This window comes from Bacteroides oleiciplenus YIT 12058 (genome assembly GCF_000315485.1).
Classification (GTDB): Bacteria; Bacteroidota; Bacteroidia; order Bacteroidales; family Bacteroidaceae; genus Bacteroides; species Bacteroides oleiciplenus.
Genome location: NZ_JH992942.1, coordinates 683,069 through 740,739, shown reverse-complemented (window position 1 = coordinate 740,739; position 57,671 = coordinate 683,069). Strand labels below are relative to the sequence as shown.

Here is a 57,671-nt window from a genome sequence, read left to right as displayed (position 1 = left end):
GTTCTCCCAGCAATTCTTTGGATTTCAAAAGTACCAAATCTACAGAAGGCAATTCAAAACGAATACCATTAACCTCTAAATACAGACTATTTTCTTCGGGCACACAGTCGAAGCACCAGCCATAATTTTCTTTCTCAGGATTTAAGCCACACACCTCCTTCATCCATTGTCCCCCCCAAGGAGCCGGATCAAAGAAAGGAACTACACGGAAAGGAGTCTTAACCGTTTCTTCTATTCCTTTAAAAAATGTCTCTTTATCAATCAACTTCGGTTTATCAGCAATATGAGTATCCAACCAAAAATCCACTTGATGAAACAAACCTTCTTTATACTTATCAAGAATCCTCCAATCATTGAAGTATCCTCTTTTATATTGCAATGATACAGCATCCGCACGATTGTCCACACCTAAAGCTTTAACTTTGTGCGCACGAAAGCGTTGTTGTATTTCCCAACGAGCCATATCCACATAAACCAATGTGGCATCAGCAGAAGCTAACATAGCAGCACCTGCTCCCGCAACAATCACTTTTCCTGCTGCGGTTGCCATTTGCTTACGGGCTGTCTCCAACTTCTCTACATCGAAATAGTCACTCAAAGTTAAGTTCGTAACATAACCAAAAAGAATGTCATCCGTCATAAAGCGTTCCGTCATCACCTTAATCTCTTCTTCCGGCTTCATTAAGTCACGCGTATTAATTAATAAGGTGGGAGACAATAACTCTAATTCATTCATCACCTCTTCTTCATTCACTCCTGTATAGAAATCAACAACTAAAACCATCTTGGTCTCAAAACACTCCGCTAACAAGACATGAATATCATCCCATCCCTGAAAAATTGTTCCCGAAATTTTGGTAGAAGGAAATCTGTCGTAATTAACTTTTCTCATAATTATAGATATTTATTTTTCATTTTAATATGTATGAACATATAATAGTTTGTGCAAATATACAGGTTTCTATTTAAAATAAAAGGATATTTGGATTTTTTTCTAAAAAAAAGAATTATCTTTGCGTTATCAAAGAACGAAAGAACAACGAATGAGCATGAAATTAGATCCTAATTCAGAGAAACCACTTCATATTCAAGCAGAAGAAGTACTAAGAAAACTTATTGAATCAGAAGAATACAAGAATGGGAAGTTACTTCCAAACGAAGTCCTATTGTCTGAACAATTAAACATATCAAGAAACACTCTTCGTCAAGCTATCAATAAACTTGTTTTCGAAGGACTACTTGTTAGAAAAAAAGGCCATGGTACAAGAGCCGTAAAGAAAGGTATTGTAGGAGGTGTCAAAAACTGGCTCAGCTTCTCACAAGAAATGAAAATGCTGGGAATTGAGATCAAAAACTTCGAATTGCATGTTAGTTTCAAAAAACCTTCCGAAGAAATATGCACCTTCTTCAAAATAGACCCTGAAAAGGGAACTAAATGTATGGTACTGGAAAGAGTGCGGGGTAATAAAGAATACCCATTTGTTTCCTTTATCTCTTATTTCAATCCCAATATTCCATTGACAGGTGACGAAGATTTTGCCCAACCTCTTTATGGAATACTCGAAAACAAATATAATATCATAGTAAAAACCAGCAAAGAGGAAGTTACCGCACGTCTGGCGGGAGAATTTATCGCAGAAAAATTGGATATTAAATCCAGCGATCCTATATTAATAAGGAAAAGATTTGTTTATGATGTCAATGGAACACCTATAGAGTACAACATAGGATACTATCGGGCAGATAGTTTCACCTACACTATAGAAGCTGAGAGATAGAGATCCGAATAATCATAACTTACTCAACCAAGCAAAGGAGTCATACATGAAAAGCAGAGTCTTTTCCACATTTGGACTCCACACCAACATCCCCTCCTATCTGTTCAGCAATAGACTTACAGATAGGTAGTCCTAGTTCTGTGCCTTATATAAAGGCATTCAACTTCTTGAAGCGTTCGAATATTTTCGGTAAGTTCATTTTCTCAATCCTCAACCTTGTATCTTCTACATAAATATCCAGCATGCCATCCTTATAGTCATGCCCCATCTTGACATATCTATGTTAAGTGAATATAAGAGATTCTTCTATATATATGGAAGCTTCCATATCATTTTTCCGATATTTGAATCTACTTATAAATGTGGTTAGCAAAACCAAATCTTGCTATCTTAAATAAAACTAACATCCAACTCCCTAAAAACTAATCCCCGCACCGCAAGGAACTAATATTTTTCATACTAAAAACTATTCATACATCAACTGTTGTAAGATAATTCTATAATTATTGTAAGTGAATAGTATAACTATTGTAAGAAACTACTATATTTGTGGTATGAATATTTTTTAGTATGAAAAATATTAGTTCGTAGCACATCCGACATTAGTTTCTTGCGGTTCCGGTGCCAGTTTGTTTCTACGGAAGTATAAACCTCTTAAAACAATGTATATATGAGTACTTATTATGACCTCTACGAAACACCGGACCCCAGTGGAGAAGGTAAGAAGAAACCACTGCACGCACGCGTACACTCCAAAGGCACCATTACGGCAAAAGAGTTCCAGGAACGGGTGATGAAAGAACAGCACATGCCGCACGCCATGATAGTGGGCATTATGCAAGCCATCAGCAATGCACTGGGCGACTGGCTTGCCGATGGATACAGTGTGGAATTTGACGAGTTAGGATACTTCAGCACTACGCTGAAATGCATGCGACCCGCCATGAACAAGAAAGATATCCGTGCCGAGTCCGTAAGGTTCGAAACGGTGAAGTTCCGTCCAAGCAAAGACTTCAAAAAGTACGTAAGGTATCAAATGGATTTGGAAAGGCTGGACAAGAAGATGGCAACAAAAAAACCGGCAGTAACCCCTGAAAAAAGAAAAGAAATGATGCTGAAATTCTTGGAAGTAAATATCTGCATTACGCGTGCCGAGTACTCCCGCCTGACGAATGTGACCGACCGCCGGGCTACTTGTGATTTGCAGGAATATCTGGCAGAAGGCATTATCCGCAAACGAGGCGGAGGACGTTCAGTGGTTTATATAAGGAATCAGCGATAACCGGCCTCTTTTCGTAAAGTATCTGCCCTGTATCGGGCAGGTGCTACGCCTGTATTCCTTTTGAAAAATTTTCCAAATGTAGATTGGTCCGGAAAATTTAATTCAATCGCTATTTGGTTGATATTCATATCCGGTCGTCGCAACAGGAGTTTGGCTTCTGTTACAACGGCATTGCTTATCCATTTCAGTGCTGACTGACCGTCGCACTCCCGTATTATCTTTGATAAATAATCAGGAGTGACACACAACTCTTGCGCATAAAATCCTACATCACGGCGCTTCCGGCAATTCTCCAGTAGTAACTCGTGAAAACGCTGACGGATTATTTCATTGCGCGAAAACGAAACTTCTCTTTCCCCATACGTTTTCCAACGACTATTGGTAATATCAAGCAACAAATTTATCACTTTATTTTTAATAATCGTGGATCGGTAAAGATGGGTGGTATCGGCTATATACTGTTTGATGCGCTCAATCCGATTCACAGCAATTCCGCATTCATCATCGGTTAGCATCTGTTCGGGGTACAAGCGTTTCAGATTGCCCGCTTTCGGAAAACGTATGCCGGAAGTAAGAGACATGATTTCCTGTTTCAATTCCGGCGAGAAGAGAATTAAATATGCACTGAAATCAGAAGTATGCACTACATTACCAATTATATTGTCGGCCAATAACTGCATCACTGTATGCGGTTTAAGGGTATAAGGCAGATAATCCACTTCAATGCTCATTTCGCCGGATAAGACTACTACCAATGAAGAGGCTTCAAGTCTCATTGGATATCTCCCCACTTTATCCTCCTTTGTTACCGAATCATCCAAATCGACAACTACCAGTTGCTCCTGAAAGGACACCTGAGGCATCATCCTTTCAAAATAATCCTGAAAACTTAAATTAAATACTGTATCTTTCACCATAATTCCGATAAATGACTAATAACAGAATACAAATATAATTATTATTTCTATCTACAACACACACAATCCGGATTATGACTAAACATAGCAGTAAAATGACCTTGTTTGTTTAGCTATTCTATCCGACCTTTGCACTGTCAATAGAAACTTAATAATTAAGCAATATGGAATATTTAAACTTATCAAAAGAAAAAACAAGCAACTTCATGCTTTCACGCATAGGATTAGGAAGCATGAGAATGGGAGATGTCAACGAAGGCATCAGCACCATCCACAGAGCACTGGACGGAGGAGTAAACTTTCTGAATACCGCAGATTTCTACGGTAATGGCCAAAGTGAAATGCTGATAAAGGAAGCACTGAAAACCCGCAGGCGGGAGGATGTATTCATATCTGTGAAATTCGGAGCCATGCAGGGGGTAGATGGAAGAATGTATGGAATGGATGCCCGTCCGGAGGCCGTGGAAAATTATCTGCGTTATACACTGAGCCGCTTAGGCACTGACTATGTAGACTTATATCAACCGGCCCGAATCAACCCGCACATACCTGTAGAAGACACAATCGGTGCCATATCCGACTTAGTAAAAAGAGGATATGTGAAGAATATAGGGATTTCAGAAGTAAACGGCGATATACTCCGCAGGGCGAATGCAGTACATCCTATAAGTCTGGTTGAAGTAAGATACTCACTGGCAGACCGCCATATAGAAGATGAGCTTTTACCGACAGCAAGAGAATTAGGCGTTGGGGTTGTTGCTTTTGGCGTACTTCTTTCGGGGCTGATTGGCGGAAGCTCACAAGAAGAAAAACTGAAATCCATTGGCCAAAGGATTTCTCCGGAAGCACTGGACGCAATGAAAACGAATCTTGCCCGTGCCGATGCACTGAAAGAGATAGCTGACGAAAAGCAAGCTACCCTGGCACAACTTGCCATTGCCTGGGTACTGGCACAAGGTGAAGACATCATCGCACTGGTAGGCTCAAGAACCGCTTCCCAAATAAAAGATACAATTCAAGCACTGAAAGTGAAACTGACAAAGGAAGACTTAAACAGAATAGACCGGATTATGCCAAAAGAACAGGCAACCAGCTCATACATGCTGGATGTAGATATTGATGCAAAGGGATTATTCCATCCCAAGCATTAATATCCTTTTCAACGGGAAAACTCAGAAAGCAGTGCCTCATAAACCGCCGGATGGAGGAAGTAACGAATATCTTTTCCTTCTTCCATCGCCCGACGGATAAAAGTAGAGCTGATTTCGAAGGTAGGTGAAGAGGCTACTTTTACATTTTCCGAAAGGGAATCCGAAGATACCGGATAACCGGGACGTGGATAAACAAGAACAGGATTTTCGGCAAGAATACGTTCCGACTGATACCAACGAGGGAAAAGTTTCCAATTATCCGAGCCGATAATCAAATGAAACTCCCGGTCGGGATAAATCTCTTTCAGTTTCTCCAGCGTATGGATGGTATAGGATGGGCGGGGTAAATGAAATTCAATATCAGAAGCCTTAAAACGGGGATAACCGGCTATGGCAAGTTGAACCAACTTCAAGCGAAGTTCGTCGTCCATCAGTTCATCTTCTGTTTTCAGCGGATTGTGAGGGGTTACGAGAAACCACACTTCATCCAGCCCTTCATACTCACACAGGTAGTTGGCAAGAGCAAGATGTCCGATGTGTACCGGATTGAAAGAACCGCTGAAGATACCTGTCTTCATGATTTTTCTTTTAAGCGTTTCCAGCAATTATAGGTATTCAGAATAGCTGATAATAGCACCAAAATCATGGCTATCACTGACACCCATTGCTTATAGTAAAGACTTACACCGCCGAGTGCAAGAGTCGTAGGAATAAGGATACCGTTAAGAATCAGTAATATTTTATTTTGTCTCGGAGAAACAGGTTTCGGTCTATACATATGATTGGTTTATTCGGATAAAAACTCTGTAATTACACGCAAAGCTTCCGCCTTAGCCTTTTCCAAATCATCATTCACAATAACCTTATCGAACTTAGGAGCAAACGTCAGTTCATATTCCGCTTTAGAAACACGGCTTTCTATCACCTCGGGCGCATCCGTTCCACGTCCAACCAGACGCTTACGCAATTCCTCTACCGAAGGGGGCTGAATGAAGACTGACAAAGCACGATCGCCGTAATACTTCTTTATATTGCAACCACCCACAACGTCCACATCGAAAACTACGTTTTGTCCGGCAGCCAACTGAGTTTCTACCTGCGATTTCAACGTTCCGTAGTAACGGTCTTTATATACTTCCTCATATTCCAGAAACTCATCATTGGCTATTCGAGTACGAAATTCATCGGGAGAGAGAAAGAAATACTCCACTCCGTGTTGTTCTGTTCCGCGCGGCGGACGACTGGTGGCAGAACAAGAGAATGCAAGATTGAGATTCTGCGTCAACAGATAGTTAATAATAGTTGATTTGCCTGAGCCTGAGGGAGCTGAAAATATAATGAGTTTGCCCATACTTAGAATTATTATTAAAAGTTTAAGATGACTTTGTGCACGCTTTACATCACGTTCAACACCTGTTCTTTGATTTGTTCCAGTTCATCCTTCATCTGCACCACAATCTTCTGCATTTCAGCATGATTGGATTTACTGCCAAGTGTATTGATTTCGCGTCCCATTTCCTGAGCGATGAAGCCTAACTTCTTGCCTTGCCCGTTTCCATCTTCCAGCGTATTGATAAAGTATTTCAGGTGATTGCTGAGACGTTGTTTCTCCTCATTGATGTCCAGTTTTTCAATGTGGTAGATGAGTTCTTGCTCCAGACGATTCTTGTCATAGTCCACACTGATAGTCTTCTCCAAAGCATCCGTAATGCGCTCTTTGATTTTCTCTATGCGCTCCTTTTCATAAGGTTCTACGGTAGTCAGCAGATTGGAAATATTGGCAATCTTCTCACGGAACTTTTTTTCCAGCGCTGCGCCTTCCTGCTTGCGGAAGTCTACCAAACTCTGAATGGCTTGAAGTACGGTTGCATGAACAGCTTTCCATTCTTCTTCGGTCAGTTCCTGAATATCGTTCTTGGTCATCACATCCGGCATGCGAAGCAAAGTAGAGAACCAATCCTCGGGTACGGGGATACCGGTAGCTTCGGAGATTGCCCGGATACGTTCGTAATAAGCCACAACTACATCCTGATTGATAGGAGTCACCAGTTCGCAGGCATCCTTTTTTTCAATCCACAGACTGAAATCCACTTTACCACGTTCCAGTGCTTTAGCAATCTCGTTGCGGATTTCTATTTCTTTTTCCCGGTAGAGAGGGGCGATGCGGGTTGACAGATCCATCGCTTTACTATTAAGCGATTTGATTTCTACATTGATTTTTTTATCGGGCAGTTCAGCAGTTGCTTTACCGTATCCGGTCATGGATTGTATCATAAGATTCTTTTAGTTTTCCGCAAAATTACATGAATAATTTCATTAGTGAAAATTATTCATGAAATAAGTGATATTGTTTACCGTTTACTCTTTACTCCAAATACGTGTGTTCAGGTTTAGTTCCTCCACAATAGCCAACAAAGACTGGAGCACTGCAAAATCCGATTTAAGAAGACTCATATCATTCAAAGAACTCCACACATCGGCTTCAAAACGGTTCTTAGAATCCGGTATAGCAACCAGAATCGTTGAATTACGGAAACTGATGGTAATCCCTTTCTCGAAATTATTGTCCAGCTTCAACATCCTTTCCATCATAGACGGAGTAATCAGGTAACGTGCCTCAATTTGGTCAGTGGAAAAGACATCAAAAACCTTTTCAAACTCAGGACTCTCCATCTTCACCCTCGATGCTCCCATTTTAAGTTTAAACAGACTGTTCCGCAAAATGGTAGTCTCTCCCTGAAAATCTTTGTGAAAATCAGCTATAAAAAGAAATCCCTTGAAAATATCTACCCAATAATGCTGCACTCCATTTTTAGTGGAACGTGTCCTGCGTTCTTCCGCATGTACTTCCGAACAAACGAAACTGGTTTTACCCAAACAACCCTCTATCAGGTCTTCTGCATGATAACGGTCGGGGGAGATGAACAGCCCGCAATTTTCAAAAACACTCTCATCGATTCCTGAATCCGGAGAAAATGTAGCATCAGGACAAAAGGCATGAATGACTTCGTTTACCACTTCTCCCTTATAAAAAGAAGAAACTATTTTCGACTTATTATTTACACAAGTGATAAAAATAATCACAGATATGACGGCAATAGCTATCGGAGCAAGGATTCCTTCCAATTTTAATATTATCAAGATAATAACTCCTACTATCAGAAAAAGGGCAGCATAGCGCGCCCCTTCGGAACAACCTTTTTTTAAGAGTTCCTTACGTTTACCCTCCAGAACCTGTAATGTGGGAGTCAGTTTCTGCGCCAGAGAGTCAAAGTCAACATAACCCATTGCCCGGCTATTTTTTTATGAATTAAATAAATTCTTTACATTCGGAGTTGTGCGTTCCACTTCCGGAATCGTCAGTACTTCTTTTCTTGTAAAACCAAACATACCCGCCAGCAGATTTGTGGGGAACGACTGAACTGCATTATTATATTCCGTTACAGAAGCATTATAGGTGCGACGCGCAGCAGCCAGTTGTTCTTCCGTTTCATTCAGCGAACGTTGTAACTGAAGGAAGTTTTCTGATGCTTTCAATTCGGGATAATTCTCCGCCACGGCGAAAAATTGTGTGCGGATTTTAGAAAACATTTTGTCAAAGTCTGCCTTCTCACTGTCATTAAGAGCTGTGTAAGTTTTATTTCGCATTTCCGTTATTGCCGAGAAAGTGTCAGCTTCATGCTTGGCATATTGCTGTACTGTTGCCACCAGATTAGGGATCAGGTCAAAGCGCTGTTTCAACATCACATCAATAGTGGCAAAAGCATTTTCTATCTGATTTCTCTTCCTCACCAACGAGTTGTACATAGAAATCACTACCAAAACCAAAACTACAATAATAATAGTTATAATCATAATTACAGATACAACAGCCTCCTTGTGCCGGTTATTTTTTGTTAACGAATTCTGTATTTATTCCTAAAATCGGAAGCAAAGATAGAAATAATCTAAAAACACTCCCAATAATGCTGTAAGAAAGATGCTGAACCCTTTTTAGATTCGCTTGTGTATCTGAAAATAAACCTGTAAATTTGCCACATTTAAAACAAGAATAAAGAAGCGATTAATAATAAGAAAGCTATGTCGTGCATTTTACATATCGAAACGTCCACCTCTGCATGCTCCGTTGCCGTGAGTGAAGATGGACAAAATGTCTTTACGAAAGAAGACCTCAACGGCCCTTCACATGCAGTTTTACTGGGAGTATTTGTAGACGAAGCTCTGTCGTTTGCCGACAGTCACGCGATGCCGATTAACGCTGTAGCGGTGAGCTGTGGCCCGGGTTCTTATACCGGTCTGCGCATAGGTGTCTCGATGGCAAAAGGCATTTGCTACGGGCGCAATATTTCGTTGATAGGGCTGCCGACATTGAAGGTGCAGTGCGTACCGGTACTACTCTATCACGATGAGCTGCCCGAAGATGCATTACTGTGCCCCATGATTGACGCACGGCGCATGGAAGTATATGCCGCCATCTACGACCGCGCCCTGAAACCAGTGCGCGATATAGCCGCCGACATTATAGACGAAAACTCTTATACGGAATTTCTAGACCAGCATCCCGTTTATTTCTTCGGAGATGGAGCAGAAAAATGCAAGGGTAAAATTACACATCCCAATGCCCATTTCATAGACGACATCCATCCGCTGGCAAAGATGATGTTCCCCCTTGCCGAAAAGGCAATGGCTGAAAAAGACTTCAAGGACGTAGCCTACTTCGAGCCGTTCTACCTGAAAGAGTTCGTAGCATCCCAACCCAAGAAGCTTCTCTAATATTTCTCAATTTTTAATTCTCAATTTTCAATTTAATAAGTATGCAATATAACACTCAACAAAAGCGGATGCCTTTGCCGGAATACGGACGCAGCATCCAAAATATGGTTAACCATGCGTTGACTATTGAAGACCGTGCGGAACGCCAACGTTGCGCTAACACCATTATCAACATTATGGGCAACATGTTCCCCCACCTTCGTGATGTACCCGATTTCAAACATAAGTTATGGGATCATCTAGCTATCATGTCCGACTTCAAGCTGGATATTGATTATCCGTACGAGATTATCCGCAAAGATAATCTGAACACCAAACCGGAACCCATTCCTTATCCCAGTACAAAAATCCGTTACCGCCACTATGGCCGTACGTTGGAAGTGTTGATAAAGAAGGCGATTGAATTCCCCGAAGGTGACGAAAAACAGAACCTGATAGCACTGATCTGCAACCACATGAAAAAGGATTATATGACTTGGAACAAAGATACGATAGACGACCGTAAAATAGCAGAAGACCTGGCTGAATACTCCAACGGCAAACTGCAAATGACGGACGACATCATTAAACTGATGGCCGAACGTATCAATCAGAATTATCGCCCGAAGGTGAATAATCTGAATAACCGGAGAGATAACCGAAGCAATAAAAGGAAATACTAACTAAATTAAAAATTGAGAATTGAGAAATAAGCCAGTCAGAGGCCTTCATTCCCGTTCTCCATCTTTTAATTTTTAATTTATAATTTATAATATGGCATCATTCGTAATTGAAGGAGGACACAGATTATCCGGTGAGATTCACCCACAAGGCGCAAAAAACGAGGTATTACAGATTATCTGCGCCACACTGTTGACTGCCGAAGAGGTGACGGTACATAACATTCCGGACATTCTAGACGTCAACAACCTCATTCAACTGATGCGCGACATGGGTGTCACGGTATCCAAGAAAGATATCGATACGTATAGTTTCAAGGCGGAGAAGCTGGATTTGAGTTATCTGGAAAGTGATGAATTCCTGAAGAAATGCTCCAGTCTGCGCGGCTCAGTGATGCTTATCGGTCCGATGGTGGCACGCTTTCACAAGGCAATGATTTCTAAACCGGGTGGAGACAAGATAGGACGCCGACGTCTGGATACTCACTTTATTGGCATACAGAATCTGGGTGCTAACTTCTCTTACAATGCGGAGCGCGAGGCTTATGAAATTTCAGCCTGTGAATTGAAGGGGACCTATATGTTACTGGACGAGGCTTCAGTTACCGGAACTGCTAACATCGTCATGGCAGCGGTACTGGCTAAAGGAACTACTACGATTTACAATGCTGCTTGCGAACCGTATCTGCAACAACTCTGCAAGATGTTGAACCGCATGGGTGCCCGCATACAAGGCATCGCGTCCAACCTGTTGACAATTGAAGGTGTGGACGAACTGCACGGCACCGAGCATACCATACTTCCCGACATGATTGAAGTGGGTAGTTTCATCGGTATGGCAGCTATGACAAAAAGTGAGCTCACCATTAAGAACGTTTCTTATGAGAATCTGGGCATCATTCCCGAGAGTTTCCGCCGCCTCGGCATAAAGCTCGAACAACGGGAAGATGACATCTATGTGCCCGCACAGGAAACGTATCAGATAGAGTCTTTTATCGATGGTTCCATTATGACCATTGCTGATGCTCCCTGGCCCGGACTGACGCCGGACTTGCTGAGTGTGTTACTTGTAGTTGCCACTCAGGCTAAAGGCAGTGTACTGATTCATCAGAAAATGTTCGAAAGCCGCTTGTTCTTCGTGGACAAGCTGATAGATATGGGAGCACAGATTATCCTTTGCGACCCTCACCGGGCAGTTGTCATTGGTCATAACCATGCCATGCGATTGCGAGGTGGAAATATGACTTCACCTGACATCCGTGCCGGTATTGCGTTATTGATTGCTGCAATGAGCGCGGAGGGAAGTAGCCGAATTCATAATATAGAACAGATAGACCGGGGGTATCAGGATATTGAAAGAAGACTGAATGCTATCGGGGCGAGAATAACAAGAATATAATATGATACGCAAAGAAGACGTATATAAAATAGGAGTGTTCAACAAACCGCATGGAATTCATGGCGAGTTGTCTTTTACATTCACCGACGATATCTTCGACCGGGTGGAAGCGGAATACCTCATCTGCCAGTTGGATGGTATTTTTGTACCTTTCTTTTTAGAAGAGTATCGTTTCCGTTCCGACTTCACCGCGCTGGTGAAACTGGAAGGAATAGATACGGCGGAACGTGCTCGGATGTTTACCAATGTGGAAGTTTACTTCCCTGCCCAACATGCCGAGGATGCTGCACCGGGAGAACTGACATGGGATTTCTTCGTCGGTTGTCGTGTGGAAGAAGTGAAGCACGGAGACTTGGGAGAAGTGACGGAAGTGGACACTACAACCATCAATACTTTGTTTGTAGTAGATTATCAGGGAGAAGAACTACTAATCCCTGCACAGGAAGAATTCATCAGAAACATTGACCAGAAACACAAAGTAATTACGATGGAATTACCGGAAGGGTTGCTGGCACTGGATGAAACAGAAGAGGTATGAGAAGAGTGATAAGTGATAGAGTGATAAATGCGTATGATGAAAAAGAAACGGCATAAAGCTTTTTGGAACAACATTAAGTTCAAATATAAACTGACCATTATCAACGAGAATACACTCGAAGAAGTGGTAGGTATCCGTGTGTCCAAGCTGAATGGTATTTCGGTATTGCTTTCCGTACTGACGGTACTGTTTCTGATTGCCGCAGCTATCATTACTTTTACTCCTTTGCGCAACTACCTGCCGGGATACATGAACAGTGACGTCCGTGCCCAGGTAGTGGAAAATGCCTTGCGCGCAGACTCACTCCAACAGTTGGTGGAACGCCAAAATCTGTATATCATGAATATACAGGATATTTTCCGTGGAACAGTACGCGTAGATACAGTTCACTCGATGGACTCTCTAACCACCGTACGAGAAGACTCATTGATGGAACGTACACAACGGGAAGCGGAATTTCGCAAACAGTATGAAGAAACAGAAAAATATAATCTGACAAGCATCACCGCCCGCCCCGATATAGAGGGATTGATATTTTATCGCCCTACACGGGGTATGATTACGGATAAATTTGATGCTGACAGGAAACATTACGGCACGGATATCGCCGCCAATCCCGGAGAAAGTGTACTTGCTACGCTAGACGGTACAGTCATACTGAGCACATACACTGCCGAAACGGGGTATGTGATAGAGGTACAGCATAACCAGGACTTCATATCCGTGTACAAACATTGCGGCTCCCTACTGAAACGGGAAGGTGATGCCGTGCAAGCCGGAGAAGCCATTGCACTGGTAGGAAACAGTGGCCAATTGACTACCGGTCCTCATCTGCACTTTGAGTTGTGGCATAAAGGACGGGCAGTAAATCCGGAACAATATATCGTATTTTAGTGATAAGTGAAGAGTGATTAGTGATTAACAAAGTAGTCAAACCGTAAATATATAAATGAAGAAACAAATTGCTATACTCGGTTCCACAGGTTCCATCGGTACACAAGCATTACAGGTTATTGAGGAGCAATCCGACCAGTACGAAGCTTATGTGCTGACTGCCAACAACCGGGTAGAAGAACTCATTGTTCAGGCGCGGAAGTTCAAGCCTGAAGCAGTAGTCATAGCCAACGAAACGAAATATGCCCAACTGAAAGAAGCGCTCGCCGACCTGCCTATCAAAGTATATGCGGGAACGGAAGCCATCTGCCAAATTGTGGAGGACTCTGAGATTGACATCGTTCTGACCGCCATAGTGGGTTATGCCGGATTGAAACCGACGATGAACGCCATACGTGCCCGGAAACCTATCGCCCTTGCCAATAAGGAAACGCTTGTGGTGGCCGGCGAACTGATCAACGATCTGGCACGCCTCTCCGGCACACCTATATTGCCGGTAGATTCTGAACATTCGGCTGTTTTTCAGTGTTTGGCAGGAGAACTCGGAAACCCGCTAGAAAAGGTTATTCTTACGGCTTCCGGCGGCCCGTTCCGCAACTGTACAATGGAACAACTGGCTACGGTAACCAAAGTGCAAGCATTGAAACATCCCAACTGGGATATGGGAGCGAAGATTACGATTGACTCCGCTTCAATGATGAACAAAGGATTCGAAGTGATAGAAGCAAAATGGCTGTTCGGCGTGCGCCCCGACCAAATTGAAGTAGTGGTACATCCGCAGTCTATCATCCATTCTATGGTACAGTTTGAGGATGGTGCGGTAAAGGCGCAATTGGGTATGCCGGATATGCGCTTGCCTATCCAGTATGCATTTTCTTATCCGCAACGCCTGAAAGCTTCGTTCCCTAGATTGGATTTTAAGATGTGCACAAATCTGACTTTTGAGCAACCGGATACAACCCGTTTCCGCAACCTGGCATTGGCTTACGAAGCTTTGCATAAGGGAGGAAATATGCCTTGCATTGTTAATGCGGCGAATGAAGTGGTGGTAGCCGCTTTCCTACGGGATGAGATTTCGTTCCTCGGGATGAGTGATGTGATAGAAAAAACAATGTCGATTGTAGCATTTGTAGAAAAGCCGGAATACGAAGATTATGTGGCTACAGATGCGATGGCGCGCCGGATTGCACAGGAACTTATAAAGTGATTAGCGGTCTAAGTGATTAGTAATAAGCCGCATTTAATATAGTAAATTGTAAATAGTAAAAATAGAAAGTTTATTAGATGGAAACATTTTTGATTCGTGCCCTACAACTCATTATGAGCCTTTCGTTGCTCGTTATTGTTCATGAGGGAGGGCACTTCCTCTTCGCCCGCCTCTTCAAGACGCGGGTAGAAAAGTTTTGCTTGTTCTTCGACCCGTGGTTCACTCTATTCAAGTTCAAGCCCAAAAACAGTGATACAGAATATGGCATCGGTTGGTTACCGTTAGGTGGCTATGTGAAAATATCAGGTATGATAGACGAGTCTATGGACACCGAGCAGATGCAACAGCCTATGCAACCGTGGGAATTCCGTGCCAAACCGGCGTGGCAACGATTGCTCATTATGGTGGGCGGCGTAGTGTTCAACTTCCTGCTGGCGTTGTTCATTTACTCCATGATACTCTTTACATGGGGCGATGAATACGTTCCGGTGCAGAAAGCTCCGTTGGGTATGGAGTTCAATGAAACCGCAAAAGCCATCGGTTTCCGTGACGGTGACATACTGATATCTGCCGATGGTGTACCTTTCGAACGTTACGATGGCGACCTGTTGACAAGTGTTGTTGATGCCCGTGAAGTAACCGTACTGCGTGGTGGAGAGAAAGCCTCGGTTTACATTCAGGAAGATATGATGGAGCGCTTACTGGCTGACAGTGTACGTTTCGCCTCATTCCGCTATCCGTATGTGATTGACAGTATACTTCCCAATCGCCCTGCCGCCCTTGCCGGACTGCAACCGGGTGACAGCATCACACAATTGGATGGAGAGAATATCGCTTATTTCGACTTCAAAAGAGAGATAGCACGCCGTCAGAAAGACGGTTTGGCTCCTCATGATATCACATTGACGTATATACGTGCAGGAGTGACGGATACCCTAACTTTTGCTACAGATTCTTTGTATGAAATAGGTGTAGTGGCGCGCATGACGACCAATCAATTACTTCCCGTAGTAAAAAAGGAATACAGCTTCTTCGCCTCTTTTCCTGCCGGTGCGGCACTGGGTGTGAAAACGCTGAAAGGTTATGTAGGACAGATGAAATACCTCTTCTCCAAAGAGGGAGCCAAGCAACTGGGTGGTTTCGGAACTATCGGCAGCATCTTCCCTGCTACATGGGATTGGCACCAGTTCTGGTATATGACGGCATTCCTTTCCATTATCCTTGCCTTCATGAATATTCTGCCTATTCCGGCACTGGATGGCGGGCATGTACTGTTCCTGATTTATGAAATTGTAGCCCGCCGCAAACCAAGTGACAAATTTATGGAGCGTGCGCAAATGGTAGGTATGTTCCTGTTGTTCGGGTTGTTGCTTTGGGCAAACTTCAACGATATCTTGCGATTCCTGTTCTGACGCATTGTTCTACCTAATAAAAACACAGATGGTCTGTTCGGATGAAACGGACCATCTACTTAAAGCAAATAGACCATCTATTCCAGTCGGATAGATGGTCTATTTTAGTAAGGTAAATACCAGTCCTATTTATTTACACTAAATGTCCGATCCATTCTTCGCGGTCACCCGGCAGAAGGTCAATAACCGGAACTTCTACCATAGTGTAGCAACCCGGTTGCTGACGCATAGAAGCACGAGCTACGCAAACCAGCACCTGAGCTGTAAGTGCAGGGTTATTGATGCGCATATTGAATTCGAATAATTGATTCTGAGTTTTACCAGAAACACCTTTGCGAGTGAGGTTTACACCATGTCCCATGTCAAGCAAAGCATCTACGCTGGGTACTTGTTTCACATGTGTTTCATCATTCACGAAGTAGGCATCGGCCTTGATGGCAGCAGCCACTTTATCAAACTCATAACCGTCCTCCAGTTCAATGTAAACCATACGGCGATGGATACCTGTTCCTGTAGGAATTGTCATAGAAAGGGCAGCTTTCACACCGTCAACAGCTTTTACAGCAACAGTATGTCCCATGCTCATTCCCGGGCCAAAATTGGTGTATGTAATTCCCTTCGGAGCAATGGCTTCCAATAGAGTACGTACGATAGAATCGCTTCCCGGATCCCAACCGGCGGAAATGATAGAAACTGCGTTATGTTCCTTGGCAAAAGCATTCAGCGTACGGCGCAAATCTACGATACCGGTATGGATATCAAAGCTATCAACCGTATTAATGCCCAGGGCAAGAATTTCTTTAGCAAAAGATTCTACGCTACGGGTCGGCGTACAAAGAATAGCTACATCAACGCTTTCTAATTCCTTGATATTCTTCACTACAGGGTATTCACTTAGTTCTGTGGGACGGTTTTCTGCTCCTGCACGGCGTACAACACCTGCAATTTCAAAGTCGGGAGCTGCTTGCAATGCTTCGAGCACGTATTGCCCGATATTGCCATAGCCAACGATGGCTGCTCTTACTTTTTTCATTCTTTTATTGGATTTATTTATCAGTTTTCTATTTTATCGGCACAAAAGTAAGCATTTTCATTTAATTTCACTACAAAACAACACAGAGTTCCACAGAGTTTTTCCTTTATTAAGACTTGTTTCAAACTTATGCATGCTCAATTACTTACCCCTCTAAAACAATTTCCAGGGGAAAAAGTTCTGCAAAACTCTCTCGACTCTATGACGGGGGAACACAATATTCATCGCGCGCGCCCGTTATATAAGCATTATGATAGAATACATCAGAGGCGGACTTGCCGAGCTCAGCCCGGCAACCGCAGTTATCGACTGTAACGGTTTGGGATATGCCGTTAATATTTCATTGAATACGTATGCTGCCATTCAAGGCAAAAAGGAGTGTAAATTGTATATCTACGAGGCTATACGTGAGGATGCATATATTCTCTATGGATTCGCGGATAAACAGGAACGGGAGTTATTCCTGTTACTGATTTCCGTATCGGGCATCGGTGGAAATACGGCACGAATGATACTCTCGGCGCTTTCACCGGCGGAACTGGTGAATGTAATCAGTACGGAGAATGCAAACATGCTGAAGACGGTGAAGGGTATTGGGTTAAAGACAGCGCAACGGGTTATTGTGGATTTGAAAGATAAAATCAGAACAGGCGCTGCGGCTACGGGAGGTACGATGGGAAGTCTTGGCGGAATGCTGACGGCTGCCAATGCGCAAGTACAGGAAGAAGCGATTGCTGCTCTGACGATGCTGGGATTTGCGCAAGCACCGTCGCAAAAGGTGGTACTGGCGATACTGAAAGAAGAACCGGATGCACCGGTGGAACAGGTGATTAAGCTGGCACTGAAAAGACTTTAGCCGGCGTAGCACCGGAGCAAGGTTTCCCTCCGGCGTGAAAGCATCATACAATTGAATACACATGAAGTCTTCATACATACGACATATAATCTGGTTATTACTGCTGTGGCTAACGCCCAGCAGTTTTGTCGTTATGGGACAGAATACACAACAAAGCACAAATGTAACTAATCCACAAGAGGCAACAACTGCACAAGATACTATCCCTCCCCGATACTCCGTTCGCAAAACCGTGCCAGGTACACTAAAGGACCTTTCGCCCCGCCCTGCCGACCTGCAATCGCCCATGAACCTGCGGACAGAGGCGGAGTATGATGCGAAGACGGACAAATACTTCATACGTACCAAACTGGGAAACAACGAGATTGGTGTGCCGATGATACTCACCCCTGAAGAATATCTGGACTGGACACTGAAACAATCCATGCAAGCATATTACCGTCAGAAGAATGGAGAACAAATCGGTAAAGGAAAAGAAGCCTTCGACTTTATGGATATGAAGTTCAACCTTGGCCCGGCGGAGAAGCTTTTCGGTCCCGGTGGGGTGCAGATACGCACGCAAGGTAATGCGGAACTTAGTTTCGGCATGAATTACAAGAATGTGAAGAATCCTTCGCTCCCCGAAAGCCAACGCAAGACGCTTGGCTTCGACTTCGATGAGAAAATCAATATCAACGTCAACGGAAAGGTGGGCGATAAGGTGAACCTGAACATGAACTACAATACGGACGCTACATTTGATTTTGACACCAAACAACTAAAACTGAAGTATGAAGGAAAGGAAGATGAAATCATCAAACTGATTGAAGCGGGAAATGTGAGCATGTCTACCAACAACTCACTGATACGGGGGGCATCGGCTCTGTTCGGTATTCGCACGGATTTACAGTTTGGCAAATTGAAACTGCAAGCAGTCATCAGCCAACAAGAGAGTGAAGCCAAGACTGTGACAAGCCGCGGTGGCGCACAAACCACCACTTTCGACTTCTCTGCCGATAACTACGAAGAGAATCGCCATTTCTTCCTCGCACATTATTTCCGGGATACGTATGACAGGAATCTGGCTCAACTTCCGAATATTCTTTCGGGAGTTACGATTAACCGCATCGAAGTATGGGTGACCAATAAGCGGAATAACTACGATAATCCGAGGAACATCGTAGCACTGACCGACCTTGGAGAAGCTTTTCACATAGGCAATACCACTGCTTGGCAAGGAACGGGAAATCCGTCCAACCCAACATCGAATGTCAATGCGCCCGCCAACAGTGCCAACAGTCTCTATGCGCAGATGATTAGCCAGTATGCTGCTGCCCGAGACATCAGTCAGGTGAGCAACACCATGAACGGCATCCCAGGTGTAGAAGGCGGCATGGATTACGAAAAGATAGAAAGTGCCCGCCTGCTCACTTCCTCGGAATATACACTGAACAGCAAACTGGGTTATATCTCGCTGAAACAAACCTTGCAACCCGATGAAGTATTGGCAGTAGCCTTTGAATTTACGCTTGGAGGAAGAAGCTACCAGGTGGGGGAATTTTCTTCGGACATCAAGGAGACAGGGCAGAGCCTGTTCGTGAAACTATTGAAGAATACCGCCAACTCTCCCGACGCCGCCTGCTGGGACCTGATGATGAAGAACGTTTACAGCCTCAATGCTTACTCGGTGCAGAAAGAAAAATTCCAGTTGAACATCACCTACCAGAGCGATACGACAGGAGTGTATCTGCGTTATATACCCGAAGGTAAGATTGCCCGAACACCTCTGTTACGCGTCATGAACCTCGACCGTCTGAACAGCCAGAACCAGACAGGCGCAGATGGTTTCTTCGACTTTGTAGAGGGGTATACGGTAACGGCATCCGATGGTCGTATTTACTTTCCTGTAGTGGAACCTTTCGGCAGTCACCTGCGCAAGGCTATCGGGAACGATGCGCTGGCAGACAAATATGTGTTCCAGGAACTATATGACTCCACCCGCACCGTGGCACGGCAGACGGCAGAGAAGAATAAATACCGCCTGACGGGAGAATACCGTGCCTCGAATGCAAACGAGATACGGCTGGGAGCCATGAACATTCCGCAAGGGTCAGTACGGGTGACAGCAGGCGGCATGACGCTGATGGAGAATTCAGACTATACAGTGGATTATACACTGGGCGTGGTCACCATCCTCAACCAAAGCATTATTGATGCAGGCACCGCCATCAGCGTAAACCTGGAAAGCAACACGCTCTACAGCATGCAGCGCAAAACGATGATGGGACTGAATTTCACCTACGACTTTTCGCAGAACTTCTCCTTCGGCGGAAGCATCATGCACCTCAGCGAGAAGCCGTTGACGAGTAAAGTGGCAATGGGTGACGAGCCGCTCTCCAATACACTGTGGGGGCTGAATGCCTCGTGGAAAAAGGAAAGCCAGTGGTTGACGAACATGCTGGATAAGTTGCCTTTCGTCACCGCCACCGCACCCAGCAGTATCAACCTTGGTGTGGAATTTGCCCATCTCATCCCGGGGCATGCCAAAGGCCTGCAACAAAATGCCTCGTACATCGACGATTTCGAGAGCACGCAAAGCGGCATCGACCTGCGCCAACCGTCGTACTGGATGCTGGCAAGCACGCCTTACAACCCTTCCTCATCTGCCCTTTTCCCGGAAGCATCGCTCAGCAACAATATCGCCTACGGTAAAAACCGGGCACTGCTGGCGTGGTATCACATCGACGGACTCTTCACCCGCCGCAATTCCTCACTAACACCCACGCACATCAAGAACGACCTCAACCAACTCAGCAACCATTACGTGCGCGAGGTGTACGAACAGGAACTCTTCCCGAATAAGGAGACGCCTTATCAAGAATCCGCCGCCATGAACGTGCTGAATCTGGCGTACTACCCACAGGAACGGGGACCATATAATCTGGATACAGACCTAAATGCCGACGGCACATTGCGTAACCCTGAAAAGCGTTGGGGCGGCATGATGCGTAAACTGGACACAAGTGATTTTGAAGCGGCGAACATTGAATATGTCACGTTTTGGCTGCTCGACCCCTTCATCTATGAGGAGGGGGGTAGTAACCCTGCTGGGGTGCAGGAGCGGACCCCTGCACGGAACATTTCCGGAGGCTATCTCTACCTCAATCTCGGTGAAGTATCCGAAGATATCCTGAAAGACGGCAAGAAGTTTTTCGAGAACGGTCTGCCCATTGATGGAGACGTAACTAAGACCGAAGAAACTGTCTGGGGACGTGTACCGCGCGACCGTAGCGTGGTATACGCTTTCGACAACGCTGCCGGTGCCCGTCGTCGTCAGGATGTCGGTCTAAACGGACTTTCAACCGATGATGAGCGCACTTTCCCAACCTATCAGAAATATCTGTCGCAAGTGCAAGGGCTGGTTGATACTGAAACCTATCAGAAGTTCTACAACGACCCCTCGGGCGACAATTATCATTACTTCCGCGGAAGTGACTATGACCGGGAAGAACGCAGCATTCTGGAACGCTACAAGTACTACAACAACACCGAAGGCAACTCCACCGCTTCGGAAGACTCCCCGGAAAGATATGATATTTCCTCAAAGACCGTGCCCGATGTGGAGGACATCAATCAGGACAACACCCTGAATGAAACAGAGAAGTATTTCCAGTATAAAATCCACCTCGCCCCCGCTGACCTGAAAGTAGGACAAAACTACATCACAGACAAGCGAACCGTCAGCGTCCGCCTGCGCAACGGACAGACGGAAGAGGTGAGCTGGTATCAGTTTAAAGTACCCGTACGTAGTGGTGAGGCCGTGGGAAGTATAAAAGATTTCAAATCCATCCGCTTCATGCGCATGTTCCTGACCGGATTTGAGAAACCCGTCGTGCTGCGCTTTGCCACGCTGGAATTGATACGCGGTGAGTGGCGCACCTATACCGATGCGCTGAACAATACCCAACAAGGCGTCTCCACCACAAGCTCCGCCACACTCGAAGTGTCCGCCGTCAACATTGAAGAAAACGGCGACCGCACCCCGGTGAATTATATCATGCCTCCGGGCATCTCCCGCGTCATCGATCCCGGACAGCCGCAACTACGCCAACAGAACGAGCAAGCCATGAGCCTGAAACTTGAAAAGCTGGCTCCCGGTGATGCCCGTGCCGTCTACAAAAACACCAGTATGGACATGCGCCAATATAAACGCCTGCAAATGTTTGCCCATGCCGAAGCCCTGCCCGATCTCACTACCGACCCGCAGGACGGTGAATTGTCGGTATTCATCCGTCTCGGCTCGGACTATCGTGGCAACTATTATGAATATGAAATTCCCCTCACCCTCACCCCACACGGAGAATACAACGGAAGCACCACCGCCGGATGCCTCGCCGTCTGGCCCAAAGCTAACAATCTGGACATCGACCTCAGTGTGCTCACCAATGTAAAGAAAGCCCGCAACCGCCTGAAGAATATCTCGAATAGCGGTGTAACCTACGCCAAGGTCTACTCAGAGTATGACCCCGACAAACCCGCCAACAAGATAAGCGTGATTGGCAACCCCTCACTGGCAGAAGTCAAGACCCTGATGATTGGTGTGCGAAACAATGCCCGCACCGTCAAGTCGGCAGAGATTTGGGTGAATGAACTTCGCCTCACCGAGTTCAACGAAGATGGCGGCTGGGCGGCACAAGGTAACCTCAATGTGCAACTTTCCGACATCGGCAGCATCAATCTTGCCGGACACGTGGAAACGGCAGGCTTCGGCGGACTGGAACAAAGCGTCAGCGAACGCCGGCTGGACGATTACTATCAGTACAGCTTCACCACCACCTTCGACCTCGGACGCTTCTTCCCCAAGAAAGCCAAGTTGGCCGCACCCATCTATTTCTCCTATTCCAAAGAAGCCACCACTCCCAAATATAACCCGCTTGACAAAGATATGCTACTGGATGACGCCCTCGATGCCTTCAGCACTGACTGGGAACGCGATTCGCTGATGAACATCGCCCGTGAGATAACAACTTACCGCAACTTCAGCCTCAGCAACGCCCGTCTGAGCATCATCAGCAAGAACCCGATGCCTTACGACCCGGGTAACTTCACTTTCAGCTATTCCCGTTCCCTGCGCCACAATCAGGGCAGCACCACTGCCTACGAAAATGAAACTGACTGGCGTGCTGCCATGACCTACAATTATGCACCCGTCTATCGCCCATGGGAACCCTTCAAAAGGATGGAAAGCAAATCCCCGTGGATGCGTTTCGTCAAAGAGCTCAACCTGAACTGGCTGCCCCAAAGCATCGCCTTCAATACCGACATGACGCGCCATTATTATGAACTCCAGCTCCGTGACCTCGAAGCCCTCACCTCCGGAATATCCGTAGACAACGGGGATACAGGTATTGAAGGCATTCCTATCTCCATCGCCAAAGAGTTTCTCTGGAACCGTGACTTCGCTCTGCGCTGGGACCTGACGAAGAATCTGCGCCTCAACTTCACCTCCGCCACCCATGCCGAGATTGAAGAACCCTACGGCGTAGTGAACAAAGATCTCTACCCTGATGAATACACCGCATGGAAGGATACCGTACGCCGCAGTTTATTATCACTCGGTCGCCCTATCGACTTCCAGCAAACGTTCAATGCCACCTATAAACTTCCGTTCGACAAATTCCCCATCACCGACTGGATCAGTGCCGACCTCCGTTTCGCCTCTTCCTACAACTGGGATCGTGGCGTTTCTCTATCCGATGGTATAGAGATGGGAAACACTGTCAGCAATCAACGCAGCATCGACGTCAACTCTCGCTTCAATCTTGAAGCATTCTATAACAAAATACCCTATCTGAAGAAGGTGAACCGTCGCTTCTCCGCCTCCTACCGCAAGCCTACTTCGACTAAAGAGCAAAAGCCCCGCCGCTTCGACAAAGAAATACAACTACGGGCAGATACCACCCTGACCATCAACCACGGCATGAACTCCCGCCGTCCCAAAGTCAGCGCCCTCACAGTAGACGGACGCCGTTATCCTGTGCGCTACAAGGTTCTGAATGCCAATTCTCTCCGCATCGACACACAGGACACGGCACGCATCAAACTCACCGTTATCCCCGGTCCCAATCCGGAAGATGGCTGGTGGTATAAGTTCGGTCAGCACACTGCCCGCTTGGCCATGAGTGTGCGCAATTTTAGTTTTACTTATAAAAATACGTATGCCATGACCCTCCCCGGTTTCCGTCCCGAAGTGGGCGACATGTTCGGGCAGAAGAAACACGGAGGCTTCCTCGCCCCGGGAATGGACTTTGCCTTCGGCTTCACTGGCGACGGCTACATCGACCGCGCCCTGCAAAACGACTGGCTCATCTGCAATGACTCCGTCGTCAGTCCTGCCAGCAGCAATGCCCTCGAAGATTTGCAACTGCGCATCTCCCTCGAACCGATACGCGACCTCAAGATAGACCTGACAGCCAATCGTACCCGCAACCGCAGTCGTGAAATGCAATATATGTTCGAGGGAATGCCGGACACCCGCAGTGGCAATTTCTCCATGAGCATCATCTCCATAGGCAGCGCCTTCGAACGCCACAGCGCAAGTGATGGCTACCATTCCGGCACCTTTGAGCGTTTCCGCAACAACCTCGATGTCATCCGTAATCGTGTGGAAGCCCAGTTCCTTGGCAGCCAATACCCACAAGGCAGCACCCTTGCAGGAAAGTCCTTCGACCCGGCAAACGGAACCATCAGCAAGCATTCACCCGATGTCATGATACCAGCCTTCCTCTCCGCCTACACCGGAAGGAGTGCCCGTAACTCTGCCCTCGACTTCTTCCCCAGCCTATTCTCCATGATGCCGAACTGGCGTGTCACCTACACCGGACTCACCAAGATAGCCTGGTTCAAGAAGAACTTCCGCAGCGTAAACCTGAACCATGCCTATCGGAGCACCTACAGTGTAGGCAGCTACAACACCTTCCAAAGTTTCATGAGCTATATGGGCGACATCGGCTTCGTGGAAGATGTGCAAACGGGAAATCCTATCCCTTCATCACGTTTCGATATAAGTATGGTATCCATCAACGAGCAATTCTCACCACTCATCGGTATGGACGCCACCCTCAAAAACGGCCTCACCGCCAAAGTGGAATATAAGACCAGCCGCATCCTCAACCTCAGTATGAGTGCCTGTCAACTGGTGGAAACCGCATCCCGCGACTTTGTTATCGGCCTGGGATATAAAATTATAAACTTCAACCTCTTCAGCCGCCGCAACGTGAAGGACAGTAAAAACCGTATCAGTCATGACCTCGCCCTGCGTGCCGACATCTCATTCCGCAATCAGTCCGCCCTCTGCCGGGACATCCAGCAAGGCTTTGCGCAAGCCACTAACGGCAACAAAGCCCTGAAGATTTCCTGTTCGGCAGACTACACTCTGAGCCGCCTGTTAACCCTGCGCCTCTACTACGACCGCCAGCAGAACACACCGTTAGTATCTGCCAGCTCCTATCCGGTGGTCAGTGCTGACTTCGGTTTCAGCATGAAATTCTCACTAACACGGTAAATATTTTCGACGAGCCGGGGATAAGTTCGAGGGAAAGCCCTATCTTTGTAGAATTAACAACAAACAATATGAAACAAGCAAGAATTTACATGAAGCGTTGGTTAGGAGCTAACGAACGCAGCAAACAAGTATCGACAGACTCCTGGTATCTGGGCTTCTCCGACCAACTACTTTCCTTAATTGACCAATCTCCTTTATACAGTAAAAAGTTTGAAGAAGAGAAAGTGGATGCAGCCGTTTCGCTAACCCTTTATCTACAAGATGCCATCGCCCAATCCGGCGGTTGGAAAGAGTTCTCGGATGCATACCATAGATTATATAAATCTTATCTGCCTTTCTATAAATTGACAGATTCATACGTCCCCGATGAAATCAACGTAGAGGACATCTCATTTGTCCTATGGACACTCCTCTCCCGGTATGCTGTTTTCGAGGAAGATGAAGTAATTATCCAGAACCCTCACGACCCCGATTTAGTGAATCTCAGCCAGAAGGTATATGACGCAATGGATGCCTCTTTTGAAGAAGCTCCCATTTGTAGTGAACCATCGACTCCGATTTGGGTGATGGGACTGGACTTACTGGAAATGGATATGGTACCACTTCCTGAGATAAAACCCGGAATGCCACTCAAAAAAGATGTAGAAAGTTGTCTGGCATACAGCAAAGGAGAACCCTTACTTTATTTTGCCACTTATGATGAACTACGCAAGTTCTTTGTAGAAGAGTTGAAATGGGCTAATAAGGATGAGAATCTGTTACCCGAATTAAGAGATGAAAGGAATTTCGTTATTTATGCCAATGCCAAAGGTATGCTGGTAGGCCCAAACACTTCCTATTGTTTCTGCGATCCTAATAACCCGACTTACGATGCAGCAAAGGCCGCAACCCAAGGATATAATTTATTCACTTATCCGGGTGCCTGCCCTTTTGATGTTCTAAAATACGGTATGGCAAAAGGTTTATTCCCCGACCTGCAACTTCCCTTCCCCGGTGGAAAAGAGGTGCTGCATGAGTATTGGGACTTCATTGCACGATATTTCTTGTGTGAATATTACGAAGGAGAGTGAGGGTAATTATGAATAGTTAGTGATTAGTAGTGTGCCAACACGCTGCATAGTACTAATCACCAACTACTATCTCATAACCACAATATTAATGGAAGATAATCTTTCAACTTCACTCTCAATATTCTCAGAGACTGAGAGATCCGATAAGCTACAGTTTTGAATGAAACCCCTGTCATTTCCGCTATCTCATTATAAGTTAAATTTTCAAATCGATTCAATTCAAAAGCTTCCCGATAATCTGCAGGCAACTCACTTATAGCTTTAGAAATTAAATTGAGAATCTCACCTTCTATATAGAAATCAGGATCTTCAAACATTTCCTTATACTTCTCATATAATCTTTCATGTACACGTTGTCGCATTTGCAGATGAGCTATTCTATTCAAGCATTTGTTCTTAACAGCAGAAAACAAAAGAGACTTTAAAGACAATTCAGGAATAAGAATATGGTGATTTTCCCATAGCCAAAGCATAACATCTTGAATAATCTCCTCACAATCCGACTCATCCACATACTGGGAAGCAAATACAAATAGCCCCCTATAGTATTGGCCATAAATAATGTCAAAAGCCTGTACATCTCCAGCTTTCAACTTTTCCAAAATTTCTCTATCTTCGTTTACCACTAGTGTTTTCCTTCGTATAGAACAAATTTAAGCAATTATATCATAAGCAAATAATAAAACAACGTAATTAACACAATTTCTCACCCCATCAGTGACGGCAGTACAGTAGAGACAAATGGTATGTATGTAATCAATAACTGCACAATCATCATTACCATCAGAAAACGAAAAACATAAGGAAGCATTTCATTGATAGTAGTTTTGCCTACTCCACTTGCCACAAATAGAGTACTCCCAACTGGGGGAGTCACAAGACCTATAATCATATTAGAAACAACAAGCACTCCAAAATGTACAGCGGATAATCCTGTGCCCATTCCAATAGCCTCGCTTACAGGTAGCAATACAGGAACTACAATCAATAATCCTGGAGCCACATCAATAAACATACTGATAAAAAATAAAGCAATATTCAATAAAGCAAGAATAATAATTTTTTTCCAGAAGAAATAAGTTTCAGGTGATAAATCAACACTGAAGAAACTAATAATACTATCACTTGAAGATATTAAGGCATTAGATATTATTACAGGTATTTGTCCTATACTCAATGTCCACGCAAACAGACTCGCACACGCCAACAAAAAGCTAAGAGCAGCCGTAGTTTTCGCAGCAGCAACAAACAGACTTGGAAGATTCTTTATTTTTATTTGTCGATAGATAATCATACTCACCAGCAAAGCATACAAAACTGCTACAGCCGATGCTTCTGTAGCAGTAAAGAGACCTCCCATAATTCCCCCAAAGATAATAAGCATTAGCAAAATCACCCATATAGATTTAGCAGTACATCTTATTCGCTCTTTCAAACAGGTTTTCTCCTCAACTACCACATTAAATTTCTTCGCATATCTGCTAGTTACAATCATTAGCCCGATTCCAATCAATATTCCAGGTACAATTCCACCTACAAAAAGTTTTTCTATAGAAACATTAGCAATGGTTCCATACAAAAGAAGCGCAATACTAGGTGGTATCAAAGCTCCTGTTGTCCCTGCACAAGCTGATAATGCAGAAGAAAACGGACGCGGATATCCATTACGTTCCAATGCAGGTATCATCATTCCTCCAATTGCAGCACAAGTTGCGGCAGAAGCACCGGAAACTGCACCAAACAACTGAGATGCCACAATAGTTACAAAGGGCAGACCACTTTTTTTATGCCCTAAAAATGATTTTACAAATGAAATCAGACGCATTGATAATCCACCTTGGCTCATAATTTCACCTGCAAGGATAAAAAAAGGAACCGCCAAAAATGAATAGAAATTAGATAATGAACGAGTCGTTTCCAAAGCTACCATTATAGGGTTAATATCCGCATAAAGCAAAGCAGCCAATGAAGACAATAACATGCAGAATGCTATCGGCACATTAAATAGTAGCAAAACAAGAAAAGTTATTAATAATACAGCTGTCATAAATTTGAAGTTTTAAAACTGGATATTATATCAGTAATACAATAAATCAACATGAATACACATCCCACCGGACAAGCCCCATATATCCAAGCACGGCTAAACTCCATAGCAGGCATAATCCAATCCGCAATACCTTCGGTCACTTCTACACTCCAGAAAAACAAGACACAGATACCAACCAAAGTAATACTCTTGTTGACAATTATGAATATTTTTTTCCATCGGCCCTTAGCGACTTGTTCTATATAGTTAAAAGAATAATGCAAATGTTCACGTATAGCAACAGCTGCTCCTAGAAAAGTAAGCCACAACATCAACGACTGTGTCAACTCATCTGCCCAATAGATTGAAAAATTAAGGCAAAAACGACATAGTACATTAATCGCCATAATAAATGACATTACTCCTAAAATAACAAATAAGAGGTAATCTAAAACGATATTAATATATTTCATAACTATTTATTATCAAAAGATTCGTTACGTATATTCATTATATCAAAAAGCAATTCTTCTGACTCCATCGGATACCTATCACTGAATTGCTCGATAACCTTATTAGCCCTGGTAATAAAAGGAGTCTTATCTTTAATCTCATTGACCATAACCCCATGTTTTTGCATTTCACATAGCGACTCTTCGGTAGTATGCTTCCAAATTTCATCGAACTTCTGCTGAGAGATAATAATGGCTTCATTTATTCTTTTTTGATACTTAGGCTCCAAAGATGCAAACCACTTGGCATTAGCTATCAGAATATGTTGATTGGCAAAATGCTCGGTTAAAGTAAACTGATTACAACCAGCCTCATAGTATTTATAAGACATAAAGATTCTGGCACTATTTTCCGCTCCATCCACAACTCCAGTCTTCATTGATTGAAAAAGTTCCGAAAAAGGAATCGGGGTAGCAGTAGCTCCAATAGCATTAATGGAATTTATCATAACCGGACTCTCCATAACCCGTATCTTAAGCCCATGAAAATCACGAGGACTCTTTACTTCTATGCTGTCAACCGGATATTTATAGAACAGGTTACGGAATCCTGTACTATAAAAGCTCAGACCATGTAAATTGAATCTAGCCAAACGTTGAAGAAACTTTCTGCCTATTTCACCATTTAATACTCTTGCATGTTGTTCCTCTGTAACAAACAGATAAGGCAAATCTAAAATACTATATGCAGGATCAATCGTAGTTAGAATTGACGAATTAACCTGAACCATTTCGAGTACATCAAAATAGCAACTCTCTAATAATTGTCGTTCAGAGCCTACAGTTCCCTGATCATAAAAAATAACCTTTATCTCCCCAGCTTCGATTTCCCCATCAGGTGAAGCTTTCTCCAATTCATTACGAAAAAGATTGGAAATTTCCCATATCCTGCTATCCGGCTTTAATTCATTGGAAAGACGGAACACCAGTTTGGGAGTATTTTCCACAGGTTCACTTTCCTGATTCGAAGTGCATCCAGACAGTAATAACAAAGGGAGTACGAATAAATATAATCGACTATTCAACTTCATAAAATATCATTTTAAAACAGATGCTACAGATTCAAACATAGCCTTCAGTATTATATAACAAGAGGTAGCTCCCGCATCTAGCACTCCTAAGGAACGCTCGCCCAGCCTGGCAGCTCGCCCTATCCGAGCAATCATATCCCTTGTTGACTCTTTACCCGTTTCTGCAGCAACTGTAGCAACTTTCAATGCTTTCCTAAATTCTTTTGAAATATCCCACTCTCTTTTGAAAGCAACCGTAGCCGGTTCCATGGTATCTATCAATGTCTTATCCCCTATTTTAGCTCCGCCAATATCTTTGACACCTTCAAGAGCACTCTCTAACATTTGAGAGAAAGAGTCAGCATTTATTTCCGATACATCCTTAATTGCAAAAGCACACTTGCGAAAGAAAGTACCATAAATAGGTCCCATTGATCCGCCTACTTCCAACAAAAGAGTATCTCCCAATATCTGCATTGCTGTTGTAAATGATTGGCTGGCAAATATACGTTCACCAGCCATAGTGAATCCCTTATTCATATTTATTCCATGATCTCCGTCACCTATTTGGCCATCAATATCACTCAAGTATACTTTGTTAGCTTGGATAGCATTGATAATATCTATTACAATACCTGCATTATGATCATTATAAAAGTATTCCATATCCTTTGAATTTATAATTGTTTAAACGAAACTGCATTTGTCTCTAAGTCTATCAATTCCGTTATTTCTTTATCAAGTTTAAGAATGGTTAGCGTAACTCCCATCATATCGAGTGAAGTAAAGTAGTTGCCTACATATGAACGATGGATATGTATTTTATGCATATCCAACGATCGGCGCACCTCATTGAAGAATATATATAATTCCATCACAGGCGTACTCCCCAAACCGGACACGAGAACCACTACTTCACTCTCTTCTTCTATCAGTATATCATCAAGAATCTTTTCCGTACAGACCTCGGCCATTTCTTTGGCAGTCATTAGTTCAGTGACCTTTATTCCCGGCTCTCCATGATGACCAATCCCTAACTCCATATAACCGGGTACTATGGAAAAATTGGGCTTGCCCACTGCTGGTATAGTACAAGGGGTTAACCCTATCCCTATACTACGAGTATTATCAATTGTTCTTTGAGTTACTTGCACGATTTCATCAAGAGTGCCTCCCAAGGCAGCCTTAGCACCTGCCGTCTTCCACATTAAGATTTCCCCAGCTACTCCTCTCCTTTTTTCTCTTTCACTCTTAGGAGCAGATGCTACATCATCATTAGCGACCACTGTTCTAACTACAATGCCTTCTTCTTCAGCAAGCATACGAGCCATTTTCACGTTCATATTATCACCGGAATAATTTCCATAAAGACACGCCACCCCATGACCCGAATCAGCTTCTCTGATAGCATCAAGAAATGCTTTTGCCGTAGGAGACGAAAATATTTCACCAACTGCTACAGCATCTATCATATTTTTACCCAAGTAGCCGATAAAAGCAGGTTTATGGCCAGAACCTCCACCCGTCACAATCCCAACTTTACCAGAAACAGGAGCCTGATTATATTTCAAAACACGAGGATTTTGAGTTCTGCTGACAATATCTTCATGCGCAGCGATAAAACCCTCTAACATATCTTCTACCACATGATCAGCATTATTTATAATTCGTTGCATATATACTATCCTTTAAATTAATTGATAAATGTTATTCGGGGAATACTACTTGTTCATGGAATTCATAATCTGCTAAAGTAGCCTGAGGTGTAAAGAAACAAACTACTTTCATATCCACCTCTCCCGTATTCCTAAGCATATGTATAGATTTTTTAGGAAATAAAACCGCAGTACCTTTACAGACATCATATATATATCCATTAATATATGTTTTCCCACTTCCATCGACAATATAAATTACTTCTTCTTTTTCCGGATGTGAATGTGCTGGAGTTACTGTACAACCGGGTTTTATTACAACCACATTCATTGAAAAAGCTTCAGACACATTCTGTTCCGGTGTAAAAAGCCATTGAAGATCTCTTCCTGGAAGATGCTGTACTTCCACCTCATTTTCACATACTATATTTTTCATTGAGTTATTTATTAATCAGTTCTACGAATCAGTTTATAATTTTTTTAAGTCCACACCAGTCATAAAAGCAAAACATCACTTATATAGAGCTCCCTGTCTCAGACAATATAATGCTGCCTCACCCTTAAGTTGATTGGCACTGAGTATATAATCCTCATCCAAATAGTGAAATATTTGAGTTTGGGTTGTCCCAGTGCCTTTCTCTATGCAATAACGTCTGAATTTATTCCCTTCTCGCACCATACAAAACAAATCTAAAGAAGCTACACCAGCCCTATTCCCGACAACCACAACAGGAATTCCTGCCAATCTTCCGGAACTCAAGCCATGCCCAAAAGCTAAAGGAGCATCATAGATTCTTTTCCAACCGGTGGATAACAATTTATAAATATTCAAAGAATCACCATGAAAAGGTTCTATAGTCACCAACTCATCTTGTCCATCTCCATCCATATCTATAAAAATAAATTCGCTAACTTCTTTATCGAAGACTTGTGTAACTCTTACTTCATGCCCCTCCGGACAAAGAGAAAATATTCCTTCGGTACCTGATACGCAAACAACCTCTTTTTCATGTAAAACGGTTTTCAGCATACCATGATTGCGAAAGATATTCCCCATTATCTTTTCTGCGTTCCACATTGGCTGAAAGAGATCCGTTAATATAGTAAGAAATACTTCTCCAGCCTCCGACCAGTCAGTCGGTTCCCGCTTACATTTGCTTACAGTCGATGTAAAAAGATAATTTATCTGATTTTTATGAAGAATCTCACACCGATGTGCAAAAGGTAAATGCAATACTTTCTCTACATTCCAAATATCCCCTGAACGGGTATGCCGATAAACTCCGGCATCTTTTCCCTGAAAAGGTGGAAAAAGCCCCATTACAGAAACAAGCATATCACTCCTACCTGGAACAGGAATCAGACTCATCATTCCTCCAGGAGCTATTCCAGCCTCTGTTTTATTCAATGAAGGATAAGTTATCAAATATGGATTCCCTGACTTTTCTGGTCCCATACCAATATAAAATTTACTACCTAAAGGAAAAGCATTGACCGTATAAATATCAGGCATATCAAACAATTTCGTTTTCCTAAACATGGCAATTCTTTGAATAATTATTCAGACTTCATATACTCACTCTCAATGGAATAGATACGCTGTATCTTTACCTCAGAACGCCCACCATGTTCATATCGCAGTTCCAGCCAGTGGAGAACAATCTGTTTTACCACCTCTATCCCAAGCACCTGAGCTCCCAAAGCTAAAATATTTGCGTTATTGCTTAAAATAGAACGTTCTACTGAATAATTATCAGAACATACCACTGCATAGGCTCCAGGAACTTTATTAGCAGCTAAGCACATCCCCAAACCTGTTCCACAGAGTAAAATTCCTCTTTCACATTCTTTGGAAGAAACGGCACGAGCTACCAATAAAGCAGTATTTGCATAAATAGGATCCCCTCCTCCATAATCCACGACTTCATACCCCTGGGCAACAATATTCTCTTTTAGTATATTTTTCAACTCAAGAGCATTGGGGTCACAACCGATTGCAACTTTCATATCATTATCCTTTTATAAAGCATCCAACATCTGTTTCACTCTTTCAAATCCAGTACGCCCACTATTATACACAGGCACTTTAGTATTAACAAGCATCGGTTCCAATGCACTCATAGATACCTGTGCAAGAACAATTGCATCTACTGTTTCAGACAAACGGTCTATTTGAGTTAATAGCAAACGGTTATGTAAATCAACTTCCCCCTGTTTTATAGCTTCAAATGCTTCCGAGCAAAGTATAGTCGTAACTTCAATCTCCTTCCCACTTTCTGCCGCCGCTGTATAAAGTAACCTTTCCGAAGCGGGAATAGTAGTAGGGACAGTAGCCAATAGTCCTATGCGTTTTCCCTGATTTACAGCTAGATCCATCATTGGACGATCTATCTGTAGTAACGGAACATTTATCATAGGACGTGCCAGTTCCACAGCCTGATTGAAAGTGGAACATGCCAGTAAAATCAAGTCGGCACCAGCCTCTTCAAGAAAATGAGCATATGTTGCAAACTTATAAAAGTTGCTTCTAGGAATCACACCTGGTTTAGAAGCAAAATTGGTATTCTGAATTGTATCATCCACCACGTGCGCCACGGTTACATCAGGAATAATATCATCAATAAAGGGCTGGACTGACTTGCTTGATATAAGGGCAGCATGAATAATACCTATCATTTTTTTATTTGAATTTTCCATAATTATATACTTTAAAATAAACATTATTTTTCGAAATAAAGAGAATAAGTTCCCTTGGCAGCCCTAAAATAAGTCTGCCAACAAAACTTTTATCTAGAAAAACCTAAAAAGAAATACTTCCTTTACCAAGTCAATTTAATGAGTGATACTCCTTGACGAGGCAACGAAAAATCCACAGTGATTTTTCCACCAATCACATCCTTCCAAACAGGTGAAGAATACATTTGTAACTGTCCGCTACGCTCTAATATTTCCAATTGTTCCGGTGAAGGATTTTGAGGTTCACCCATTGCCTTCCATACTTCATAAGAATTACTAAACTGATCATCAATCCGATAATGTGTCACTAGTACACGTCGTCCGGTCATGTTCTTTACATTGATACTTATATCAGAAGACGGAGCAGAGAGATCATCATCATGATAATTCCATACCATAACAGCAACACTATTATTATCGGTACTCGCAATACTATTAATATCAGCAGTCCTCCTTACACTATTCTTGCACATTTCATCCGCGGATAAAGGTGCGGAAGATTTAACGGTAACCAAATCCCCCTTCATCATACCAAACATACGGAATACATTCAGTACAGGTTTATCTATGCCATTGGTTGCCAAATCACGAAAGCCTGCATACCATGCCTGATTTTCAAACTCGAATGACCATGAAACAGCACCAATAAAATTAACCCCATACTTCCTTGCCAGTTCATATTTGCGGGCAAAAGAAGCAGCCGTATAGCTGGAATACATGGTTCCGTTACGATATGCATTTTGCGGATGATGTTCAATAGAGCAAGCTGCACAACCTTCCGGATCAGATTCTCCGATAATAATAGGCAGATGTTTCAATTCCGGGAATGAAGCCACAGCTTCAAATCCCTTGGAGATATTAAGCAGTTGACGTCCAATATTCATTTGAACACGATTATCTACTACACGAGGACCGCCTTTAGCATGAAAACCAACATAATCCAATGGGGAACCAATCTTTCCCGTTGCATAGTTCTTGCCACGTACACAATGTTCAAGGAAACGGCGCAAGAAAGCATTAGCACTTTCATTACTTGGATCTGTACTATGTGGTCCTCCTATACGTGCTCTCGGAAAAGCTTTTTTAAGGCCATCAGCTGCATAGTCATAAAGTTTACAATACTCTTCGAAAGTTCCTTTCCAATAACCAATATTAGGCTCATTCCACACTTCCCAATACCAAGAAGCGACTTCATTTTCACCATATCTTTCAACGCAGTGCTTAACCCACTGGCACACAAGTTCGCGCCATTTATTATAATCTTTTGGTGGATATGCCCAACCTGTATAAATATCATTGTATGCATTAGCAGGACTCCAATTATGCTGATAAGGATCAGGCTTGACAGAAAGTGCTTTGGGCATAAATCCAATTTCTACCAAAGGTTTCATTCCACGAACAATAAAAGTATCAAAAATACTATCCACAATGGTCCAATCATATATAGGACGCCCTTTCTTATCTTCGGTATAAGCATTGGTCGAACCCCATTTTAATGCCGGAGTTCCATCACCCGTAGTCAAAAGATTATGTACACGCACATTAACCGGAGTATAGCTCATCTCAGACAACTCGGTAAGAAGTTTTTGGCCATCCTTCATATAGGTATAATTGGGTTCATCATATCCAAACCATGCCCAAATAGGTTTCATAGGTTCTATCTTTTTCTGTACATCAACTTCGAAAGTGATAGTCTGTGCGGACTGCATTTCTTGAGCCACTGAACAGAAATTGACACATATAAAACAACAGAAAATAAAACTCTTAATTATAGAATGGAGATATTTCATATTTTTTTAATTTTATTTAGTTGACTATTAATTTACTTTGAAGCCTGATATCATCACTGGCACTTCCCAAAAGAATCTCAAAACTTCCGGGTTCTACTAAAAAGTCTCCAATAGATTCATCATAAAAAGCAAGGGACTTAACCGGAAGCATCAGCCGGATTTCTTGTTCTTCATTGGGTTGAAGAGCTATTCTCTTAAAACCACGGAGTTCTTTAGTCGGGCGTACCACTTTCGCTTTCACATCTCTTACATAGAGTTGAACCACCTCTTCTCCTGTTCTCTTTCCCATATTCTTTACTTTTAAGACCACCGAAACAGTATCATTGACTGATACAACGGGAGAAGATATTTGTAAATCCGAATAATGGAATTTTGAATAGCTTAAGCCATGCCCGAAAGCAAAAAGTGGTTTTTTCTTTAAATACATATAAGTGAATCCCTTAGAGATATCATATTCATCAGTAGAGGGAACCTGCTCATCAGACGCATACATTGTATAAGGAAGTTTTCCTCCAGGATTGTAATCTCCGAAAAGTACATCAGCAATAGCATTTCCTCCCTCATCTCCAGGCCACCAAGCTTGTAAAACAGCCGGTATATTCTTTTTAACTTCAGGAACTGCAACAGGACCGGCACTCATAAGTACCACTACCACTTTCTTATTAACCTCATAAACCGCCTTTACCAGTTCATTCTGATTTCCGGGAAGAACCAAAGTTTTGCGATCACGTCCTTCAACTTCAATATCTGCCGTGGTACCAACGAACAAGAAGACCACATCACTATTTCTTGCCATCTCAACCGCTTTTTTCATTTCAGCCTCTTTATCGAATCGAGGTGGAATGGGTTGGCCTTTACGTACCTTTACCGGAGTTATCTGAGCTCCTTTACAATAAAGCACTTCCACGTTATTCCCTACAGCGTTTTTAATTCCCTGTAAGGGGGTTACCGGATCTTTCGGAACTCCCCCATAATTACCCTGATTAAACAAATCAGCATACGGACCTATTACGGCAACGCGTTTAATGATGCTTCTATCTATCGGCAATAACTTCTTTTCATTCTTAAGCAAAACAATGGACTTACGCGCAGCCTCCAAAGACAAGTTCCTATGTTCTTTACAACCGATAACATCGGGGGAAATACGGCTATAGGGAACCGACTTAAAGTCATCAAATTCACCCAATCGAAAACGTACCAGCAAAACCCGGCGAAGAGCGTCATTCAATCTTTCTTCTGTCAAATAACCCTTTCTGAGAGCATCAGGAATATATTTTTCATATTCAGCATCCGAGAAATCACACCCTGCCATGATACTACGTCCAACAGCCTCTTCACATGAAATTTGACGCTGATGATGCCCCTCAACCATTGTTTTCACTCCGCCTAAATCAGATACTACAAATCCTTCATGTCCCCACTGATTCTTCAAAATATCAGTCAAAAGCAACTTATTTATATTATTAGGCACACCATTAATAGCATTATAAGATGCCATCACTGACTGTGCTTTGCCTTCTACAATACAATCTTTAAAATGGGGAAGCCAATATTCGTACAACATCCTTTCGGGAACCTGGGCACTGAGTTTCATCCGGTCTACCTCTACATTATTCACTGCATAATGTTTAAGGGTGGAAGCTAATTTAAGATAGTGAGAATCATCACCCTGCAGTCCCTTTACGTATGCCACCCCCATCCTTCCCGTATGATAAGGATCTTCACCAAAGATTTCATTAATTCTGCCCCAATAAGGATTACGGCTGATATTAATGACAGGAGAGCGGTAAATCAATCCTTTATGTTCACCACGAAACTCCGGATCTTGTTTCCAACCATTATATATGGCACGGGCTTCATCAGAAATAACAGTTGCTACACGATGAATAAGTTCAGTATCCCAAGTTGCTCCCAACGCAATACTTGTAGGAAAATTAGTAGTAGGTTCAGTCCATTTCACCCCATGTAAACATTGGTTCCATTGATCTGCCCGGATAGAAAAGCCATCAACAACCACTGTCTTGCCACGATGATTAAGCAACTGAGCTTTTTGTTCCAGGGTGAGCCGACTCATCAAGTCGGCTACTCTGGCTTCCATACTCATTTCCTGATTTAGAAAAGCTGGGTTATTTTGAATACCTATTGATTGTGCCGCAGCTCCCGTACTCAGGAATATGAGTACTAATAAGTTCATATATTTATATATGTTTATCATTCGTTTTCTATTTAAATAATTAATAACCGTCAAGCTGCTTCATATTAGGATTATTAGCAACTTCATTGGAAGGAAGTGGTTGCCGATGAGAAACTCCGACTACAAAATTTTTATAGTCCGGATCACGAGCTATCAGAGCAGCCAATCCTTCAGGAGTATTATAAAGTTCCCAACGCTTGATATCAAACCAACGTACACACTCACCATTAAGCTCCAGGACACGCTCTGTCTGTAAACGTGACAAGAATTTCTGTTTGTCATTTCCTATCTCAGGATAAGCCTCCTGTAAAGGACGCATCTGAGCACGTGCACGTACCCTATTAACATAAGTATAAGCATCTTCTGTATTTCCCAACTCATTCAGACACTCGGCATACATCAGCAAGACATCAGCATAACGAATTACCCGGAAATTCAATTGAGAATGCCGATCTTCCGTAGTACGGAAATCATCACGTGAATATTTACGATAATATACATCATTCCCCCATTTACCTTCAGCCCAGGTTTTGCCATAAAACTTTCCAGTTTCTTCATCAGGAAAATCAGTTGCCACATCCTTATATAAAAGACTAACGCGTAAACGAGGATCAAGCTTGCCATCAATCGTACGTTCTTTCTTATACTCATCTACTAACCACGGACGAGCAAGACCATCACGAAAACCGATTCCACTAAGTCCGAAAATAATAGAACGTTGATGCCCATTCGTCGCTCCTTTATCATCGCTTTCTCCACCATTAAGGGCATCGCTGAACTGAATTTCAAAGACTGATTCTATGTTATTTTCTGTCAAGTGAGAAAAATTATGTTTATAATTATCTACTAATCCATAGTACTTCTTTCCCTCACCTTCAACCAGCCAATATAATTGCTCTTTCGCTTTTTCCCATAAATGTTGTTGCATATAAGCACGAGCTAATAAAGCCTTAGCCGCCCCCTTAGTTATCCTGCCTTTTTCTGCTCCTGTCCATTCCTCCGGTAAAAGATTACTTGCTTCCAGCAAATCCTTCTCAACCTGCCCCCAGATCTCTGGTAATGTTACTTGTTGGGGTTGATCACCCGGATTCTGCAATTCGGTCACCAAAGGCACTTCTTCCCACAGCACAGCTAAATGGAAATAATTATAAGCACGATGGAAATAAGCCTGTCCCAAATAAGCATCCTTCTTTTTAGCATCAGCTATTTCAATACCAGGAACATAGGTCAGTACTTGGTTCGCACGGAATATTCCCCGGTAAGCTTCTCTCCAAATCACGGTCTGATTATTATCATGATTATAATCAGAATATATAAATTTAGTCCATTCACCGGTCTGTACCATAGGACTCATACTATACCCTTCATCAGAAAGAAGATCAAAACGCCAATGTAGATATCGATGCCAAGAACCTAACCGATAAAAGATGGCATAACAAGCATTCACTCCCAGTTGAGCATCTTTTTCAGTACGCCAAAATTCCTTAGTCGTGAGTTTGTTCGGATTAACGGTATCCAACAAATCAGGATTACATGCCTGATTAAGCAATGCACTTAATGTAAGGCCTAACAAACAAATTATTACATATATTTTTTTCATGGCACTAGATATTAAAATTGAAACTGAACTCCAAAGTTTATGGCAAAAGGATTCGGATAAGCTGCCACACCACGATAACCTTTGTTCCAGATATTATCTTTTCTGTATTCAGGATCTTGCATACTGAAACTGGAAATAGTAAGCAAGTTCTGACAGGTCACATATACCCGGCAAGTATTAAAATGAATTTTATGTAACAACTTCTCAGGGATAGTATAACCGATAGAAAGTGTTTTTAACTTTACCCAGCTACCATTTTCAAGCCAGTAATCACTGTCACGGCGATTCGTAATCTTCCCGGCGATAGGTCTCGGTATATTAGTCGGCCGTTCCGGTGTCCAGTAATTGAAATTCTTCAAATAATTACTGTCTCCATTTCCAGCAGCGTCAGCTCCAATCATGTATTGTTTAGTAGCATTAAATACATCCGAGCCAATATCCATAAACCAGTTCATCTTCAAATCAAAGTTCTTCCATGCAAAGCCCATATTTACACCGGCTTGGAAAAGAGAGTGGGGGGATCCCAATACCTGACGGTCGGCATCAGTAATCTTACCATCATCATTAAAATCAATATATTTGATATCACCCGGTTTAGCATCCGGTTGTATCACCTTTCCCTCTGAATTTTTATAAGATTGTATTTCATCGTCATTCTGGAATATACCATCAGTCTTTATCAGATAGAATTCTCCGATAGGCCGTCCCACAGCTGTACGTCCTTGTCCTGAAATAATATCTACCCGGCCATATCCCAAGCTGGTTACTTTATTCTTCACCGTAGAGAAATTAAGATTAGCATAATAAGAGAAATCCTTGCGTTTTTCGCGCCATCCAAGACTAAACTCAAACCCGCGGTTCTCTAATGATGCAGCATTTACCACCGGATTACCTGCACCATTACCTGTGGTCATTAAAATCGGCATGGCTGTAAGCACATCCTTAGTTTTGGATATGTAATAATCAGCCGAAAAAGTAAGCCGATTATTAAAGGCAGACGCATCAAATCCAAAATCAAGTTGAGTCTGTGACTCCCATTTAAGATTCTCATTTACAAGGTTCGTTTGGATAGCAGCATTCTGCTGTAACTGTTCCGTACCAAAAGTAGCAGCCAGGAATGTATTGATGACAGGAGCATAATCCCAGTAACCGATATTAAGGCTACCAAGTGTACCATAGCTTGCACGCACCTTTAAATCATCTACCCATTTCACCGGAGCAAAAAACCTCTCTTTACTGATTCTCCACGCAGCAGATATAGAAGGGAAATTACCCCAGCGGTTCTCTTTTTTAACTCTTGAAGAAGCATCGCGCCTGAATGTAGCTGTCAACAGGTATTTATCATCATAGGTGTAATTCAAACGCCCTAAATATGAAAGTAGTACAGCAACATTACGATATCCACCAGCTTGCGGCAAACTCGTACCTGCATCCATTACATCATAATACTTTCCACTGGAAGTCTGAAGAATATCCTGTATTTTACCGGAAATCTGATTATAAGTTTCCTTCTGGTAAGAATTACCTACCATTACATTTATGGCATGCTTTCCAAACTTCTCATCAAAGGTAAGTGTATTTTCAACCAAAGGTTTGTCAAACCGTCCCGAACTTTCACTAACATAAGAAGGCTGATAAGCCATATTCATACGCCAATCCCCTTCACGCCGGAGAGTTTTAGAATTATCAAAGTTCAGTTCATAACCGACATTCAGTTTATATTTTAAACTCTTCAGAATTGCTATCTCCCCCCATATAGTACCTCTAATTCTGAAATTTTTATTAGTCCGGTCTACAAGATCATCCTGGGCTATCGGATTATTACCTATATTATTATTCGTCTTCGGATCACCATAGCCATAACCGCCCGGATTCTCCGGATTATAAATAGGAACTACAGGAGCCATAGAAAGAGCATCCATAATAGTATTGGCAACAGTCGGATCGACCACATTATTACTTAAAGTCAAGGCTTGTCCCATGCTGAAAATTCCTTTTTTAGCATTTGTATTGACACGCACACTGAAGCGGTCATACCCTGAACCATAGAGTACACCTTTGTTTGTATAGTATTCTCCGGATACATAATAATTACCAGTCTCATTACCTCCGGAAAGACTCACATTATATTGCTGAATATTTCCAGTACGAATAATAGCATCCCACCAGTCTGTATCTACGGACAAATCATGCGACATTGTAGGTAATCCTGCATTTTGCCGAGCTACCGTATTTATTTTAGACCACTCCTCAGCATCTGCCAACTCAAAGGGTCGCGAGTAATGCTGAATAGCATAAGAAGCAGAAAAATCTACCTTTACAGCTCCATTAGTCCCTTTCTTAGTAGTAATAATGATCACTCCATTAGCAGCACGTGAACCATAGATTGCAGCGGCTGAAGCATCTTTAAGTACTTGCATAGACTCAATATCATTAACATTCATGTCGCGAATATCATTGGTAGGCAAGCCATCAATCACATACAACGGAGTATTGTTAGTAAAGTTACTGATACCTCGAATTGTTGCAAATCCCGTATCCCCAGGACGGGCATTCATGCTAATCTCGATACCCGGTACCATACCATTCATAGATTCAAGAACAGAAGTACTGGGAATTTCACCCATTGTTTTAGTATTAACAACAGAAATAGCTCCTGTAAGATCTTTCTTTTTCACAGTTCCATATCCGATCACCACTACTTCATCAAGACTTTGGTTATCCTCTTTCAAGGTAATAACGATATTCCGACGTTGCTTGACAGGGACATAGGCTGTGACATAACCTATGTAGCGCACCTGAAGCGTACTGTTTCCATCCGCTTCAATGGTAAATCGTCCGTCTACGTCAGTCACAGCGCCTATTGTGGTTCCTTCCACAAAAACAGTTGCTCCAATCACAGGGTTACCATTTTCATCTTTTACAGTACCAGTCACCTGTTTCTGCTGTTGTTGCATGGAAATAAAAGATTTCTCTTTGTTAAGAATTATCTTCTCATTAACAATGGTATAAGCAATATCCGTATTTCTGAAAAGCCGATTCAGTACATCAAAGAGAGAGAGTTGCTTCACCTCCAATGTTACTTTCCGATTTACATCCACATTTTCATTATCATAGATAAAAATAAAATCGGTTTGTTTTTCCACAGCTTCCAAAACATCTGCAATGGTTTCATTTTGCACACTAAAAGATACCTTCGTATTCTGTGCAAGTGTGTTTTCTGCGATAGCTCCTCCTATGAACAGAAATAAAAAGACTACAGTTAATCTCATGGTAAGAGGGATTTTATGGATAAAAAAACATAAATTATTCCTTAATCCATTTAAGGTTACAACATTATTCATATTTTTGAAATGGATTTTAAAGTTATTATTGGCTGCGTCAACAGCTGATTACTTGGATACGGGGAGATGCGTCAACATCTTTCCGTATTTTGGTGTTTTTTAGTTATTACTTCATAGGCTATCATTTTTATGGATTAATACTATTTTTACTTATATACTTCGATGACACTTGTAGAAAGCGTATCATTTTCAATTTTATCAGGATGCTTGATTTTGAATTTAATACCTGAAGCCAGTTCAAGATAGCCTAACACTTGTTGCAAAGGTTCATTGGTGAACTTGGCAGTAATTTCCGATTGCATAATTTGGGGGTTCTTCACAGCAAAACGTACATTATAATAGCGGCTCAATACTTTGAGAACCTGCTCCATGGGATGTTGACAGAATATGATTTTCCCTTCTCTCCATACCTTATCGCTTTCCGTGTTAACGGTAGCAATACATAACCGATGTGTTTCACGGTTATATGTCGCCTTTTCATTAGGCTTAAGAAGTTTCTGAATGAGTCTCCCATCGACAAGATGAATATTTAATTTGACTTTACCGGAAACAAGGGTCGTTTCAATCAGATGATCATCCTCATAGGCGGTAATATTAAATTCTGTACCCAAGACTTCAACAGAATAAAAATCATCGATACGTACCATAAAAGGAGCATCTTCATCCCTTTTCACACTGAAATATCCTTGCCCTTCAAGATGCACCTCTCTTTTTTTTGAAGAAAACTCTGCCGGATATTTAAGCTTACCACCAGAATTTAACCACACTTTTGAACCATCAGGCAAATCAAAAGAAGATATCATCCCCGAATTTGTCTTTACTTCTACATAGCGTTGGATATTATTATAATCTTGCAATATAAGGTAACCTGCAAGAATAAGAATAGGAATAAATAAAACGGCAGCAATACGCTGTGTAACCATGAGACTTTGATGGAAGAGAGAAGAATATCTCCGGCTACTTATTTTCTTTTTCAGGTTCAGTAAAGCAGACTCAGGAGAAGCAGCATTCATGTTCTGCAAACGATCGGATGCCTGCAATATAAAATATAATTGTTCTAATGTCTTTTTATTATCATCCGACTGACTTTCCCAAGCCTCAACGGTGACAGATTCTTCAGAGGTACATTCACCCTGAAGATAGCGTACTAATAAATCTTCATTTATACTCATCATTCACTTCATATTAGTTATAGAACTGCCCAAAGTCTTTATTAACTTCGAGTTTCTATAACTAATACAAAGCAGAATATAAATATACTAAAGTAAAAACTACTTTTTTTCTAAAAATTATAATTCTACTATTTCCTCCTTGCACAGCGTCAATTTCTCTACCCCCTCTGCCGTCACTGCCCATGAGTTTTCAATACCCAACGGACCGACACCCGGCAATACAATTTTCGGTTCGAGAGCAAACACCATGCCCGGCTCCAATTCCTGTTTCATGCGGGGGGCCAATACAGGAGCTTCATTGATTTCCAAACCAATGCCATGACCGATGAACTTCGCCTTCTGCCCTGCTCCCATGAAATAATCTGCAAAACCGGCCTTGGTCACCAAGTCGATAGCTGTATTATAAAGATCCTCGCATACGGCACCGGGCTTTGCTTTCTCAATTACGGCTTCCTGTATTTCCAGACAAGTCTGATGTGCTGCATACGCCTTTTCCGGTAACTTGCCGATAGAGAACACGCGGCTCATGTCGCCCATATAACCATTGAAGTTTCCACCCATATCCACCATCAGACTCTGTCCGGGTTGCAACAACGCACCGTTTGCACCGATAGGCAGTGACGGATCCAGCCCCTCGCCACCCAAAGCAAAGTCATAAGGCGCAGGCGCCGTAGCATTATCTCCTGCCAACAGGCTGCCCATGAATATCTCCATACTCTGGCCAAACGTGCGGAAAATACCGAGACAACCTTCCAAACGCATCAGACGCTCTATCTCAATAGACAGCTGACGGTCAGTCATCCCCGGCTGATAAACGGTAGGAATTTGTTCGTATGCCTTAGTATGTGCAGCACCCGAGCGACGGAACATTTCAAGCTCAATGCCCGTTTTTACACTGCGTGCCTTGCGGATAAGAGGTGTTCCATTCACCACAGTAGCCTCCGGGAAGCAAGCTGCCAAGCGGGTATATTCCGTATAAGGCAGTTCATCTCCTTCCAACATCAGCTTTGTTGGCAATGGTAAGCCGCATTCTTTCAGCAACTCTGGTAATTGTTCAGGTTTACGGATAGGATGTATATGCTCACCCTCAATATTATTAGGACGCTTAATGAACAAGCGAGCCGGAGCATTCAGCGGCAAATACAAATAACCGCTGACAACACGTCCATACGTATAGATTAAATTTACATTGCAGGCAATAAGAGCGGCATCAATCTCTTGTTGAGCCATGAGAACACGTATCTTATCGCGTCTCAACTTCAATTCCGGTTGTAACATCTCCTTGTTATTTATGATTTTCAAGGTACAAAGGTAAAAAAAAACAGTGATTAGTGATTAATGATTAGTGATTAATACATAGCACCCATACGCTGCACGGCATTAACCACTAATCATTAATCACTAATCACTATAAAAAAGCGCTGCCCTACACCTTCACAGGCAGGGCAGCACAAACCACAAATACAAATACAACTAAACAAAGTTTTCCTTTAAATAATTCCCTGACCCATCATGGCGTGAGCCACCTTCATGAAGCCTGCAATATTAGCACCCTTCACGTAGTTGATGTAACCGTCAGGTTCTGTCCCATATTTTACGCATTGCGCATGAATGCCGTGCATAATAGCGTGCAGTTTTTCGTCCACTTCGGCAGCGCTCCAACTGAGGTGCATTGCGTTCTGCGACATTTCCAGACCGGAAGTGGCAACACCACCGGCATTGACTGCCTTACCCGGAGCATACATTACCTTATGTTCGATGAACAGGTCGATAGCTTCCGGCGTACAGCCCATATTGGATATTTCACCTACACACATCACTTTATTCTCAATCAACTGACGGGCATCGTCGCCGTTCAGTTCATTCTGCGTAGCACAAGGCAACGCAATATCAGCTTTCACTTCCCAAGGACGTTTACCAGCAACAAATGTAGAGCCGGGGAATTCGTCTGCATACGGAGCTACTATATCATTGCCCGACGCACGAAGTTCAAGCATATATTCTATCTTTTCACCACTGATACCGTTTGGGTCATAGATGTAACCATCCGGACCGGAGATAGTAACCACCTTGGCACCCAGTTCGGTTGCTTTAGTAGCAGCACCCCAAGCCACATTTCCGAAACCGGAAATAGCAACGGTCTTACCTTTGATATCAATACCTTTAGCTTGCAACATCTGATTCACGAAATACAATCCACCGAAACCAGTAGCCTCCGGACGAATCAGTGAACCACCGAATTCCATACCTTTTCCGGTAAATGTACCGGTAAATTCACGCGTCAGTTTCTTATACATACCAAACATATAGCCCACTTCACGACCACCTACACCAATATCACCGGCAGGTACGTCCATATCCGGACCAAGATGACGCCACAATTCAAGCATGAAAGCCTGGCAGAAGCGCATGATTTCAGCATCACTCTTACCGCGTGGAGAGAAGTCGGAACCACCTTTACCTCCACCCATAGGCAGAGTAGTCAGTGCATTCTTGAAAGTCTGTTCGAAACCTAAGAATTTCAAAATGGAAAGGTTTACGGATGCATGGAAACGAATACCGCCTTTGTACGGGCCAATGGCATTGTTGAATTGTACACGGTAACCGAGGTTGGTTTGCACTTCACCTCTATCGTCTACCCACGTAACACGGAACGTGAAGATGCGATCCGGTTCAACCAAGCGTTCTATAATTTTAGCTTTCTCGAACTCTGGATGCTGATTATAGATATCTTCGATGGAAAGAAGTACTTCCTTTACGGCTTGAAGATATTCAGACTCGCCGGGATGCTTTGCCTCTAAAGAGGACATAATTCGTTCGATATTCATAATATTACGTTTTAAAAGGTTTATCCTTTCGTGATTTCAAGGTCATTCGTACAAAGTGTCAACGAATAACACTGCAAATATAGGGAAACTTTTGAATTTACCTATATTTTTCAGCGATATTTTGATTAAATAATGATAAAACGTCAGATAAATTAAAAATTGAGAATTGAAAATTAAAAAATGATAGACTACATTGTCCTGTTGCACAATCTATCATTTTTTAATTTTCAATTCTCAATTTTTAATTTATCCCCATTCCCAGATTATACATAACAAAGCCATAAATGTCTGCCTGTTCTTCCAGAACTTTAGCCATAGGCTTGCCTGCACCGTGTCCGGCTTTGCTGTCGATACGGATAAGGGTAGGATTCGTTCCGTCGTTACACTCTTGTAGGGTAGCGGCAAATTTGAATGAGTGGGCAGGAACTACGCGGTCGTCATGATCGGCCGTAGTAACCATGGTTGCAGGATACTTGGTACCCGGTTTCAGGTTGTGTAGCGGAGAATAGCCTTTCAGGTACTCAAACATTTCCTTGCTGTCCGCACTCGTACCATAATCGCTTGCCCAGTTCCAGCCGATGGTGAACTTATGATAACGAAGCATATCCATCACGCCCACTTGCGGAATAGCTACACAGAAAAGGTCGGGACGTTGTGTCATGCAGGCACCTACCAACAAACCGCCATTGGAACCACCCACGATAGCAATCTTATCTTTATTGGTATACTTATTATTAATAAGATATTCGGCAGCCGAAATGAAGTCATCAAATACATTCTGTTTCTGCATCTTCGTACCAGCCACGTGCCAGTCCTCACCATACTCGCCACCACCGCGCAAGTTAGCCTGCGCATAAATACCGCCATTTTCCAGGAACGGAATACGCGAAGTGGAGAAGCTTGGATAGAGGCTGATGTTGAAACCGCCGTAAGCGTACAGATACACCGGATTCTTACCGTCTTTCTTCAAGTCTTTCTTATAAGTCAGGAACATAGGTATTTTCGTACCGTCCTTGCTGGGATAGAACACCTGTTCTGTTACATATTCATCCGGATTGAATGCTACTTTAGGAGCACGGAAAAGTTCGTATGTATTCTTATCCATATCATACTTATAAGTAGCTCCGGGAGTAGTGAACGACGTAAAGCCGAAGAAACACTCCTTATCGTCCTTATCACCGCTGAAACCAACAGTACCGAGTGACGGCAACTGGATTTCCTGTATTTCCTTCCCATCCAGGTCATATACATAGGCATGGTTGGCAACATCCTTATCATATGTCAGGAAGAGTTTTCCGCCGATTATCTGGGCACCGGAAAGTACATTTTCCGTTTCAGGAATCAGTTCTGTCCAGTCTTTTAAGGCAGGCTTATTGATGTCCGCCACCATCAGGCGGTATTTGGGTGCATCGTAATTGGTGAACATATACATCTTATCCCCGATTATCTCAAGCGGATAATAGTTATAGTCCATATCCGTAGCCATTGCCACAAAGGGCGCATTCGGTTTGCGTAAATCCTTCATGTGCAGAGCGTTTCCGCGTCCGTCTCCCGATTCATACAGGAACATAACTGTTTCATCTTCATTCACGCTGGCACTATAAAAACGCTTCGGGTAAGCCGGGTTCTGATAAATCAGCTTATCTTCCGACTGCGGCGTACCCATCTTATGATAGTAAATCTTATGTTTCTCATTGACATTGGAGAACTCTTTTCCTTTCACCGGAGCATCATAGGCACTATAATAAAATCCGTCTCCCTGCCAGGAAGCACCCGAGAACTTCGCCCACTGAATATGGTCGTCCAGCAGCTTGCCGGTTGCCGTGTCCAGTACGTAGATTTCCGTCCAGTCCGAACCGCTACGCGAGATAGTATATGCTGTATATTTACCATCGTTTGAGAAAGAAATACCGGTCAAAGCTACTGTGCCGTCATCCGATAGTTTGTTGGGGTCGAGGAATACACGCGGTTCGCCATCCAGGCTGTCCTGCACATAGAGCACGCTCTGGTTCTGCAAGCCGTCGTTTTTATAGAAATAATACTTACCATGCTTTTTGAATGGCGTACCAATCTTTTCATAATTAGCCACATCCGTCAACCGTTTCAGCAAAGCATCACGGAAGGGAATTTTAGACAAGTAATCGTTTGTTACCTTGTTCTGGGCTTCCACCCATGCGGCAGTTGCAGCAGAAGTATCATTCTCCAACCACCGATACGGGTCGGGAACTTCTGTTCCAAAATAAACATCTACAGTATCCACCTTCGTGGTTTCAGGATACGTAATCTTCTGTTGTTGTTGAGCACATGACATCATGATGATACCGGTTGCGAATAAAGTTACTTTTTTCATATTATACATAAATAGGAAATGATTGTTCATTCTTTTTTGAGAATTGTCGTGAAAACGTCTCATCAAATTCAGGCGTTAAAAATACAAAAACAACCAATAGGAAACAAGGGTTTATCCTATAATTATATTTTAAATTGCATTTAATGCAGAGGGAAAAGAAAACCGATAGCCAAGAAGAAGGGCAGAGTGAATGAAGATGATATTCAGAAAGTATCGAGAAAGATTATGTATATAGCAAATTCAGTACAAACTCGGTATATACTCGGTACAAATTCGGTTAAATGGTATATTTAACGGGAGTGAACCGAATTTGCTAAGAGAAAAGATCCAATATATACGGAAGAGAAAAGAACGTAGGCAAAGGAAGAGGAAATTAAGAAGAAAAGAAGGATACCTTAGTTTAAATATTATCACAAGAAGTCGAGATTCTATCATTTTCCTTCATTTTGATGGTTTTTAAAGGTTTTATGGCGGTTATCAAACCTTCTTTTGCTAAATAATAGCTAACCTTGCATTAGAAACAAAAGGTTAACATAATCATGAGAAAAAAATCATTCGTATTACTCTTGTTGTTCATCGGCAATTCTTCTCTTTTCAGCCAAAATCTTCTGACGGGGGATGCCCAACTGGAAAAGCAAGTTTATGAAACAGGATTGATTCATGCTCCGCTACCTTTGAACACCGCCCGGTCTTTCGAAGAAAAAGCCCTGAAAAAAGAAATCCTGTCCAGCCAACCGCTTACGGTATCCGGCGGAACGGATGGATGGCGCCACTCCGGACAAGGGGAAATGTCTTTTTCTAAAGAGAAATCCGTATCGGGTAAAGGAAGCATCCGTCTGTCCTTCCCTACATCTACAGGAAAAAGAGCTACCGGCTCTCCCTCCGACCCCGACTATGCAACCTATGGAAACAGCCGCGTCACCTATCACGTCAATGGAAAAAACTGGGAAGGATACAACCGAATCTTCTTTTCCATCTATCCCGATTGTGACGGAGCCCGCGTGGTCAATATGAACCTGACATTTACAAACGACAGTTCCACCCCCAAAGCAGGATACAACCCTCCCAGCGGTTCGCATCTCATCAATCTCGTAAACAAGACGTGGAACCATTGTTTCCTCGAGATAGATGAATATCAACGGGATAAAGTAATGGCAATCAGCTTTGATACGGCCCTGAAAGGGAAAGACCGGACTACGGGTGATTCTGCCGTTTATTATATCGATAACCTCCAACTGCAACAAATCAAGAACCCTGAGCAGGTAAGCGGATGGAGTCCGGCAGAGCATACAATTGCTTATTCCACCACAGGATATGAAACAGGTGAACGGAAAACGGCCATCGTCAACACCGGATTGTGTGGTCAATGGAAACATTTCCAACTGATTAATGCTGCTAACAACCAGGTTGCGTACGAAGGTTCACTGGAGCGGCAGCAAACGACCATCGGAGAATTCGGAGTTATCGACTTTACCGCTTTCAATCAGCCGGGAGATTATCAGCTGAAAGTAGGCGACATCATGACATCCCCGTTCCGGATAGGTGAAAACATATGGGATAATTCCCTTTGGAGAGTACTGAACTTCCTGTTTTGCCAACGCTGCGGACATCCCGTTCCCGGTAAACATGCGGCCTGCCATACGGATTTATTTTCCCAGCATGACGGAAAAAGTATCTCCTACTCAGGCGGATGGCACGATGCAGGCGACTTGTCGCAACAGACTTTACAGACCGGAGACGTGACTTTCTCTTTACTGGAAGCCTACAATCGCCTCAAAGAAACCAATGCCCCACTGGCTGCACGCTTACTGGAGGAAGCTGAATGGGGAGTCGAGTTTATCTTGAAGAACCGCTACGGGGATGGTTACCGTGCCAGCAGCATGGGATTGCTTATCTGGCAGGATGGCGTTCTGAATACATTGGATGATATTCATTCGGTACGTGTTCAGAACATGGCCTTCGACAATTTCCTGTATGCAGGCTATGAGGCTTATGCCGCCATGACCATAGACCGGGACCCGATGCTGCAAGAACATCTGCGGAAAGTGGCGGAAGAGGATTTCTCATTTGCTACGGAGAAGTTCAAAAAAGATGGTTTCGACCAGTTCAAGCAGATGTACGAACATAGCTACAACACCTCTCACAGCCAATATATGGCAACCATATCCTGGTCTGCCAGCATGCTCTACAAACTGACGGGGAAATCTTGCTATGCGGAAACTGCTGCGGAAGCCATCCGGTACGTACTCGATTGCCAGCGTACCGAACCACTGAAAGACAAAGAAAAAACATGTGGATTCTTCTATCGGGATAAATCCCGGAAATCCATTGTACACTATATCCATCAGTCGCGCGAGCAGGTTTACATGCAAGCCATGACCTTACTCTGCGAAACGCAGAAGGAGCATCCCGATTATCAGAAATGGTCGAACTCCATAAAACTGTACGGAAACTATCTGAAAGGCCTGATGAAATATACCCAACCTTACGGAATGGTTCCGAGCGGAGTATATCATGCGGAGGAGTATAAAGATTCCGCCAGCTTCTATTCCCTCCATCTTTTTCCGCCTGCTAATGCTAAGGAACTATATACGGAACAGATAACACGGGGAGTCAAACTCGATAAAGAACATTATCTGAAACGTTTCCCCGTATGGTTCAGCATCTTCAATGGTAACACAGCCATCCATCTTTCTACCGGAAAATCCGCCGCCATCTGCGGAAACTTCCTCAAAGATGAAGAGTTACTGAGCATCGGACGCGAACAACTTTACTGGACCGTCGGGAAGAATCCTTTCGGGCAGTCCCTGATATATGGAGAAGGGCACAACTATCCGCAGATGAACACTTTCTCTTCCGGCGAGATGACCGGCGAAATGCCTGTCGGTATCCGTACGCTGGGCAATGACGACATCCCCTACTGGCCGCAGACCAACAATGCCTGTTACAAGGAAGTGTGGGTGACCTCGGCCGGAAAATGGTTATCGCTTATCGCCGAATATTAAGAAAGAAGTTATTAATCATATAAAATATACATGCTATGAGAACTATTAAATTTTATCTTACTCTATTGTTTGCTGTCTGCACATTTCTGGTAAATGCGCAAGCACCTCAGGTCTATCCGGCCAATTATGCCAATGCGCCCCGTTTCAAAGCGCTGGTTTATTATACGCAACATGCAGAAGAAGCACACTACCAATTCTCCCTGCAAGCAGTAGAGTTCTTCAAGAAACTGAACTATGGTGACGGTTTTGTACTGGACTTCACCATGGACCTCTCCTCATATACCTACGAAAAGCTGAAAGATTACAGCGTAGTGGTAATGCTCGACGGTTATCCTAATACAAAAGCCGAACGTGACGCTTTTGAGAAATACATGGAAAACGGAGGAGGCTGGGTAGGCTTCCACGTTGCCGCCTATAATGACAAGAACACAAATTGGCCTTGGTTTGTAGATTTTCTGGGTGGCGGGGTTTTCTATTGCAATAACTGGCCCCCTCAACCTGTACTGGTTGAAGTTGACAATGAGAATCACCCCGTCACCAAGAATTTACCTGCCGCTTTTGTGGCTCCATCCAGCGAATGGTATCAATGGAACCCCAGTCCGAGAGCCAACAAAGACGTAGAAGTTCTGCTCACTCTCTCTCCCAAGAACTATCCGTTAGGCATCAAAGATGTGGTCAATTTTGGCGACTTCCCCATCGTATGGACCAATACCAAGTACCGGATGATATACCTGAACATGGGACATGGCGATGAAGAATTCATCGATGCTACACAAAACCTCTTATTTGTAAATGCTTTCCGTTGGGTGGTTAGTACTGACAAGAAAGGAGATCCGTTTAAGAAATAAAAGTCAGCAAATACCCGATACTGAATGAAAAACTCAACATTACAACGTGTAGCGGCCGTGGATAACATCATCAAGCCTGCCGGAACCGCCACACTCACCTGCTATGTGATACCTTATTTATGGTATCCCATACAGCAATTGTTGGAATGGCATTATCCACATGCGCTATACAGTGGAATCCCCGGATTACTCAAATCACTTGTGTTTTCCCTCATCATTGTTATTATCGCCGGATTACTGGCTAAAATCAATATTAAACTGAAAATATAATCCGAAGATTTACAGGAATATGAAAATAAATCAATTTCTCAAGATAGTATTCATTGCGGTTTGCCTCCAGTTCATGGGTGTGCAGGCCAATGCTAAAGACATCGAAGTGCAAAATGGGAATATCGTTCTGGATTTCAGCACCAAGATTTCAGCACAGGCCCCTGCCGGCAAATACACCATAAAAAGAGCTACCGGAAAATTCAGCGAATACAAAACAATCGGCAGCACCTCTTCAACAACGTTTGTCGATAAAAAGCCGAAAGGAAATCCCCATGATTATTACTATCAGATTATGGATAGTAAAGGTGAATTGGTGGCTTCTATTTCTATGGATGCCGAGTTATTCGGCAACTATGTATACATATATAGCAATACGGACCGGAAAGAAGACGTGGGACATGAAATCAATGCCATTCACGACCAGATGTTCGGCAAGGAATTTAGTCCCAACCGTTATGCCCTCTTGTTCAAGGCGGGAGATTACAAGGAAGCCGGACTGCTGAAAGTCCCGTTCTATGTACATCTGGCAGGGTTGGGCAAAACACCGTTTGACGTGGAAGTTTCCAATATACACACCCCACCCCATCTAAGTAACGGAAACGGTACATGTACCTTCTGGCGCTCTACAGAAAACCTGTCCGTCATAGGACCGGAAACCTACGACGAAGAAGAAACTTTCAAATGGGCCGTATCGCAGGCAGCACCTATTCGCCGCATCTACTCACAGCGCGTTGTACGTAATCAGTGGGAAAACGGATGGGTAAGCGGCGGATTCACCGCAGACTGCTATTTTGAAGCTGCCGCAGGTTCTAAGAACCAACAACAATGGTACACCCGCAATTCCTTCCTGAATAAAGGACGTGGGGAGTTCGAAGAAATCAAATACAACTACTGTTTCCAAGGTGTTGAACTGGGGCCGGAAGTAGATACAAATACCTATCAGAACAACTGGGACAAAGGAGGAAATGTAACTTTCATCCCCACTACCCCAGTCATACGCGAAAAGCCGTTCTTGTTTATCGGCGACGACGGAAGATACAAAGTATTCCGTCCGGCACTGAAACACGAACACAAAGGAGTCTCCTACAGCCGCACTGATATGGGCGAAGGTGAAAGTCTGGATTTACTGAATGAATTCTATGTAGTGAAACCGGGTGCCTCGGCCGAATATATGAATAAGCAACTCGCAGCGGGTAAACATCTGCTTATAACTCCCGGCATGTACGAGCTTTCAGAACCACTTCATGTCACACGCCCCAATACTATTATATTAGGAATCGGGTGGGCAACTCTGATTCCGGGAGAAAAGAATTCCGATACGGCAATTCTGGTAGAAGATGTGGACGGAGTAACGATTGCCTCCCTGATGTTCGATGCACATTACACTTCCAACACCCTGATTCAGGTTGGTACAGAGAAAACAGCTCAAAGACATATACAGAATCCAATCTTGCTTGCTGATCTGTTCTTCAGGATAGGCGGATTCCGTCCGGCAAAGGTACACGTAGACCGTGCAGTCGAATTAAACAGCAATGACGTGATTGGCGACCATTTCTGGATATGGAGGGCAGATCATGGTGTTCGCGGCAGTGTAGGCTGGGAAATCAATACCACCCGAAACGGTCTGGTAGTAAACGGCGACCATGTCACCATTTACGGCTTATTCAACGAGCACTTCCAGGAATATCAGACTTACTGGACAGGAGAACATGGACGAACTTATTTCTATCAGTGCGAAACTCCCTATGACGCCCCTTCACAAGAATACTATATGAGTGAAAACGGCACACGCGCCGGATATGCCGCATATAAAGTAGCTGATAATGTGAATATTCATGAAGCTTTTGCCTTCGGCATTTATGATGTGCTACATAACGAAATAATGATTGAGAATTCAATAGAAGTACCCGATAAAGCTGGTATAAGAATGTATCACATGTGCAACAACACCCTTTCGGGAGGAGGTGCCAAAGGTTTCAACTATATATTGAACGGAATAGGGAAAAGTACCTATAATACACACCACGATTACAGGGCATATATAGATGAATTCATAGGAAAATGATATCGGAAAAGAATATGAAATACTTTTTATTTTCAGCCGAGTCTAACTGACAACTATATATATCAATAGATACTTTAATAAGGAGTGATGTTTTCAGGTAGCAACATGAGACTGTCTAACAACTAAAAAGTTAGATAGTCTCTTTTTTTTGTAATCAGCCAACAAGTCGGCTCTAACTCCTTGAAATGAAAGAGGTTTGACTATGAATTATATAGGTTAGGCGGCATGTTTTTTGGGGAATGATGTATTTTGGACTTTCTTTGATAGCTTTTAAACCTATGCGACATTAAAATGCAAATACTAGCGTTTTTTTAAACCTCAAATGTCATTTTTTCACCCACTATTGAAAACAAATCTACATACATTTGTGAAAATTCTAACGCTAATGATTTTAACACTTAATGATTTTACTTAATTTTAATGCTATGGGAAAGTTATGCAGATTACATCTCCTGTTGTTGGCTTTGTTGCTACCGGGAGTGTCCTTCGCACAAGATCTTTTTAAAGTGCAAGGTTGTGTTACTGACGAGCAGAACGAGCCACTTATCGGGGCTACCGTGCAGACTAAAGACAAGTCGAAAGGCACGATAACAGATAGTAGTGGCAACTATGCTTTGTCGGGAGTTCCCAAGGGTTCAACCTTGGTGTTTTCGTATGTCGGCTACAAGTCGAAAGAAGTAAAGGCAACATTAACTTCTCTTAATGTTGTTTTGGAACCGGATAATGAGATGCTCGATGAAGTGGTTGTCATCGGCTATGGCCAGCAGCGTAAGGTGACGCTGACGGGTTCTGTCTCCAACGTGGGTGGTAAGGAACTTCTCAAATCGCCAGCCGCATCGCTTGGTAACAGCCTTGCGGGTAAGCTCCCAGGTCTCCAGTCGGTACAGTACACCGGTGTTCCTGGTGCCGATGACCCTGTCATCCGCATCCGTGGTGTCGGTTCGTTCAACAGCGCCGAACCTCTCGTGCTTGTCGATGGTGTCGAGCGTGATTTCAGCCAAATAGACCCGAACGAGGTGCAGGACATTTCTATTCTTAAGGATGCTTCCGCTACGGCTGTCTTTGGTGTACGTGGTGCCAACGGCGTTATTCTTGTTACAACTCGTCGCGGCGAGATAGGCAAGCCTACCATCACACTGACAGCTTCAGTAGGTCTTCAGCAGATTTCTAAATTCCTTGAGCCGGCAAACTCCTACGAGTATGCAACGGCTTACAATCATGCTCAGGAAGTGGAAGGAGTAGCCGAGGACGGATGGAAGTTCTCGAAGGAAGCTATACAGCACTGGAAGGACATGGATATGCCCACCGTTTATCCAAGTACCAACTGGTTCAAGTACTTGATGGACGACCACGCATGGCAGGAACAATATAATATTAATGTGTCGGGTGGTACTGAACGTGCCCGCTATTTCGTTTCTGTCGGTATGCTCAATCAGGACGGTCTTTTCAAAACCTTCGACCAAGGTGATGACGCAAACTTCAAATACCGCCGTTACAACTTCCGTGCCAACCTCGATGTAGATTTCTCTAAGCTGGGTACGCTTTCTATCGGTATCGGTGGACGTATTGGCAGACGCAACTCTATCGGTAATGGTGAGTATAACGGTCAGTCAGGTGTCTTTGGTGTTGAGGGTCTTCTCAACAATGGTACGCCAATGTCAGGCTACGGTCTTGATAGTGAGGGACGTCGTATTATTTCCGACCCTGATCTCGTTGGCGCAGTTGGCTCCGATGGTCTCGGTCTTATCTAC

The 57,671-nt window shown here is 43.2% G+C and carries 44 protein-coding genes and 1 pseudogene (2 of these 45 running past the window's edge); 18 read left to right on the top strand and 27 right to left on the bottom strand.

What is annotated here, in order from left to right; translation table 11 throughout:
• Nucleotides 1–892, bottom strand: partial view of a class I mannose-6-phosphate isomerase gene (locus tag HMPREF9447_RS16240; protein WP_009130840.1) — the 5' portion only. 839 nt of this gene lie to the left of the window's left edge; 892 of the gene's 1,731 nt are visible here — the first part of the coding sequence; it begins with the start codon at nucleotides 890–892; its stop codon lies off the left edge, out of view.
• 157 nt (nucleotides 893–1,049) lie between these two features.
• Here HMPREF9447_RS16240 and HMPREF9447_RS16235 point away from each other — a divergent pair, with 157 nt between their 5' ends.
• Together HMPREF9447_RS16235 and HMPREF9447_RS16225 are read left to right on the top strand one after the other, a co-directional pair.
• Complete coding sequence (locus tag HMPREF9447_RS16235) at nucleotides 1,050–1,778, top strand: GntR family transcriptional regulator (RefSeq protein ID WP_044138286.1); 729 nt, start codon at nucleotides 1,050–1,052, stop codon at nucleotides 1,776–1,778.
• Between the two features lie 670 nt (nucleotides 1,779–2,448).
• Complete coding sequence (locus tag HMPREF9447_RS16225; protein WP_009130837.1) at nucleotides 2,449–3,060, top strand: HU family DNA-binding protein; 612 nt, start codon at nucleotides 2,449–2,451, stop codon at nucleotides 3,058–3,060.
• On the opposite strand, the gene HMPREF9447_RS16220 is transcribed toward HMPREF9447_RS16225, so the two are convergent.
• Nucleotides 3,051–3,977 (bottom strand): helix-turn-helix domain-containing protein, encoded by a 927-nt coding sequence (locus HMPREF9447_RS16220; protein WP_009130836.1) that lies wholly within the window; start codon nucleotides 3,975–3,977, stop codon nucleotides 3,051–3,053. The two genes, HMPREF9447_RS16225 and HMPREF9447_RS16220, sit on opposite strands and share 10 nt — an antisense overlap.
• Before the next feature lie 164 nt (nucleotides 3,978–4,141).
• Here HMPREF9447_RS16220 and HMPREF9447_RS16215 point away from each other — a divergent pair, with 164 nt between their 5' ends.
• Nucleotides 4,142–5,128 carry an aldo/keto reductase gene (locus tag HMPREF9447_RS16215; protein WP_009130835.1) on the top strand — a complete coding sequence of 329 codons (987 nt, stop codon included), beginning with the start codon at nucleotides 4,142–4,144 and terminating at the stop codon, nucleotides 5,126–5,128.
• A gap of 8 nt (nucleotides 5,129–5,136) precedes the next feature.
• Here HMPREF9447_RS16215 and nadD read toward each other — a convergent pair whose 3' ends face one another.
• The 6 genes from nadD to HMPREF9447_RS16185 all read right to left on the bottom strand — a co-directional run bounded on the left by nadD (nucleotide 5,137) and on the right by HMPREF9447_RS16185 (nucleotide 8,983).
• On the bottom strand, nucleotides 5,137–5,706 hold the full coding sequence (gene nadD, locus HMPREF9447_RS16210) for a nicotinate (nicotinamide) nucleotide adenylyltransferase (RefSeq protein WP_009130834.1): 570 nt from the start codon (nucleotides 5,704–5,706) through the stop codon (nucleotides 5,137–5,139).
• Entirely contained in the window at nucleotides 5,703–5,906 is a 204-nt protein-coding gene (locus HMPREF9447_RS16205) for a hypothetical protein (RefSeq protein WP_009130833.1), read from the bottom strand. Before HMPREF9447_RS16205 ends, nadD begins: the two co-directional genes overlap by 4 nt.
• 9 nt (nucleotides 5,907–5,915) lie before the next feature.
• Entirely contained in the window at nucleotides 5,916–6,479 is a 564-nt protein-coding gene (gmk, locus tag HMPREF9447_RS16200) for a guanylate kinase (protein ID WP_009130832.1), read from the bottom strand.
• Nucleotides 6,480–6,523: 44 nt separating this feature from the next.
• Nucleotides 6,524–7,402 carry a YicC/YloC family endoribonuclease gene (locus tag HMPREF9447_RS16195; protein WP_009130831.1) on the bottom strand — a complete coding sequence of 293 codons (879 nt, stop codon included), beginning with the start codon at nucleotides 7,400–7,402 and terminating at the stop codon, nucleotides 6,524–6,526.
• Between the two features lie 84 nt (nucleotides 7,403–7,486).
• The gene (locus HMPREF9447_RS16190; RefSeq protein WP_009130830.1) at nucleotides 7,487–8,416 is read right to left on the bottom strand and encodes a DUF3137 domain-containing protein; all 930 of its coding nucleotides are present in this window, start codon (nucleotides 8,414–8,416) and stop codon (nucleotides 7,487–7,489) included.
• 15 nt (nucleotides 8,417–8,431) lie between these two features.
• Entirely contained in the window at nucleotides 8,432–8,983 is a 552-nt protein-coding gene (locus tag HMPREF9447_RS16185; RefSeq protein WP_009130829.1) for a LemA family protein, read from the bottom strand.
• A 225-nt stretch (nucleotides 8,984–9,208) separates the two neighbouring features.
• Between HMPREF9447_RS16185 and tsaB the strand changes: the two genes are divergently transcribed.
• The 7 genes from tsaB (at nucleotide 9,209) to rseP (ending at nucleotide 16,010) form a co-directional block, all read left to right on the top strand.
• Complete coding sequence (gene tsaB, locus HMPREF9447_RS16180) at nucleotides 9,209–9,901, top strand: tRNA (adenosine(37)-N6)-threonylcarbamoyltransferase complex dimerization subunit type 1 TsaB (RefSeq protein ID WP_009130828.1); 693 nt, start codon at nucleotides 9,209–9,211, stop codon at nucleotides 9,899–9,901.
• Nucleotides 9,902–9,942: 41 nt separating this feature from the next.
• Complete coding sequence (locus HMPREF9447_RS16175; RefSeq protein WP_009130827.1) at nucleotides 9,943–10,563, top strand: DUF4290 domain-containing protein; 621 nt, start codon at nucleotides 9,943–9,945, stop codon at nucleotides 10,561–10,563.
• Between the two features lie 91 nt (nucleotides 10,564–10,654).
• On the top strand, nucleotides 10,655–11,959 hold the full coding sequence (murA, locus tag HMPREF9447_RS16170) for a UDP-N-acetylglucosamine 1-carboxyvinyltransferase (protein WP_009130826.1): 1,305 nt from the start codon (nucleotides 10,655–10,657) through the stop codon (nucleotides 11,957–11,959).
• Nucleotide 11,960: 1 nt separating this feature from the next.
• Nucleotides 11,961–12,497, top strand: coding sequence for a ribosome maturation factor RimM (gene rimM / locus HMPREF9447_RS16165; RefSeq protein ID WP_009130825.1), 537 nt, complete (start codon nucleotides 11,961–11,963; stop codon nucleotides 12,495–12,497).
• Between the two features lie 33 nt (nucleotides 12,498–12,530).
• A complete protein-coding gene (locus HMPREF9447_RS16160) occupies nucleotides 12,531–13,391 on the top strand; it encodes a M23 family metallopeptidase (RefSeq protein ID WP_044138284.1) in 861 nt (286 codons plus the stop codon).
• Nucleotides 13,392–13,446: 55 nt separating this feature from the next.
• Nucleotides 13,447–14,598, top strand: coding sequence for a 1-deoxy-D-xylulose-5-phosphate reductoisomerase (locus HMPREF9447_RS16155; protein ID WP_009130823.1), 1,152 nt, complete (start codon nucleotides 13,447–13,449; stop codon nucleotides 14,596–14,598).
• A 77-nt stretch (nucleotides 14,599–14,675) separates the two neighbouring features.
• Nucleotides 14,676–16,010 (top strand): RIP metalloprotease RseP, encoded by a 1,335-nt coding sequence (rseP, locus tag HMPREF9447_RS16150; protein ID WP_009130822.1) that lies wholly within the window; start codon nucleotides 14,676–14,678, stop codon nucleotides 16,008–16,010.
• Nucleotides 16,011–16,143: 133 nt separating this feature from the next.
• On the opposite strand, the gene HMPREF9447_RS16145 is transcribed toward rseP, so the two are convergent.
• Nucleotides 16,144–17,043: a diaminopimelate dehydrogenase gene (locus HMPREF9447_RS16145; RefSeq protein ID WP_009130821.1), complete on the bottom strand. Its 900-nt coding sequence runs from the start codon at nucleotides 17,041–17,043 to the stop codon at nucleotides 16,144–16,146.
• 250 nt (nucleotides 17,044–17,293) lie between these two features.
• Here HMPREF9447_RS16145 and ruvA point away from each other — a divergent pair, with 250 nt between their 5' ends.
• The 3 genes from ruvA to HMPREF9447_RS16130 all read left to right on the top strand — a co-directional run bounded on the left by ruvA (nucleotide 17,294) and on the right by HMPREF9447_RS16130 (nucleotide 26,512).
• On the top strand, nucleotides 17,294–17,899 hold the full coding sequence (ruvA, locus tag HMPREF9447_RS16140; protein ID WP_009130820.1) for a Holliday junction branch migration protein RuvA: 606 nt from the start codon (nucleotides 17,294–17,296) through the stop codon (nucleotides 17,897–17,899).
• Between the two features lie 61 nt (nucleotides 17,900–17,960).
• Nucleotides 17,961–25,442 (top strand): T9SS outer membrane translocon Sov/SprA, encoded by a 7,482-nt coding sequence (sov, locus tag HMPREF9447_RS16135; RefSeq protein ID WP_044138230.1) that lies wholly within the window; start codon nucleotides 17,961–17,963, stop codon nucleotides 25,440–25,442.
• A gap of 68 nt (nucleotides 25,443–25,510) precedes the next feature.
• Nucleotides 25,511–26,512 carry a DUF3843 family protein gene (locus HMPREF9447_RS16130; protein ID WP_009130818.1) on the top strand — a complete coding sequence of 334 codons (1,002 nt, stop codon included), beginning with the start codon at nucleotides 25,511–25,513 and terminating at the stop codon, nucleotides 26,510–26,512.
• A 71-nt stretch (nucleotides 26,513–26,583) separates the two neighbouring features.
• On the opposite strand, the gene HMPREF9447_RS16125 is transcribed toward HMPREF9447_RS16130, so the two are convergent.
• The 18 genes from HMPREF9447_RS16125 to HMPREF9447_RS16040 form a co-directional block, all read right to left on the bottom strand.
• Complete coding sequence (locus HMPREF9447_RS16125; RefSeq protein ID WP_009130817.1) at nucleotides 26,584–27,138, bottom strand: RNA polymerase sigma-70 factor; 555 nt, start codon at nucleotides 27,136–27,138, stop codon at nucleotides 26,584–26,586.
• 80 nt (nucleotides 27,139–27,218) lie between these two features.
• The gene (locus tag HMPREF9447_RS16120; RefSeq protein ID WP_009130816.1) at nucleotides 27,219–28,559 is read right to left on the bottom strand and encodes a TRAP transporter large permease; all 1,341 of its coding nucleotides are present in this window, start codon (nucleotides 28,557–28,559) and stop codon (nucleotides 27,219–27,221) included.
• On the bottom strand, nucleotides 28,556–29,014 hold the full coding sequence (locus HMPREF9447_RS16115) for a TRAP transporter small permease (protein ID WP_009130815.1): 459 nt from the start codon (nucleotides 29,012–29,014) through the stop codon (nucleotides 28,556–28,558). The genes HMPREF9447_RS16120 and HMPREF9447_RS16115 overlap by 4 nt, the downstream gene beginning before the upstream one ends.
• Before the next feature lie 2 nt (nucleotides 29,015–29,016).
• Nucleotides 29,017–30,084, bottom strand: a complete 1,068-nt coding sequence (locus HMPREF9447_RS16110) for a TRAP transporter substrate-binding protein (RefSeq protein WP_009130814.1) — start codon at nucleotides 30,082–30,084, stop codon at nucleotides 29,017–29,019.
• A 6-nt stretch (nucleotides 30,085–30,090) separates the two neighbouring features.
• Entirely contained in the window at nucleotides 30,091–30,729 is a 639-nt protein-coding gene (gene dhaL, locus HMPREF9447_RS16105) for a dihydroxyacetone kinase subunit DhaL (RefSeq protein ID WP_009130813.1), read from the bottom strand.
• A gap of 11 nt (nucleotides 30,730–30,740) precedes the next feature.
• Nucleotides 30,741–31,739, bottom strand: coding sequence for a dihydroxyacetone kinase subunit DhaK (locus tag HMPREF9447_RS16100; RefSeq protein WP_009130812.1), 999 nt, complete (start codon nucleotides 31,737–31,739; stop codon nucleotides 30,741–30,743).
• Between the two features lie 31 nt (nucleotides 31,740–31,770).
• A complete protein-coding gene (locus HMPREF9447_RS27460) occupies nucleotides 31,771–32,154 on the bottom strand; it encodes a cupin domain-containing protein (RefSeq protein WP_009130811.1) in 384 nt (127 codons plus the stop codon).
• A gap of 75 nt (nucleotides 32,155–32,229) precedes the next feature.
• A complete protein-coding gene (locus HMPREF9447_RS16090; protein WP_148374836.1) occupies nucleotides 32,230–33,231 on the bottom strand; it encodes a hypothetical protein in 1,002 nt (333 codons plus the stop codon).
• Nucleotides 33,232–33,275: 44 nt separating this feature from the next.
• Entirely contained in the window at nucleotides 33,276–33,725 is a 450-nt protein-coding gene (locus tag HMPREF9447_RS16085; protein ID WP_009130809.1) for an RpiB/LacA/LacB family sugar-phosphate isomerase, read from the bottom strand.
• A 12-nt stretch (nucleotides 33,726–33,737) separates the two neighbouring features.
• Nucleotides 33,738–34,394 carry an aspartate/glutamate racemase family protein gene (locus tag HMPREF9447_RS16080; RefSeq protein WP_208860738.1) on the bottom strand — a complete coding sequence of 219 codons (657 nt, stop codon included), beginning with the start codon at nucleotides 34,392–34,394 and terminating at the stop codon, nucleotides 33,738–33,740.
• 143 nt (nucleotides 34,395–34,537) lie between these two features.
• Nucleotides 34,538–36,244 (bottom strand): GH39 family glycosyl hydrolase, encoded by a 1,707-nt coding sequence (locus HMPREF9447_RS16075; protein ID WP_009130807.1) that lies wholly within the window; start codon nucleotides 36,242–36,244, stop codon nucleotides 34,538–34,540.
• Nucleotides 36,245–36,260: 16 nt separating this feature from the next.
• On the bottom strand, nucleotides 36,261–38,438 hold the full coding sequence (locus HMPREF9447_RS16070) for a glycoside hydrolase family 3 C-terminal domain-containing protein (protein WP_167549123.1): 2,178 nt from the start codon (nucleotides 38,436–38,438) through the stop codon (nucleotides 36,261–36,263).
• Nucleotides 38,439–38,478: 40 nt separating this feature from the next.
• The gene (locus tag HMPREF9447_RS16065) at nucleotides 38,479–40,038 is read right to left on the bottom strand and encodes a RagB/SusD family nutrient uptake outer membrane protein (protein ID WP_009130805.1); all 1,560 of its coding nucleotides are present in this window, start codon (nucleotides 40,036–40,038) and stop codon (nucleotides 38,479–38,481) included.
• Between the two features lie 11 nt (nucleotides 40,039–40,049).
• A complete protein-coding gene (locus HMPREF9447_RS16060) occupies nucleotides 40,050–43,310 on the bottom strand; it encodes a TonB-dependent receptor (RefSeq protein WP_009130804.1) in 3,261 nt (1,086 codons plus the stop codon).
• A gap of 218 nt (nucleotides 43,311–43,528) precedes the next feature.
• The gene (locus tag HMPREF9447_RS16055) at nucleotides 43,529–44,557 is read right to left on the bottom strand and encodes a FecR family protein (RefSeq protein ID WP_052315204.1); all 1,029 of its coding nucleotides are present in this window, start codon (nucleotides 44,555–44,557) and stop codon (nucleotides 43,529–43,531) included.
• Between the two features lie 114 nt (nucleotides 44,558–44,671).
• A complete protein-coding gene (locus HMPREF9447_RS16050; protein ID WP_009130802.1) occupies nucleotides 44,672–45,832 on the bottom strand; it encodes a M24 family metallopeptidase in 1,161 nt (386 codons plus the stop codon).
• Nucleotides 45,833–46,044: 212 nt separating this feature from the next.
• Complete coding sequence (gene gdhA, locus HMPREF9447_RS16045) at nucleotides 46,045–47,382, bottom strand: NADP-specific glutamate dehydrogenase (protein WP_009130801.1); 1,338 nt, start codon at nucleotides 47,380–47,382, stop codon at nucleotides 46,045–46,047.
• A gap of 241 nt (nucleotides 47,383–47,623) precedes the next feature.
• On the bottom strand, nucleotides 47,624–49,732 hold the full coding sequence (locus tag HMPREF9447_RS16040) for a prolyl oligopeptidase family serine peptidase (protein ID WP_044138279.1): 2,109 nt from the start codon (nucleotides 49,730–49,732) through the stop codon (nucleotides 47,624–47,626).
• 539 nt (nucleotides 49,733–50,271) lie between these two features.
• On the opposite strand from HMPREF9447_RS16040, the gene HMPREF9447_RS16035 reads away from it, so the two are divergent.
• From HMPREF9447_RS16035 to HMPREF9447_RS16015, 5 genes and pseudogenes are all read left to right on the top strand, one after another.
• Nucleotides 50,272–52,737 (top strand): glycoside hydrolase family 9 protein, encoded by a 2,466-nt coding sequence (locus HMPREF9447_RS16035; protein WP_009130799.1) that lies wholly within the window; start codon nucleotides 50,272–50,274, stop codon nucleotides 52,735–52,737.
• Between the two features lie 35 nt (nucleotides 52,738–52,772).
• Nucleotides 52,773–53,585 carry a ThuA domain-containing protein gene (locus tag HMPREF9447_RS16030; RefSeq protein WP_009130798.1) on the top strand — a complete coding sequence of 271 codons (813 nt, stop codon included), beginning with the start codon at nucleotides 52,773–52,775 and terminating at the stop codon, nucleotides 53,583–53,585.
• A gap of 63 nt (nucleotides 53,586–53,648) precedes the next feature.
• Nucleotides 53,649–53,855: pseudogene (locus tag HMPREF9447_RS16025) on the top strand (DUF5009 domain-containing protein); the annotation flags it as partial.
• Between the two features lie 19 nt (nucleotides 53,856–53,874).
• Nucleotides 53,875–55,920 carry a hypothetical protein gene (locus HMPREF9447_RS16020; RefSeq protein ID WP_009130796.1) on the top strand — a complete coding sequence of 682 codons (2,046 nt, stop codon included), beginning with the start codon at nucleotides 53,875–53,877 and terminating at the stop codon, nucleotides 55,918–55,920.
• A gap of 425 nt (nucleotides 55,921–56,345) precedes the next feature.
• Nucleotides 56,346–57,671 carry the 5' portion of a SusC/RagA family TonB-linked outer membrane protein gene (locus tag HMPREF9447_RS16015; RefSeq protein ID WP_244267632.1) on the top strand. It continues 1,806 nt past the right edge of the window, so 1,326 of the gene's 3,132 nt are visible here — the first part of the coding sequence; it begins with the start codon at nucleotides 56,346–56,348; its stop codon lies off the right edge, out of view.

Bases quoted from the DNA above. Each gene is read 5' to 3' on its own strand.
- HMPREF9447_RS16235 (WP_044138286.1), top strand. From the start codon at position 1,050: ATGAAATTAGATCCTAATTCAGAGAAACCACTTCATATTCAAGCAGAA.
- HMPREF9447_RS16225 (WP_009130837.1), top strand. From the start codon at position 2,449: ATGAGTACTTATTATGACCTCTACGAAACACCGGACCCCAGTGGAGAA.
- HMPREF9447_RS16220 (WP_009130836.1), bottom strand. From the start codon at position 3,977: ATGGTGAAAGATACAGTATTTAATTTAAGTTTTCAGGATTATTTTGAA.
- HMPREF9447_RS16215 (WP_009130835.1), top strand. From the start codon at position 4,142: ATGGAATATTTAAACTTATCAAAAGAAAAAACAAGCAACTTCATGCTT.
- nadD (WP_009130834.1), bottom strand. From the start codon at position 5,706: ATGAAGACAGGTATCTTCAGCGGTTCTTTCAATCCGGTACACATCGGA.
- HMPREF9447_RS16205 (WP_009130833.1), bottom strand. From the start codon at position 5,906: ATGTATAGACCGAAACCTGTTTCTCCGAGACAAAATAAAATATTACTG.
- gmk (WP_009130832.1), bottom strand. From the start codon at position 6,479: ATGGGCAAACTCATTATATTTTCAGCTCCCTCAGGCTCAGGCAAATCA.
- HMPREF9447_RS16195 (WP_009130831.1), bottom strand. From the start codon at position 7,402: ATGATACAATCCATGACCGGATACGGTAAAGCAACTGCTGAACTGCCC.
- HMPREF9447_RS16190 (WP_009130830.1), bottom strand. From the start codon at position 8,416: ATGGGTTATGTTGACTTTGACTCTCTGGCGCAGAAACTGACTCCCACA.
- HMPREF9447_RS16185 (WP_009130829.1), bottom strand. From the start codon at position 8,983: ATGATTATAACTATTATTATTGTAGTTTTGGTTTTGGTAGTGATTTCT.
- tsaB (WP_009130828.1), top strand. From the start codon at position 9,209: ATGTCGTGCATTTTACATATCGAAACGTCCACCTCTGCATGCTCCGTT.
- HMPREF9447_RS16175 (WP_009130827.1), top strand. From the start codon at position 9,943: ATGCAATATAACACTCAACAAAAGCGGATGCCTTTGCCGGAATACGGA.
- murA (WP_009130826.1), top strand. From the start codon at position 10,655: ATGGCATCATTCGTAATTGAAGGAGGACACAGATTATCCGGTGAGATT.
- rimM (WP_009130825.1), top strand. From the start codon at position 11,961: ATGATACGCAAAGAAGACGTATATAAAATAGGAGTGTTCAACAAACCG.
- HMPREF9447_RS16160 (WP_044138284.1), top strand. From the start codon at position 12,531: ATGATGAAAAAGAAACGGCATAAAGCTTTTTGGAACAACATTAAGTTC.
- HMPREF9447_RS16155 (WP_009130823.1), top strand. From the start codon at position 13,447: ATGAAGAAACAAATTGCTATACTCGGTTCCACAGGTTCCATCGGTACA.
- rseP (WP_009130822.1), top strand. From the start codon at position 14,676: ATGGAAACATTTTTGATTCGTGCCCTACAACTCATTATGAGCCTTTCG.
- HMPREF9447_RS16145 (WP_009130821.1), bottom strand. From the start codon at position 17,043: ATGAAAAAAGTAAGAGCAGCCATCGTTGGCTATGGCAATATCGGGCAA.
- ruvA (WP_009130820.1), top strand. From the start codon at position 17,294: ATGATAGAATACATCAGAGGCGGACTTGCCGAGCTCAGCCCGGCAACC.
- sov (WP_044138230.1), top strand. From the start codon at position 17,961: ATGAAGTCTTCATACATACGACATATAATCTGGTTATTACTGCTGTGG.
- HMPREF9447_RS16130 (WP_009130818.1), top strand. From the start codon at position 25,511: ATGAAACAAGCAAGAATTTACATGAAGCGTTGGTTAGGAGCTAACGAA.
- HMPREF9447_RS16120 (WP_009130816.1), bottom strand. From the start codon at position 28,559: ATGACAGCTGTATTATTAATAACTTTTCTTGTTTTGCTACTATTTAAT.
- HMPREF9447_RS16115 (WP_009130815.1), bottom strand. From the start codon at position 29,014: ATGAAATATATTAATATCGTTTTAGATTACCTCTTATTTGTTATTTTA.
- HMPREF9447_RS16110 (WP_009130814.1), bottom strand. From the start codon at position 30,084: ATGAAGTTGAATAGTCGATTATATTTATTCGTACTCCCTTTGTTATTA.
- dhaL (WP_009130813.1), bottom strand. From the start codon at position 30,729: ATGGAATACTTTTATAATGATCATAATGCAGGTATTGTAATAGATATT.
- HMPREF9447_RS16100 (WP_009130812.1), bottom strand. From the start codon at position 31,739: ATGCAACGAATTATAAATAATGCTGATCATGTGGTAGAAGATATGTTA.
- HMPREF9447_RS27460 (WP_009130811.1), bottom strand. From the start codon at position 32,154: ATGAAAAATATAGTATGTGAAAATGAGGTGGAAGTACAGCATCTTCCA.
- HMPREF9447_RS16090 (WP_148374836.1), bottom strand. From the start codon at position 33,231: ATGCCTGATATTTATACGGTCAATGCTTTTCCTTTAGGTAGTAAATTT.
- HMPREF9447_RS16085 (WP_009130809.1), bottom strand. From the start codon at position 33,725: ATGAAAGTTGCAATCGGTTGTGACCCCAATGCTCTTGAGTTGAAAAAT.
- HMPREF9447_RS16080 (WP_208860738.1), bottom strand. From the start codon at position 34,394: ATGATAGGTATTATTCATGCTGCCCTTATATCAAGCAAGTCAGTCCAG.
- HMPREF9447_RS16075 (WP_009130807.1), bottom strand. From the start codon at position 36,244: ATGAAATATCTCCATTCTATAATTAAGAGTTTTATTTTCTGTTGTTTT.
- HMPREF9447_RS16070 (WP_167549123.1), bottom strand. From the start codon at position 38,438: ATGAACTTATTAGTACTCATATTCCTGAGTACGGGAGCTGCGGCACAA.
- HMPREF9447_RS16065 (WP_009130805.1), bottom strand. From the start codon at position 40,038: ATGAAAAAAATATATGTAATAATTTGTTTGTTAGGCCTTACATTAAGT.
- HMPREF9447_RS16060 (WP_009130804.1), bottom strand. From the start codon at position 43,310: ATGAGATTAACTGTAGTCTTTTTATTTCTGTTCATAGGAGGAGCTATC.
- HMPREF9447_RS16055 (WP_052315204.1), bottom strand. From the start codon at position 44,557: ATGATGAGTATAAATGAAGATTTATTAGTACGCTATCTTCAGGGTGAA.
- HMPREF9447_RS16050 (WP_009130802.1), bottom strand. From the start codon at position 45,832: ATGTTACAACCGGAATTGAAGTTGAGACGCGATAAGATACGTGTTCTC.
- gdhA (WP_009130801.1), bottom strand. From the start codon at position 47,382: ATGAATATCGAACGAATTATGTCCTCTTTAGAGGCAAAGCATCCCGGC.
- HMPREF9447_RS16040 (WP_044138279.1), bottom strand. From the start codon at position 49,732: ATGAAAAAAGTAACTTTATTCGCAACCGGTATCATCATGATGTCATGT.
- HMPREF9447_RS16035 (WP_009130799.1), top strand. From the start codon at position 50,272: ATGAGAAAAAAATCATTCGTATTACTCTTGTTGTTCATCGGCAATTCT.
- HMPREF9447_RS16030 (WP_009130798.1), top strand. From the start codon at position 52,773: ATGAGAACTATTAAATTTTATCTTACTCTATTGTTTGCTGTCTGCACA.
- HMPREF9447_RS16020 (WP_009130796.1), top strand. From the start codon at position 53,875: ATGAAAATAAATCAATTTCTCAAGATAGTATTCATTGCGGTTTGCCTC.